The sequence below is a fragment of the Nostoc sp. DedQUE07 genome (assembly GCF_034530975.2).
Lineage (GTDB): Bacteria > Cyanobacteriota > Cyanobacteriia > Cyanobacteriales > Nostocaceae > Nostoc.
Window position 1 is genome coordinate 1 of the sequence record NZ_JAVRCC020000059.1, and the last position, 44,685, is coordinate 44,685.

The 44,685-nt window shown below is 41.0% G+C and carries 44 protein-coding genes, 1 tRNA gene and 2 other RNA genes; 22 read left to right on the forward strand and 25 right to left on the reverse strand.

Annotated elements, in window-relative coordinates; all coding sequences use genetic code 11:
* Positions 1-61 precede the first annotated feature (61 nt).
* From RMZ95_RS29005 to RMZ95_RS29015, 3 genes are all read right to left on the reverse strand, one after another.
* Positions 62-1,123 carry a hypothetical protein gene (locus RMZ95_RS29005; protein ID WP_322684062.1) on the reverse strand — a complete coding sequence of 354 codons (1,062 nt, stop codon included), beginning with the start codon at positions 1,121-1,123 and terminating at the stop codon, positions 62-64.
* Positions 1,124-1,518: 395 nt separating this feature from the next.
* Complete coding sequence (locus RMZ95_RS29010) at positions 1,519-3,231, reverse strand: diflavin flavoprotein (protein ID WP_322684061.1); 1,713 nt, start codon at positions 3,229-3,231, stop codon at positions 1,519-1,521.
* A gap of 152 nt (positions 3,232-3,383) precedes the next feature.
* Entirely contained in the window at positions 3,384-5,123 is a 1,740-nt protein-coding gene (locus RMZ95_RS29015) for a diflavin flavoprotein (RefSeq protein ID WP_322674312.1), read from the reverse strand.
* A 1,094-nt stretch (positions 5,124-6,217) separates the two neighbouring features.
* On the opposite strand from RMZ95_RS29015, the gene RMZ95_RS29020 reads away from it, so the two are divergent.
* The gene (locus RMZ95_RS29020; protein WP_322674311.1) at positions 6,218-6,673 is read left to right on the forward strand and encodes a helix-turn-helix domain-containing protein; all 456 of its coding nucleotides are present in this window, start codon (positions 6,218-6,220) and stop codon (positions 6,671-6,673) included.
* Between the two features lie 387 nt (positions 6,674-7,060).
* Here the strand turns inward: RMZ95_RS29020 and ssrA are convergent.
* The 10 genes from ssrA to petL form a co-directional block, all read right to left on the reverse strand.
* Positions 7,061-7,451: a transfer-messenger RNA gene (ssrA, locus tag RMZ95_RS29025) on the reverse strand.
* 171 nt (positions 7,452-7,622) lie between these two features.
* Entirely contained in the window at positions 7,623-8,570 is a 948-nt protein-coding gene (locus tag RMZ95_RS29030) for a F0F1 ATP synthase subunit gamma (RefSeq protein ID WP_322674310.1), read from the reverse strand.
* 96 nt (positions 8,571-8,666) lie between these two features.
* Positions 8,667-10,181 (reverse strand): F0F1 ATP synthase subunit alpha, encoded by a 1,515-nt coding sequence (atpA, locus tag RMZ95_RS29035; protein ID WP_322674309.1) that lies wholly within the window; start codon positions 10,179-10,181, stop codon positions 8,667-8,669.
* Between the two features lie 208 nt (positions 10,182-10,389).
* The gene (gene atpH / locus RMZ95_RS29040; RefSeq protein ID WP_322674308.1) at positions 10,390-10,944 is read right to left on the reverse strand and encodes an ATP synthase F1 subunit delta; all 555 of its coding nucleotides are present in this window, start codon (positions 10,942-10,944) and stop codon (positions 10,390-10,392) included.
* Positions 10,941-11,513: a F0F1 ATP synthase subunit B gene (locus tag RMZ95_RS29045; RefSeq protein ID WP_322674307.1), complete on the reverse strand. Its 573-nt coding sequence runs from the start codon at positions 11,511-11,513 to the stop codon at positions 10,941-10,943. Before RMZ95_RS29045 ends, atpH begins: the two co-directional genes overlap by 4 nt.
* Before the next feature lie 193 nt (positions 11,514-11,706).
* On the reverse strand, positions 11,707-12,138 hold the full coding sequence (locus tag RMZ95_RS29050) for a F0F1 ATP synthase subunit B' (protein WP_322674306.1): 432 nt from the start codon (positions 12,136-12,138) through the stop codon (positions 11,707-11,709).
* A gap of 181 nt (positions 12,139-12,319) precedes the next feature.
* Entirely contained in the window at positions 12,320-12,565 is a 246-nt protein-coding gene (gene atpE / locus RMZ95_RS29055; RefSeq protein ID WP_012411162.1) for an ATP synthase F0 subunit C, read from the reverse strand.
* Positions 12,566-12,716: 151 nt separating this feature from the next.
* Positions 12,717-13,478 carry a F0F1 ATP synthase subunit A gene (gene atpB / locus RMZ95_RS29060; RefSeq protein WP_012411161.1) on the reverse strand — a complete coding sequence of 254 codons (762 nt, stop codon included), beginning with the start codon at positions 13,476-13,478 and terminating at the stop codon, positions 12,717-12,719.
* A gap of 60 nt (positions 13,479-13,538) precedes the next feature.
* The gene (locus RMZ95_RS29065) at positions 13,539-13,979 is read right to left on the reverse strand and encodes an ATP synthase subunit I (protein WP_322674330.1); all 441 of its coding nucleotides are present in this window, start codon (positions 13,977-13,979) and stop codon (positions 13,539-13,541) included.
* A gap of 268 nt (positions 13,980-14,247) precedes the next feature.
* Positions 14,248-14,343: a cytochrome b6-f complex subunit PetL gene (gene petL, locus RMZ95_RS29070; RefSeq protein ID WP_099101760.1), complete on the reverse strand. Its 96-nt coding sequence runs from the start codon at positions 14,341-14,343 to the stop codon at positions 14,248-14,250.
* Between the two features lie 235 nt (positions 14,344-14,578).
* Between petL and aroB the strand changes: the two genes are divergently transcribed.
* The 3 genes from aroB to RMZ95_RS29085 all read left to right on the forward strand — a co-directional run bounded on the left by aroB (position 14,579) and on the right by RMZ95_RS29085 (position 16,964).
* Positions 14,579-15,691, forward strand: coding sequence for a 3-dehydroquinate synthase (aroB, locus tag RMZ95_RS29075; protein WP_322674304.1), 1,113 nt, complete (start codon positions 14,579-14,581; stop codon positions 15,689-15,691).
* Positions 15,692-15,802: 111 nt separating this feature from the next.
* Positions 15,803-16,381 carry a Uma2 family endonuclease gene (locus RMZ95_RS29080; protein ID WP_322684060.1) on the forward strand — a complete coding sequence of 193 codons (579 nt, stop codon included), beginning with the start codon at positions 15,803-15,805 and terminating at the stop codon, positions 16,379-16,381.
* 262 nt (positions 16,382-16,643) lie between these two features.
* Complete coding sequence (locus tag RMZ95_RS29085) at positions 16,644-16,964, forward strand: hypothetical protein (protein ID WP_322674302.1); 321 nt, start codon at positions 16,644-16,646, stop codon at positions 16,962-16,964.
* Positions 16,965-17,121: 157 nt separating this feature from the next.
* On the opposite strand, the gene RMZ95_RS29090 is transcribed toward RMZ95_RS29085, so the two are convergent.
* Complete coding sequence (locus RMZ95_RS29090; RefSeq protein WP_099101757.1) at positions 17,122-17,337, reverse strand: hypothetical protein; 216 nt, start codon at positions 17,335-17,337, stop codon at positions 17,122-17,124.
* Between the two features lie 463 nt (positions 17,338-17,800).
* Here RMZ95_RS29090 and RMZ95_RS29095 point away from each other — a divergent pair, with 463 nt between their 5' ends.
* Together RMZ95_RS29095 and trxA are read left to right on the forward strand one after the other, a co-directional pair.
* Positions 17,801-18,112 (forward strand): hypothetical protein, encoded by a 312-nt coding sequence (locus RMZ95_RS29095; protein WP_322684155.1) that lies wholly within the window; start codon positions 17,801-17,803, stop codon positions 18,110-18,112.
* Between the two features lie 228 nt (positions 18,113-18,340).
* Positions 18,341-18,679, forward strand: coding sequence for a thioredoxin (trxA, locus tag RMZ95_RS29100; protein WP_322674300.1), 339 nt, complete (start codon positions 18,341-18,343; stop codon positions 18,677-18,679).
* Positions 18,680-18,761: 82 nt separating this feature from the next.
* Here the strand turns inward: trxA and RMZ95_RS29105 are convergent, their stop codons facing one another.
* The 4 genes from RMZ95_RS29105 to RMZ95_RS29120 form a co-directional block, all read right to left on the reverse strand.
* Positions 18,762-19,295 carry a dihydrofolate reductase family protein gene (locus RMZ95_RS29105; protein WP_322674299.1) on the reverse strand — a complete coding sequence of 178 codons (534 nt, stop codon included), beginning with the start codon at positions 19,293-19,295 and terminating at the stop codon, positions 18,762-18,764.
* 211 nt (positions 19,296-19,506) lie between these two features.
* Positions 19,507-19,761 (reverse strand): TIGR03643 family protein, encoded by a 255-nt coding sequence (locus RMZ95_RS29110; protein WP_322684059.1) that lies wholly within the window; start codon positions 19,759-19,761, stop codon positions 19,507-19,509.
* A 41-nt stretch (positions 19,762-19,802) separates the two neighbouring features.
* The gene (locus tag RMZ95_RS29115) at positions 19,803-21,605 is read right to left on the reverse strand and encodes an ABC transporter ATP-binding protein (protein WP_322684058.1); all 1,803 of its coding nucleotides are present in this window, start codon (positions 21,603-21,605) and stop codon (positions 19,803-19,805) included.
* An 86-nt stretch (positions 21,606-21,691) separates the two neighbouring features.
* Entirely contained in the window at positions 21,692-23,470 is a 1,779-nt protein-coding gene (locus tag RMZ95_RS29120) for an ABC transporter ATP-binding protein (protein WP_322684057.1), read from the reverse strand.
* Between the two features lie 212 nt (positions 23,471-23,682).
* On the opposite strand from RMZ95_RS29120, the gene RMZ95_RS29125 reads away from it, so the two are divergent.
* Positions 23,683-24,744 carry an L-histidine N(alpha)-methyltransferase gene (locus RMZ95_RS29125; RefSeq protein ID WP_322684056.1) on the forward strand — a complete coding sequence of 354 codons (1,062 nt, stop codon included), beginning with the start codon at positions 23,683-23,685 and terminating at the stop codon, positions 24,742-24,744.
* A gap of 358 nt (positions 24,745-25,102) precedes the next feature.
* Here RMZ95_RS29125 and RMZ95_RS29130 read toward each other — a convergent pair whose 3' ends face one another.
* Together RMZ95_RS29130 and RMZ95_RS29135 are read right to left on the reverse strand one after the other, a co-directional pair.
* Entirely contained in the window at positions 25,103-25,315 is a 213-nt protein-coding gene (locus RMZ95_RS29130) for a type II toxin-antitoxin system HicB family antitoxin (RefSeq protein WP_099103575.1), read from the reverse strand.
* Positions 25,299-25,565 (reverse strand): type II toxin-antitoxin system HicA family toxin, encoded by a 267-nt coding sequence (locus RMZ95_RS29135; RefSeq protein ID WP_322674294.1) that lies wholly within the window; start codon positions 25,563-25,565, stop codon positions 25,299-25,301. Before RMZ95_RS29135 ends, RMZ95_RS29130 begins: the two co-directional genes overlap by 17 nt.
* A 525-nt stretch (positions 25,566-26,090) precedes the next feature.
* On the opposite strand from RMZ95_RS29135, the gene RMZ95_RS29140 reads away from it, so the two are divergent.
* Complete coding sequence (locus tag RMZ95_RS29140) at positions 26,091-26,861, forward strand: pentapeptide repeat-containing protein (protein ID WP_322684055.1); 771 nt, start codon at positions 26,091-26,093, stop codon at positions 26,859-26,861.
* A 172-nt stretch (positions 26,862-27,033) separates the two neighbouring features.
* Positions 27,034-27,657: a TenA family protein gene (locus RMZ95_RS29145; protein ID WP_322684054.1), complete on the forward strand. Its 624-nt coding sequence runs from the start codon at positions 27,034-27,036 to the stop codon at positions 27,655-27,657.
* A 288-nt stretch (positions 27,658-27,945) separates the two neighbouring features.
* Here the strand turns inward: RMZ95_RS29145 and RMZ95_RS29150 are convergent, their stop codons facing one another.
* A complete protein-coding gene (locus RMZ95_RS29150; protein WP_322684053.1) occupies positions 27,946-29,550 on the reverse strand; it encodes an iron uptake porin in 1,605 nt (534 codons plus the stop codon).
* 403 nt (positions 29,551-29,953) lie between these two features.
* On the opposite strand from RMZ95_RS29150, the gene RMZ95_RS29155 reads away from it, so the two are divergent.
* Positions 29,954-30,895 (forward strand): metal ABC transporter substrate-binding protein, encoded by a 942-nt coding sequence (locus RMZ95_RS29155; RefSeq protein ID WP_409884070.1) that lies wholly within the window; start codon positions 29,954-29,956, stop codon positions 30,893-30,895.
* A 5-nt stretch (positions 30,896-30,900) separates the two neighbouring features.
* Here RMZ95_RS29155 and RMZ95_RS29160 read toward each other — a convergent pair whose 3' ends face one another.
* Entirely contained in the window at positions 30,901-31,107 is a 207-nt protein-coding gene (locus RMZ95_RS29160; protein WP_322684051.1) for a hypothetical protein, read from the reverse strand.
* Positions 31,108-31,113: 6 nt separating this feature from the next.
* On the opposite strand from RMZ95_RS29160, the gene RMZ95_RS29165 reads away from it, so the two are divergent.
* From RMZ95_RS29165 to RMZ95_RS29185, 5 genes are all read left to right on the forward strand, one after another.
* Positions 31,114-31,890, forward strand: a complete 777-nt coding sequence (locus tag RMZ95_RS29165; protein ID WP_322684050.1) for a metal ABC transporter ATP-binding protein — start codon at positions 31,114-31,116, stop codon at positions 31,888-31,890.
* Between the two features lie 40 nt (positions 31,891-31,930).
* Positions 31,931-32,812 (forward strand): metal ABC transporter permease, encoded by an 882-nt coding sequence (locus tag RMZ95_RS29170; RefSeq protein ID WP_322684049.1) that lies wholly within the window; start codon positions 31,931-31,933, stop codon positions 32,810-32,812.
* A 74-nt stretch (positions 32,813-32,886) separates the two neighbouring features.
* Positions 32,887-32,959: transfer RNA gene (locus tag RMZ95_RS29175), tRNA-Phe, on the forward strand.
* A 178-nt stretch (positions 32,960-33,137) separates the two neighbouring features.
* Positions 33,138-33,827: a Uma2 family endonuclease gene (locus RMZ95_RS29180; RefSeq protein WP_322684048.1), complete on the forward strand. Its 690-nt coding sequence runs from the start codon at positions 33,138-33,140 to the stop codon at positions 33,825-33,827.
* A 141-nt stretch (positions 33,828-33,968) separates the two neighbouring features.
* Entirely contained in the window at positions 33,969-34,355 is a 387-nt protein-coding gene (locus RMZ95_RS29185; RefSeq protein WP_322684047.1) for a hypothetical protein, read from the forward strand.
* Between the two features lie 70 nt (positions 34,356-34,425).
* On the opposite strand, the gene RMZ95_RS29190 is transcribed toward RMZ95_RS29185, so the two are convergent.
* Both RMZ95_RS29190 and RMZ95_RS29195 read right to left on the reverse strand, forming a co-directional pair.
* The gene (locus RMZ95_RS29190; protein ID WP_322684046.1) at positions 34,426-35,388 is read right to left on the reverse strand and encodes an ankyrin repeat domain-containing protein; all 963 of its coding nucleotides are present in this window, start codon (positions 35,386-35,388) and stop codon (positions 34,426-34,428) included.
* A gap of 378 nt (positions 35,389-35,766) precedes the next feature.
* Complete coding sequence (locus RMZ95_RS29195; RefSeq protein WP_322684045.1) at positions 35,767-37,125, reverse strand: lipid-A-disaccharide synthase; 1,359 nt, start codon at positions 37,123-37,125, stop codon at positions 35,767-35,769.
* A gap of 713 nt (positions 37,126-37,838) precedes the next feature.
* On the opposite strand from RMZ95_RS29195, the gene RMZ95_RS29200 reads away from it, so the two are divergent.
* Together RMZ95_RS29200 and RMZ95_RS29205 are read left to right on the forward strand one after the other, a co-directional pair.
* Entirely contained in the window at positions 37,839-40,220 is a 2,382-nt protein-coding gene (locus RMZ95_RS29200) for a hybrid sensor histidine kinase/response regulator (protein WP_322684044.1), read from the forward strand.
* Between the two features lie 110 nt (positions 40,221-40,330).
* Positions 40,331-41,632 carry a sensor histidine kinase gene (locus RMZ95_RS29205; protein ID WP_322684043.1) on the forward strand — a complete coding sequence of 434 codons (1,302 nt, stop codon included), beginning with the start codon at positions 40,331-40,333 and terminating at the stop codon, positions 41,630-41,632.
* An 18-nt stretch (positions 41,633-41,650) separates the two neighbouring features.
* Here RMZ95_RS29205 and RMZ95_RS29210 read toward each other — a convergent pair whose 3' ends face one another.
* Positions 41,651-42,202 (reverse strand): 2'-5' RNA ligase family protein, encoded by a 552-nt coding sequence (locus RMZ95_RS29210; protein ID WP_322684042.1) that lies wholly within the window; start codon positions 42,200-42,202, stop codon positions 41,651-41,653.
* 210 nt (positions 42,203-42,412) lie between these two features.
* Here RMZ95_RS29210 and RMZ95_RS29215 point away from each other — a divergent pair, with 210 nt between their 5' ends.
* The 5 genes from RMZ95_RS29215 (at position 42,413) to queF (ending at position 44,292) form a co-directional block, all read left to right on the forward strand.
* The gene (locus RMZ95_RS29215; RefSeq protein ID WP_289795594.1) at positions 42,413-42,679 is read left to right on the forward strand and encodes a YciI family protein; all 267 of its coding nucleotides are present in this window, start codon (positions 42,413-42,415) and stop codon (positions 42,677-42,679) included.
* A 37-nt stretch (positions 42,680-42,716) separates the two neighbouring features.
* Positions 42,717-42,813: signal recognition particle sRNA small type (ffs, locus tag RMZ95_RS29220), an RNA gene on the forward strand.
* Between the two features lie 25 nt (positions 42,814-42,838).
* Positions 42,839-43,225, forward strand: a complete 387-nt coding sequence (locus tag RMZ95_RS29225; protein WP_289795595.1) for a phasin family protein — start codon at positions 42,839-42,841, stop codon at positions 43,223-43,225.
* A 164-nt stretch (positions 43,226-43,389) separates the two neighbouring features.
* On the forward strand, positions 43,390-43,791 hold the full coding sequence (locus tag RMZ95_RS29230) for a hypothetical protein (RefSeq protein ID WP_194046692.1): 402 nt from the start codon (positions 43,390-43,392) through the stop codon (positions 43,789-43,791).
* Between the two features lie 114 nt (positions 43,792-43,905).
* The gene (gene queF, locus RMZ95_RS29235; protein WP_322674279.1) at positions 43,906-44,292 is read left to right on the forward strand and encodes a preQ(1) synthase; all 387 of its coding nucleotides are present in this window, start codon (positions 43,906-43,908) and stop codon (positions 44,290-44,292) included.
* The last annotated feature ends 393 nt before the right edge of the window (positions 44,293-44,685 follow it).

The window sequence follows — 44,685 nt, forward strand, 5'->3', positions numbered from 1 at the left end:
TCCCCAGTCCCTAGTCCCTACGATTAATTCAGAAATCAAATCAGATTGCTATATGTTTGAGCTAAGTCCGCTGGTCTTGCTTCCTATAACCACTAATGTGGACTCCTATATCTAGACCTTTAATATTGCAACTTATGTACGACAACAGCGTATAAATAAAGATAACTATGCCCAGCATCTCTAGCACTTCTTCTATAGTCGTTATGAAGACATAAACCATGTTATTGGGGGTGTAGTAATATTCATAGTATCCGCCTATCAATTCACTAACAATTGCACCTGCCACGTAGATTGTTCCAGCAATGAAAAATAAGCGTCGTGTCTTGCTAGGAAGAGTAAACACAAATCGCCCAAACATTAGCAAGAATCCGAGTACGAAGATAGCACCCACAATCACCCAAGCGTAGTACAAAAAACCACTGGTACTGAATGTACTTCGCAATGGTGTAGTTAGTCTTTCATGAAGACTGATCAATTCGTCTAAGAACAAACCAGCAAAGACTATTGATAATCCTCTCCATGCCCAGAAGTCTTTATTTTTAGTTGACTTCTGAGCTTGGAAAATGATTTCTAGCAGAATAGAACAAAATAGTAAAGCTCCTCCAGAGTAAATTGTAGGAATACTATCCTCGCTGTTGAGGTCGAATATAATTCTAAAGATATCTCTCCCAGGGAAGTCAGGTAGATAGTAGACATTGTAATTAGCAAAAAGACTGACAAGAGCCAAACATAAAACCACGCCAAGCAGGAATTTGAGGGTTTTGTTGGCAGAAAGATATACTTTGAATTGATGCGATGATTGCAACAGCAAGATCGCATCTTCTGGTTTTATCGAACTCGTTGACTCAATTACAGATATGCGATCGCTCTTACCATTGTCTGAATAAGATTGGTTTTTCAAGATTTTGCGTCGCTCTGGCAATACAACGTTTGACATGAAGTATTCAATGGTTTGCTGCTTAACAAAACCATGTATTGCCAGAATTTCTCCCAACTGTTCACCACTTAACTTTTGTGTCTTGAGTGCTGTGTCTAATTGATCTGGAGTAATTAGTTCAGCTTCAACCAAGTAAGTCCCAAGCGGCTTAAGCTGAAAATTTTGCGCGTCTATTTTCCTAATCAATTAGGATCTCCTTATTTTCACTGGCTGAATGTAATAAATTTTTAAGCTTAGTCATGAAACATTACAATAATTCATGAGATCGGATTTTAATAGCTTCATAACCTTTACTTAATCATATTTTGTATATGTTAAATTCTATACGTGTAAATTTATGCTAAAGAAAATATGAATTTATTATGTAGATACGTGTGTTTAACCATTGCTGTTTTTTCTAAACGCATTCTTCTCAGCAAAAAAAATTAATCCACCTATCACTCTCATGTGTAGGTGGATTTATCAGATGTGCAGACATCTAGCGTGGTTGATTGTATCCCTAGCATACTGAGTAAGTAGCAAAAATGCTGCTAGAGTCGCATTGCACGGTAATCTCCTAAGTTGGAGAGTACCAATAAAAGTTAATAATGAGTGCCAGTTTTGCGATGGTTAATGGCAGTCACAGCATCAGGCTTGAGTAATTTCCCTTCATCTACAGTTGCATACACAACCCAATGATCGCCACATTCCAGACGTTGGTTGACTGAACATTCCAAATATGCTGATGCATCAGTGAGGACAGTACAACCGTTATCTGCAACTGCTGTACTAAAGTTGGCAAATCGATCTTCCCCAGGCGCGAAAGATTTACGGAAATGTTTCATGTAATCTTGATGATTGCCTTCAGGTAAAATATTTAAGGCAAACTTACCGCCTGGATACATCAAAGATTCGATCGCTCGCTCTTTGGCGATCGCCACTGTGATTCCGGGTGGGTTGAAGGTGGCTTGAGAAACCCAAGCGCCTAACATTGCGGTAGACACTTCTCCAAGTTTCGCTGTCACCACGCAGACGGAACCAACAATCCGACCAACAGCCTGTTCCACTGGAGTAGCCGCTTGTTGGGGTACGCGTACCTTTTTAGCCTTTTTCAGTACTTGGGCAAAGTCTGTACCTAATTCTTCACAGAACTTGAGGGTAACATCATCAGGTTTAAACTTCACCTTCAAAGTGTCAAAACCGAAGCGATACCCAGCATCCCGGAGTTTACCTTCGATTAAGTCAAAGGCTTCGCCACTCCAGCCGTAGGAACCAAAAACTCCAGCGAGTTTGCTGTTGTCACCACTCGATAACACAATCCCTAAAGCAGTATGAATCGGAGTTGGCGCATGACCACCAATGGTAGGAGAACCGATGATAAAACCCTCTGACTGCGCGAGGTTGATGCGAATTTCATCAGGGGTAGCAAATTCACAGTTAATCGATTTAACTGCAACTCCACCTTTAGTTAATCCCAGAGCGATCGCTTGTGCTAAAGTCGCTGTATTTCCGTAAGCTGAAGCGTAAAGTAGGGCAACAGAAATTTCGCGATCGTTGTGAGAACGGCTCCACTCTCCATAAGCTTTGGTAAGTTCAATTAAGCCGGTGCGTACCAAGGGCCCGTGACCTACAGCATACATTCTCACCTGCAAATCTGATATTTTCTCCAAAGCTGCTTGCACATGAGGAGTTTGGGGAGCCATCAGGCAGTTAAAGTAGTAACGCTGGTCTTCTTTGAGCGCTTCCCAGTTATCATCAAACACATCATCACCACAAAGATGAGTTGCAAATAACTTATCTGTGTAGAGAATTTGGGTTTGCTGGTCGTAGGTACAAAGTCCTTCCGGCCAACGCGGACTCGGAGTGGGTAAGAATTTCAAAACATGACCCTTGCCTAAATCCAGAGTTTCTTTCCCCCGCATCACCAAGACATTTAAATCTTGCTCTAAGAAAGCAGCACGCAAATTGTTCGCACCAGGAAGAGAACAGACAAAAGTTACCTGTGGTGCTAGTTCTAAAATTGCTTTGAGGGTTGCAACTCGATTGGGACTAAAATGACCCAAGATTATATAATCCAAACTTTGCAAATCTAAAGTCTGCCGCAATGCCTCTAAATAAATTTCGGTAAAGCTTTCTGGCGGTGGATCGATAAGTGCGGTTTTATCAGCTTCAATTAAATAGCAATTGGAAGTAGTACCTCTTTCAAGTGCGTATTCAATTTCAAACCGCAGACGTGACCAACTACGCGCTCTGATAGCCTTAGTATTGGTAGCAATTGGTAAAACTTGTACGTCGCGTGGCTTGGAATTGGTCATAGCTGTTAAAAGTTAGCGAATTGGGCATTGGGCATTGAAAATAGGGCATTGGGAATAGGGCATTGGGCATTGGGAATTGGGCATTGGGAACAAAGATAAATAACCCATACCCCGTACTCCATGCCCTATGCCCCGTGCCCCATGCCCAATATTTAGTAGTAATTACCTACTTTGCGATGGCGAACGGCTGTCAATCCATCGTTTTTGGAGACACGACCTTCTTGGACGGTGCAGTATAATATCCAGTGGTCGCTGCATTCCATGCTGGTCTGGATTTCACATTCCATGTATGCCAAAGCATCAGTCAGAATCGGCGAACCGTTTTTCGCAATTTGAGTTTTCACTCCTGCAAAGCGGTCAGCACCAGGATGCAAGCGCTTGAGGAAGTGTTTCTTGAGTTCTTGATAATTGCCTTCTTCCAAAACGTTGAGGACGAAGCGATCGCCTACTTGCATTAAGGAATCAATGGCGCGGTCTTTAGCAACGGCAATTGTGAATCCTAATGGTTGCAAACTCGCTTGCGTTACCCAAGATGCCAGCATTGCACTTGAGACATTATCTTTTTTCGTGGTGACTATATATAGTCCGCTGCTAATGCGACCCAGTGCCTTTTCCATGTTGACATCAAGGGACTTGATTTGCTTGATGTTGCGATCGCGCACTAGCAATTGTCCGATGTCTTTACCCGCTTCTTCACACAACTGGAATGTTGAGGCGCTGGGAGTCTCTTTAATCCGAATGGGTGGAAAAGCTTCTTTGATGCCAGAGTCAAGAAATTGTCTGCGGAGTGTATCAATGGGTTCATCATCCCCACCGTAACATTCAAACAGCCCAAGAAATTGCTTGTTCTTGGCGACAGCTAGCACCGAACTGATACTAGCTTGGGCGGCGGCGGAGGTAGTTGGAGGCATCCCGATAATGATGCCAGCTGCTCTCCCAGCTAATTCTTGAATTTCTTGGCTTTCAGCAGTACTCAGATCCAGTACTTCTACGCCAACGCCAGTTTTCAGGATACCTTCGGCAATTGCGTGACCAAGGCGTTCGCCATATCCATATTCTGAGACAAAAAACAAGCCAACTGTGGTTTCTGCTTTCGCTTGTTTTTGGCTCCAATTTTCGTAGCACCCGGTCAGAACATCTAAATGGTGGTATAATAAAGGCCCATGACCATTGGCGATAATATTAATCTTTCCGAGATCGCCCATCCGCTTCATCGCATTCAGCAACGAACGAGCGTTAGGGCCCATCAAGCAGTCGTAGTAAAATCTAAAGTCAGCTTCGATCGCTTCTAAATCTTCGTCGAAGGTGCGATCGTCACAGAAGTGCATTCCAAAAGCATCACAGGTGTAGAGAATTTGGGTTTTGCGGTCAAAGCTAAAGATCGTATCCGGCCAGTGCAGGTTAGGCGCACTCACGAATTCCATTTCGTGCCCTTTGCCGATATCGATGCGATCGCCAGTTTTCACAACCCGCTTGGAAAAAGGATCGTGTACTAATCCCTCAAGGAATTGCAGCGCAACTTTTGAGGCTAAAACAGTGGCTCTAGGAGCTAACTGAAGGACATCTTCTACCAAGCCGCTATGGTCTGGCTCTGTGTGACTAACAATTATGTAATCAATTGTTTTGGGGTTGACAAGACTTTTGAGAGTCTCTAAATACAGATCGCGAAACTTCTGGTGAGAAGTATCGATCAAAACTGTTTGTTCGCCCCTAATTAGATATGAATTGTAGGTTGTACCGTTTTGCAGTCCGAATTCGATATCAAAGCGATCGCGATCCCAGTCAAGAGAGCGAATCGCCGTTGTGTTAGGGGCAATTTCTACAGTTTGTATAGTTAACCGATGTTGAACGTTCTCTGCGTGGGCCTTGCCGGTCGTAGACATCGTTACCATTATTCGTCTCCGAGCGCAAATTAACAGGTTTTTCTTCTGCCCCCATTCTCTCTATTATTTTTCTTTGAAGTTGTAATGAATATCAGTTTTTTAAAAATTTAACTTGTATCAATTATTGCTGTTTTTTAGCAAAAAATATGACTCAAAAAATATACTAAATATTAATTGATTCCTAAATTTTACTGAGTACTTGTTTTTGCTATTTATCTGGTTTTATCTTAATTTAAAAATATCATAGTAATTATATTTTTAACTAAAAAGATATAATTTTACTATTATTATATTGCTGGTCTACCTACCAAGTCGAGATTACTTTTAATATTTCATATTGTCAAAAAATATATTTATAAAGTAGAAAATAGGAAAATTTATGTTTTTCGGGTACTCACTTAATTAAAAAAAGTAGGAAAGGTAGGAAAGGTGGGAAAAGTAGGAAAGGTAGGAAAAGTGGGAAAAGTAGGACAAACCTTATTAGGCTTCCAAAAAGCGTTTATTCAATGGGTATTCAATATCTTGTCTTAATCAAAAATATGGTGCAGAGAATATAAACTTTATGTAAAGTCGATAAAAAAGATATTTTTTTGGAGATAATCAAGGCAAATTTCCAGAGACTAGTTGAATAAAAAGAAAGTAGGCTTGTATATATTTTTCCACTCATCTAAAAGGAAACTAGCATAAAAATAATTTTTAAAGTTTCGATAAACCTCCGTAAGCATAAGAATAATCTCAGGAATTTAATGATACAGTCCTTTATTATCGACTTTAAACATTAATCAAGATAACGCCAACAAATTTTTCTTGTTATAGCTATAAGCTACAGCTTCAGGCTATCAGATAAGTTTACCTATATAGGTTAATGTGTAATCTTGATGTGCCGAACTTCTTATCAAAATCCATTGTTGATGAAAAAATGCAAATTTTGATAGTTTTCCCAAGCCAATACTTATTGCGTAGTAGCCTTATAAACGCCGACATCCCTAATACTTGTAGTTAAGATATTTGAAATGTATCATGAAATACCTAAATAGTTTCAGTATACAGGCGTAAATAGATACAAAAATGACAAAAATTGATTTTGTAAAAGGTTATTGTTTATGGGATGCCGATTAAAAGTGTTTCTCACAGAAGAAGAAAAGCTAACTTTAGAAGAATTGAGAAAAGCCAAAGATGTTCCTCAACGTACTAAGGATCGCGCTCAAGTTTTACTGCTGAATACTCGCGGCTTAAAAAATGAGCAAATTGCAAAAGGCTTGAATTGGGCGATTTCAACAGTGCGTCAAACCCTTCATCGCTGGGAAAAAATGGGTTTAGCAGGTTTATGGGATGCTCCTGGGCGAGGAGGAAAACCACGATATTCAGAATCAGATTTGGTTTATCTCGAAAATTGTTTAGCTCAAGAGTCAGAGACTTATAACTCTAAACAATTAGCAAAAAAACTAGCATCTGAGCGTCAAGTAAACTTGAGTGCAGATCGACTACGACGGGTACTGAAAAAAAGAGGAAGAAGGCTTGGAAGCGCACACAAACCCAGAAACAGCGTGATTAGTTGATTACACCATCTTGGAATCGGATCGCTTGTTTCGTTTGGGTAGCGATCGCTAGATTTTGGTTGAAAACCAAGATTATATTCTTGAAAAGTTCCTGCTTTTTGCAGAGATAATACTTGTTGCGCTTTTTGGTGTTATTTGGGCTTGGGCGCTGAAGTCTACACATTTTTGTTTAAGCTTTGCCGAGAAAATTGTAGAGACACCTTAGCGCAACAGGATAACAGTCCAGTTTCGCATCTTTACCAAAAATTTTGAGCTTCACTGAAGGGTATTGCTATTTTAGCCGTTGAACTCAAGTTAATTGTGCATTATAGAAAATTATGATGGAGTTTTCCATAAAACAAAGTCCACTTACACATCACAGTGTCAAGTGGACTTGTTAACTATTTTTAGTGGATCCGAGCAGAGTCGAACTGCTGTCCAAATTGGGTATTGACCCCCCGCTCATTCACAGGTTTAGCCTTTCTGACCCTCAAGGCGGGAATCGTTCATTATCCCGAACGTAGGATGCTCTGATTTAATCTTAGCCAGCAAGCCAACCAGAGAACGCTTGCTAGAGCATCCGTTGGGGTTTGGTCTTCAGTCCTTAACGGAGTCAAACCGAAGACGCTCGAACCTATAAGAGGTGTTTTAGGCTGCTACTAGAGCATCCTTACGAGCAAAGTTAACGATGTTATTCGCATTTACTTTTTGTTTGAGCCTTTGATTTGCGAGAGGAGACTCACTCTCGACCTGAATCACAGAGCAGCGTTCGCCAACCTGTCGAAACCGTGACGGACCCATGCGCTTCATATTTCAATTATAGTACGCGATTCTTAATTCGTAATTCGTAATTCGTAATTCGTAATTATCAAAGTCAGGATATATGGCTGCCATTACTCAAAATAGCCAATCGTTAATGGTTTTAAAATTAGCGATTGGCTATTTACGACGATCCACAACAAGTATTTTTCTAAGTTAGTGCTTCAGCACCACCAACAACTTCTAGGAGTTCTTGAGTAATTGCAGCTTGTCGGGCTTTATTGTAGGACAGCGTGAGGGTGTTAATCAATTCACCAGCATTTTCACTGGCATTACTCATGGCTGTCATCCGCGCTGCTAGTTCGCTAGCCGCCGATTCTTGTAGCGCCCGCAATAGCTGGTTACTCAGATACAGGGGCAATAGAGAATCGAGAATCTGCACTGGATCTTGCTCAAAGATCATGTCAGGAGCCAACGTGCGGGCTTGGCTAGTCACTTTCTCCCGTTCAACTTCAAATTTACCGCCACGGGTTGTCAAACGGAAGATTTCATCATCGCCTGCTTCTAGACCTTGCGGATCGAGGGGCAATAGAGTTTGTATCACAGGACGGGAGCTAACTAAGGAAAGGAATCTGGTGTAAATTAATTCGATGCGGTCAACTTCTTCCGAAAGGAACAAGGAAAGTAGTTGGTCAGCAATCTGATTAGCTTCTGCTGCGGTGGGAATTTGCTCTAAGCCGCTGTAGGTGGCGTCAATTGGCTGATTGCGGCGCTGAAAGTACTGTGTAGCTTTCCGTCCGACTAACACAAATTGATAGTTTAAACCTTCTGCCTTGATTTCCTTGGCGCGATTTTCTGCACGACGGATAACGTTACTATTGTAGCCGCCGCATAGACCGCGATCGCCTGAAATTACCAACAACCCGACTGATTTAACTTGGCGTTTTCTCAGCAGTGGCAAGTTTGCTTCTTCAAAGCGCAGACGGCTTTGCAAACCATACAATACTTGTGCCAAGCGATCGGCAAAGGGGCGAGTCGCTAGCACTTGTTCTTGCGCCCGGCGCACTCTAGCCGCAGCTACCAGACGCATGGCTTCTGTGATTTTTTTGGTGTTTTTGACCGACTGAATGCGATCGCGTATTGCTTTTAGATTGGCCATATTCTTGAGTTAGGAGTTAGGAGTTAGGAGTTAGGAGTTAAGAGGTAGGAGTATTTCATTAACTTTTAACTCTTAACTCTTCACTCCTCACTTTAATTACGCTGCTGCTTTGAAGGTCTTCTTGTATTCGGTAAGTGCTTCCTTTAAGGCAGCTTCTTCTGCATCACCTAGCGCTTTGGAGGCTCTTACTCCTTCGGCGTACTTACCAGTCTTTAAGTACTCGCGCAAACCTTGGGTAAAGGTTGTGACTTTATCTACGGAAACGTCATCTAAGTAACCATTGATACCAGCGTATAGAATTGCTACTTGCTCGTATACTGAGAGTGGCGAATTTTGTGGCTGCTTGAGGAGTTCGCGTAACCGTTGACCCCGTGCCAACTGGTCTTGAGTGGCTTTATCTAAGTCAGAAGCAAATTGAGCGAAGGCTTGCAGGTCGTCAAATTGGGCTAGTTCCAATTTAATCTTACCGGCAACTTTTTTCATTGCTTTGGTTTGCGCAGCAGAACCCACGCGGGATACAGAAATACCGGGGTTCACAGCCGGACGGATACCAGCGTTGAACAAGTCAGAAGACAGAAATATCTGACCATCGGTAATGGAAATTACGTTGGTGGGGATGTATGCTGAAACGTCACCAGCTTGGGTTTCGATGATTGGTAGGGCGGTCATACTGCCTTTACCTAATTCGTCACTTAGCTTTGCTGCTCTTTCTAGCAAGCGGGAGTGAATGTAGAATACATCTCCAGGGTAAGCTTCGCGTCCGGGTGGACGACGCAGCAGTAGTGACATTTGGCGATAAGCTTGGGCTTGCTTGGAGAGATCGTCATAAATTACCAGGGTAGCTTTGCCTTTGTACATAAAGTACTCGGCAATAGTTGCGCCTGTGTAAGGAGCTAAGTATTGTAGGGTTGCTGGTTCGCTGGCGCTAGCGGTGACGACGACGGTGTAATCAAGTGCGCCTTTTTCTTGCAATGTTTGTACTACGTTGGCGACTGTGGAAGCCTTTTGACCGATCGCAACGTAGACACAAATTACATCTTCTTCTTTCTGGTTGATGATTGTGTCAATAGCGATCGCAGTTTTACCGGTTTGACGGTCGCCAATAATCAATTCCCGTTGACCGCGACCGATGGGAATCATTGAGTCAATAGCTGTAATCCCCGTTTGCATGGGTTCGTGTACAGACCGACGAGCAATGATACCGGGTGCTGGAGATTCAATCAAACGGCTTTCTGAGGATTTGATGTCTCCCTTGCCATCGATGGGGCGACCCAAAGCGTCTACAACTCGTCCAATTAAGGCTTCTCCTACTGGAATCTGAGCAATTCTACCAGTGGCGGTTACAGAGCTACCTTCTTGAATTTCTAGCCCTTCACCCATAAGCACCGCGCCCACGTTGTCTTCTTCTAAGTTTTGGGCGATGCCAATTGTGCCATCTTCAAATTCTAAGAGTTCCCCAGCCATAGCCTTTTCCAGACCATAGATCCGGGCAATCCCGTCACCAACTTGTAGGACAGTACCAACGTTAGCAACTTTGACCTCTTGATCGTATTGCTCGATTTGTTGTTGGATAATGCTGCTAATTTCGTCAGGTCTAATTGATATGCTCATGTGTCTATCTTGTTTGCTTTCGAGACGGGAAAATTCAATAGTTAGGAGTGATGAGTTAAGAGTGATGAGTTAAGACGGATGAGTTAAAAAAGCAAAGGTTAAAAGTTAAAAGTCAAAATAAATTATTGTTTACTTAACTCTTAACTCCTAACTTCTAACTCCTAACTCCTGTACAGACGCGATTAATCGCGTCTCTACTCCTAACTTTCTAGCTATTAGTTAAGCGCAATGAAAGGCGACGCAACTGACCCCGAATACTGGCGTCAATTACCTGCGAACCTACTTTAATGATCACACCACCAATTAACTCACTGTCTACCCTGGTTTCTAGTTCTACCTGGCGAGCATTACTGATGGCAATGACCTTTTGGATAATTGCCTGCTGTTGAGCTTCTGTGAGGGGAACGGCTGAAATTACTTCCGCTAATACGGTTTGATTCAGCTGCCGCAACAGCGCCAGATATTGTTGAAAAATTGATTCCAAGAATGCAATGCGGCGTTTGTCTACTAGCACTAACAAAAAGTTGCGTAAGTAGGGGTTAGAGCCTTCACCGAGTATTTGTTTGATGAGAGCTTTTTTGTTCTCAGCCTGAATAAACGGGTTGCTGAAGAAGTTTTGTAGCTGTTTGTCGGCTCTTAAGAGTCCCAGTAAAGTACGCGCATCTTCCCCGAACTCTTCTGTCAAATTTTTCGATTGCGCTATTGACAAAAGTGCCTGTGCATAGGGCTGGGCTATTTCGGCTGTTGCTACCTGACTTGTCATACATTGCCTCCCAGTTGTGCGATGCTGCGGTCAATTAAACTTTGTTGAGCATCGTCGGCAATCCCGCCTTTGAGTTGCGATTCGACTTTTTGCAATGCTAGTGCAGCAACTCTTTGCCGCAGTTGAGCGATCGCTCGCTCTGTTTCGGTATTTAAATCTGCTGCTGCTGTTTGTTTCAAGCGTTCTACGTCTTGCGCTGCCTTCGCCAACAAGGCTTCTTTCGTCTTTTGGGCGTTTTCTGTGGCCGATTGGCGGATACGTTCTGCTTCTGCCTGAGATTGCTTCAACTGCTCTTGCGCTTGGGAAAGGGCAGTCTTTGCCTCTTTTAAGCGCCCTTCTGCTTCCTGAATTGCGGTGGCAATATTGGATTGTCGCTCGTTCAGGATATTGCTTAAAACTTTACGTCCGAAGTAGAATAAGATGCCAACCAGAATCGCTAGATTAATCAGATTGGTTTCAAAAATGTCTAGGTTTAGACCGAAACCACCTTCTGCTGCGCCTTCTGCCAATTCAGAGTGAACAGCGTTCGCTTCTGCGGCAAGTAATAAGAATGTCCCCATGATACCCATTTACAAGTGCGCTGCTCGCTTGCTAATACGTTGTATTTTTCCCAAGGGAAGGAAATTTAAGTATCTTTTCCCCGTAAGGAAATTAAGTATCTTTCCCCAGAAGGGAAAAAGTGCCTTTATTTGACACTTAAATTTTGCGCTCTGGACTAGGGCCCAGTTGCGCGTATGCTTTCGCAGAGCCAGTCTAGTTAGCTTATCTAACTGGAGTTGGCCCCAATAGTTTTTCTAGAATCTGCCGGCTTAAAGCATCAACTTGTTGCTCTAAGGTGCGAAAAGCTTCTTGCTTTTGTTGTTCTATTTCAACAGAAGCTTGTTCTCGTTGAGACTGAGCTTCCTTTTGGGCTTCAGCGATTTTCTCGGCAGTAATTTTTTTAGCTTCCAGTTGAGCTGCTTCTAGAGTAGCTTGCGATTGTCTACGAGCGTCTGCGAGTTGTTGCTCATATTCGGCGGCTAAACGCTCGGCTTTTGCCAAGCTTTCTTTCGCCTCAAGGGTATTCGTTCGGATATAACTATCGCGATCGTCTAGTACCTTGGTCAGTGGCTTATAGAAAATTGCATTCAACAAAGCTGCTAGTAGCAGGAATTGCAATGCCATGAAGGGCAAGGTAGCATCGAAATCAAACATTTGTCTCCTCTTTGGCTGGAGTAGCAGTTTTCATGGCTAGCAACATCATCCAACCTTTCATATTTTAGAGACCCATAGCCAACAAGGGTCAACTGAACATTATAACTATTGAGATACCTAAAACATTTCGATTGTAGAGGCGTGATGGTTCACGTCTCCACACTCACAAAAATTTCAGGTATTAGCCGAAAGGATTAGCAAACAGCAATACCAGGGCAATTACTAGACCATAGATAGTCAAGGATTCCATGAATGCCAAGGTTAATAGCAGAGTACCGCGAATTTTTCCTTCTGCTTCAGGTTGACGAGCAATACCTTCTACTGCTTGTCCAGCAGCGTTTCCTTGACCAATACCAGGGCCAATTGCAGCTAAACCAATCGCTAAAGCAGCAGCGAGAACTGAAGCAGCCTGAACTAATGGATCCATGTTGATTTTCCTTGCTTTGATTACAAAACTAACAGACATTACGTTAACGATTAGAAACGTGATTTTCACGCTGCACAGGAGTTCTTTCGATCGCGCTTTGCGATGTTTTGAGCGAATATGCTCTTCTTGACTGTGCTATCAACTGAGAAGTTTAATGCTCCTCATGTTCTTCTCCACCATGCCCCTCCATTGCCTCATGAATGTATGCTCCGGCTAGGGTGGCGAAAACCAGAGCTTGAATGGCACTGGTAAATAAACCCAAGGCCATTACAGGCAGAGGTACAAATAGAGGAACTAGCAGCACCAACACCGCTACAACCAATTCATCCGCCAAAATATTACCAAATAGCCGGAAGCTTAGGGAGAGGGGTTTGGTGAAATCTTCTAGAATTGCGATCGGCAACAAAACGGGTGTTGGCTCTATATATTTCTTAAAGTAGCCTAAACCCCGCTTGCTAAAACCTGCGTAAAAGTACGCTAAGGAAGTTAGCAATGCTAATGCAACAGTCGTATTGATGTCATTGGTGGGAGCAGCCAACTCGCCTGAAGGTAGCTTGATGAGCTTCCAGGGAATTAACGCGCCTGACCAGTTCGATACGAAAATAAACAAGAACAATGTGCCAATAAATGGCACCCAAGGGCGGTACTCTTTCTCACCAAGTTGGTTTTTTGCCAGATCGCGAATAAATTCTAAGGCATATTCCATCAAATTCTGGATGCCCTTGGGAATTCTTTGTGCGTTGCGAGTAGCAGCTATTGAAGCCACTACTAGAATACTAATCACAAACCATGAGGTGAGAAAAACTTGCCCATGAATTTTAAGATTGCCCAACTGCCAGTAGAAATGATGTCCTACTTCTAATTCGGCGAGGGGAAAAGAATTAAAGGCGTTTAAGACACTAAGCATTTGCATTCTTCAAGCATTTTCCCCAACGAGCGAGGATGGGATTACTATCTTTGTGAGCCTGACTTTTTAAGAATCAGGAATGAACGCAATTTGCACCATATAGACGAGGAGCGTGGCTTTGTAAGTTAGAAATCCCAAAAATATGGGCAAAATCTGTAGCTCACGCCATTGAGTTGCCACGATCATCACTCCAATAAACAGAGCAAAACGAGTTTTACTCAGACTGGTTTTCTGACTACCAAGCTGCTCAACGTCTCTAGCCAACATTTTTAAGTAAACCACACCTGTACACGCCCCAATTAAATAATTTAGGGCAATGTTTAAGGAATAAAAAATCCACACAGAGATAAAAATAACCCCCGTCAAGACAAGCGTGATTACCAACAATCGCTGGAAGAGTTCATGGAACTCTTGCATGGAGTTACCTGATTCTGTGCCTCCAGAACCAGTTTTAGCATCTTGTTGCGTTGTCGGAGTGGGCGCAATTGATTCGTCTGACAAGCTCACGGGACTTGAAACCAGTACAGTTAAATATGATGACTGCACATTCAGTCAGCTGAATCATATCACGATGCGGTAACAATACTTTAGGAAAAAACAATTAACTTCTTGTCAACATCAGGCAGTAAGTACCGACGGACTAAAGCCAACAGCAATTTTACCAAGTCCACGTTGCCGGACTTGGTGAAAAAGTAAAGGTTTTATAGCCTATTTGTAAACTGAGGGCAGGCAAGATGCCCGCCCCCACAAGAGTTTTGGGTTGAATATACCTCGATTAAATTATTTTGGCAGTCCGTAGACCGAACAGCAATCCTACAGATAAGCCAAAGAATAAACCCAAGAAGACGATATAAGATACAATTGCAAACATTTATTGCTCTCCAGAATACTTCCTAAATCTATTGAATCATTAGTTGTTGGGTATTGGGCATAGGGCATTGGGCATTGGGTATGGGGCATTGGGTATGGGGGTAGAAGAGAAATAGTTACTGCAACTTCTCCCCCTGCTTCCCTGATTCTTACCAATCCCCAATCCCCAATGCCCTATGCCCATTTTCTAGATTGCGATACAATACAGCCCACGGACGCTTGTTTGGGGTTGGGCAATGACTTCTGTAATTAATGTAAATCTACCAGAGCAGTCTTATGAGATTGCGATAACTTCGTTGAGCTACGCTAACGCACCTTCAAGTTTAGACCAACTGGGTCAACAGATGGCCAGTCTCAAGTTGGGCAAGAAGGTAATGCTAGTTTCTAATCCGACGATTTTTAAGCATTTTGGCGAAAGAGCTATTACATCCCTAAAATCTGCTGGATTTGAAGTTGCTAGCTGCACTCTACCACCTGGTGAACGTTACAAAACCCTCAATTCCATCCAAAAACTCTACGATGTAGCCTTGGAAAACCGTTTAGAACGTTCTTCTACGATGGTGGCTTTGGGCGGAGGTGTAATTGGCGATATGACTGGCTTTGCGGCTGCAACTTGGCTACGCGGGATTAATGTTGTCCAAGTGCCTACCTCTTTGTTGGCGATGGTAGATTCGGCAATTGGTGGCAAAACTGGCGTGAATCATCCCCACGGTAAAAACTTAATTGGGGCATTCCATCAACCGCGTTTAGTTTTGATTGACCCAGATGTGTTAAAAACTCTACCTATGCGCGAGTTTCGGGCAGGGATGGCAGAAGTTATCAAGTACGGTGTGATTTGGGATGCCGAATTGTTTGCCCAGTTAGAAGCAAGTAAACGCCTCGACCAACTCCGCTATGTCAAACCTGACCTAATAACCAACATATTAACGCGCTCTTGTCAAGCTAAAGCTGATGTTGTTGGCAAAGATGAGAAAGAAGGCGGATTACGCGCAATTCTCAATTATGGACACACCATCGGTCATACAGTGGAAAGTTTGACTGGTTATCGTCTAGTAAATCATGGTGAAGCGGTAGCTATTGGTATGGTAGCAGCCGGTCAAATTGCTGTGGATTTAGGACTGTGGCAAAAGGAAGACACAGAACGTCAAAACGCTTTAATTCAAAAAGCGGGTTTACCGACTCAGTTACCAGATGGGGTAGATATTGAAGCAATTATTGAGGCGTTGCAATTAGATAAGAAAGTCCAAGCCGGGAAAGTTCGGTTTGTTTTACCAACAGAGATTGGTGTGGTAACAATTACCGATGAAGTGCCATCGGATATTATTCGGCAAGTGTTGCGGGGAATGTAAATAATTTGAAGAAGAATTCAGAAGTCAGAATGGGCTAAACGCCCCGCTACCGCTAACAGGAGTCAGAATAAAAGTTAGTTGCTCTGTCCTTCAATTACGAATTAATGAGTCATGATACTCCAAGCCAAAAATCAATTAACTTTGCAAGAGTTCCTAAATCTTCCACCAGGCGAGGGAGATATCACCTACGAACTTGTTGATGGTGAAGCAATTCCTAAAATGTCACCAAAAAAATTCCACTCTAAACTTACTCGTGCCCTTTTGAATTTGATTGAGCAATGCTGTGAGGGAAAAGGAGAAGTTTGCCCAGAATTAGCTGTTGCATTAACTCGTCGAGGGCGAGATTGGATGCCAATACCGGATATTTTATATATTTCTAATGAACGTTTACCCCCTGATTGGGATAAAGAAGGAGCATGTTCTGTTCCTCCTGATTTGGTGATTGAGATTATTTCCCCAGGGCAAACTTTTGGACAAATGGCGGCTAAAGCCAAAGACTATTTGGATGCTAAGGTGCTGCGGGTATGGGTATTAGATAGTAAAGCCAGAAGCATTACTGTTTTTTATCCAGATACAGCACCACAAACTTATATGGGAGAAGAACTACTCACAGATTCTTTGTTTGAAGGACTGCAATTTACTGTTGAGCAGGTGTTTCAAAAGGCGAAAATTCCATTCACTACTGAATAGCACAATTCTCTTGCTTTAAACATACATCAAAATTTAAAGTCATGGAAGGTTTGCCTAACTTTAACCAGTTGCTTGAGCAACTTATCTGGTTAATTTAGATAGTAGCTGTATTTACGCTGTACTATACTAATAGTTTAGCTGATTAATTGATAATTCATCCATTTGTAGGAGGTAATTAGCAAGGGAATAAGTCTACTTTATTTATAATCAGACCAACACTAATATGGTTGGAAACTGTCTTCACGTAACCGATCTATCAACTATGTTAAACCTAATATTTACCGGATGTATAAAAATAAAACCTTTGGTGCTTTCAACAGCTTTTTTACTGGCTGTACAGACTTGTGCCAATGCTGAACAAGCAGTTCCTAGTTTGACTCCAAGACAAGCTCAACATTTATCCCGTGACTTGGTTCCATATAATTCTCAAGAATTTTTTAGACAAGGAAAAGATTCAATTGAGAGAGAAATTCAAATTCTTAATCAAAGACAACAGCGCCCAATTAAACCTATTCTTAAGATTGATTCAGTACCGCAAAGCAAAAGACCACATACTCAGCAAAAACCCCAACGTCTTATCTAAGTAAGAATCATCACTCTTCTATGGCTTTTGCTTGTCTTGTTAATTCTTAAGCTGTAGCACATAAGCTACATTCCCAGACATCACAATCACTATGCTTTGCTTTTGGGCAACAGAGGTTTTGTATTACCAATAAATTTTGCAACAAAATTTTACAATTTTATTCGTCTAGCAAACTCATCAACGCTTGAATTTCAACGTCTTGCTCTTGCGGCTCTGATAATTGAGATTGTAGCTTTAATAATTGACTCTGTAATTCTTCTGCTACATGAAGCATCTCAGACTCTTGTGCAATTTTTAGCTGATTTTCTTTAATTTTGATTTGTTTAAGCAAGTCATTTTCAACATGAATTGAGTTGTAATGTTGAGCAATCATAGCTTTACATTTATTATCAATCTATGGAGTGCAATTAAATTTTCCACTTATGTATTATTCCACACTTTTGTCATTTTTTAAATATCTGGCGATTTAATCTCGATCGTTCATAGTTTTTAATCTGTTCTCTTCTCAAAATTTTGGGAATATTGACTTCAGGTACTTCCAGTTAAAAAACATCTTATCTTAGGGATGCCCAAATGTGGGACTATAATACAAATGTACGAATAATTTGGGATAATTTCTTTTTTGTAAGTTACTAATATAGAGGTTATCATCGTGAGGGCATATAGCTAGCTGTGCTAATTTACCTCTAGCATATTTATATTTTTATAGACTTTTGTAAAAATGAAAATTATAAAATAAAATTGGTTGGCTTAAGGCAAATTTTTAGACAACACATATTAACTTTTTGGTTAATTTTCCAAGTATTGTAGATATGTTAAATATTATTTTGGGCAGTATGGACTTAAAGTTTATCAAGAAAAAGATTTATATCTTTATAAAAATTATATCTACAGCGCTGATAACAAGCGCAATTGGATTGGAATCGTGGAATATTTATGCAGTAATAACTAACATTCATGTACCAAGCAGCCTTAATCCAATTTTTTGGATTGAGCGTTTTGCGATGATATGCCATTTTATTGAAAGTATTATAGCAGCTTTTTATGCACCTTCAAGACAAAAGATACCAATAAAATATGCTACTTATACTTTTTTTGTCGGCACAATTGGGTTGTTAGAATTATTTGGCCAGCAGGATGACTGTTGACGCTTCTACGCCTTGAAGGTATGGGTTTTTAGATAGTAATGTGCGTTATGCGATCGCACCCTACGTAAAAAGATTATAAGTAATTAAATATACCCTCGTCAGCAAAAATCATCTGCGGGAGTTTTCCCATGAATGTAGGTAACTAATAAATCTGGCACTCAGAAGGGAGTATAGTTTGTATAGTTAGTTTTTTGCTGAAATTTTAGTTTGCCACTAAGGAATTAAAAAATGTCTACTGATACTGACATAGTTACTTACGTTGAAGAAAGTGAATTTGATGTTGTTTTAAATGGAAGTGAAGAGAAAGTTGTTGTTGTTGATTTTACTGCTACTTGGTGTGGCCCCTGTCGCCTAGTCAGTCCGTTAATGGATCAACTTGCCGAAGAATATAAAGGTCGCGCTAAAGTAGTCAAGGTAGACGTTGACAGGAATAAGCCCATTTTCAAAAAATTCGGTCTTCGCAGTATTCCAGCAGTTTTAATTTTCAAAGATGGTATTTTAGCAGAAACTATAGTAGGGGTTTCTCCTTACGAAGACTTTAGCAACGCTGTTCAGAAGCTTGTTTAGCTAATTCGTAATGACGCTCCTGCGTCGCTAACGCTGCGCTAACGTAATTCGTAGAGAAGATCGTTAAGGATTACGAATTATTTTAACCATTTACTTTTCGCCTATAATGTGCTTGAAGTAAACCACTTGGATATTGTTGTGAGTTAATCAGCTCCAATTTTACTTCAGGGGTAGGTGGTGGAAAAAGATGTATACCGCCACCTAAGATAGTTGGAATCGTTGAAATAATATATTCGTCAATCAAGCTGTGCTGAAGAAACGAATTGATTAATTTTCCGCCACCAACTAGCCAGATATTTTTAAAACCTTGAGCCTCTATATCTGCTAACGCCTGTTTTACTGGGTCAGAAACAAATACAACGTCCTCACGATCGGATTGGAAATTACGCTGGGTGAATACGAAAGATTTTTTTTCTGGATAAGGCCATCGATCGAAACCCAGCCCTACTTCATAGGTTTTGCTACCCAAGGCGATCGCATCAATCGATTTGTAAAAATCAGTGTAACCGTAGTCTTCACCTTCTATATCAAGGATTGATAGCCACTCAATTTTGCCATCGCTGCGAGCAATGTAGCCATCCAAACTAGCTGCAATGTAGAGTGTAACTTTCGTCATTGTGCTTCTCTCTTTGGTAGTTTTCACTCAATGAGTCCAAGCGATGCCTGTGGCAACGCGAAGCGCGATCGCAGCCTTATTTCTTCTACAGCATTTTAGCCCTTGGTGGTTCCGATCGCAAAAGAGTGATGTCTACGATGGTCACTGAGCCAAGTCGTTCGCGGAGCGTCTCGTAGAGAAGTGCGGGCTACGCCTACGCTTACCCAATTATTTAGGTTTTTTGATTATGCGATTTAAACCGGCCTGCAATAAATTCTCGCTGAGATAAATGCTTTGTATTGCGTTTGGTGACTCGCTTTCGCCACATCTTAAAACTAGATTCTTTCATTTCGCGCCTCATTAGGGTGATTACCTCTTTTTCCAATAGCCCAAACTGAGCCTCAATAGCATCAAAAGATGTTCTGTCTTCCCATGCCATTTCAATGATGCGATCGATGCTTTGTGAATCAAGGTTAGGTAACTTCATTCTTCTGCTGGTAATTGATAAATTCTAGCTATATATTTATTTTACTTTTGGTTTTCAAGAACCATTGTGTCTGCTGCACCCAGTTGCAGGGCATATAGGTTGGCATAAACACCCTGCTGATTAATGAGTTCGGCGTGAGTACCCTGTTCGACAATTTCTCCCTGCTGAATTACTAATACCCGATCTGCTTGAGTAACTGTACTGAGACGGTGGGCAATTACGAAACTAGTACGACCTTGGAGTAATCGAGCGATCGCACTTTGTACTAGTGCTTCTGTGCGGGTATCGATGCTGCTAGTGGCTTCATCCAGAATCAGAATTCGGGGATTAATTAATACCGCCCGAGCAATACTGATTAGTTGTCGCTGTCCTTGGCTCAGAGGCGCTCCCCGTTCCCCCAATTGAGTTGTATAACCCTGTGGTAGTGAGGTAATGAACTCATGCACATTTGCCAGTTGTGCAGCCGCTTCGATATCAGCTTGGCTGGCGTAAGGAGCGCCAAAAGCTATATTTTCGGCGACGGTACCGGTGAATAAAATATTATCTTGTAGAACGATGCCAATTTGACGGCGCAGACTCGCTTGAGTCACGCTACGCACATCAAGACCGTCAATTTTCACTGCACCGCTTGATACATCATAGAAGCGCAAAATCAAGTTAATAATTGTACTTTTTCCCGAACCGGTTGGCCCGACTAATGCAACCATCTGTCCTGGATAGGCGTGTAAATTCACTCCTTTAAGAACCAGTCGATCCGGGTTATAGCCAAATTTGACATTTGAGAATGTCACCTCACCTTGAATAGGCGGCATTTCTATGGCATCGGGTGCATCTTTGAGTTCTGACGGTTCATCTAATAATAGAAATATTCGCTCTAATCCGGCAAAAGCAGATTGAGCTTGAGTATAAAACTGGCTGAGAATTTGGATCGGGCGGAAGAACTGCTGGACGTAAAGTAAAAAGGATGTGACTACACCCACTGTTGCAGCTCCTGTTACCGCTAGATAACCGCCATAGGCTAGTACGCCTGCCGTTGCTAATGTGTTGAGAAAATCGATCGAGGGTAAAAAGGCGGAAGTAATTGCCACAGCCTCAACGTTGGCATCTCTATTGGCGGCGTTAAGAACGTCGAATTCTTTGATATTCATCTGTACGCGATTAAATGCTTGCGCTTCTCGCACGCTGCCAATATCTTCTTCTAACTTGGCGGAAAGTTCCCCAATGGTTTGTCGGGTAACGCGAAATCTGGCTCTTGCCCAACGTGCAAATAAGCTTGTGGTAAAAATCATCAGTGGCACAACCAGATTGCTCAATAAACCAAGTCGCAGGTTGATTGAGAGCATGGCAATTACAATGCCCACCAAACTGAAAGTATTGCCCAGCATTTGGGCGATTGTCAGTCCAAATGCTTGATTCACGGTGTTGACATCATTCAGCAAGCGACTCATTAAATCGCCTGCTTCGCTGCGATCGAAAAAGCTGAGTGGCAGACTTTGGATTTTAATGAAAATATCTTGTCTTAGTTGAGCCAGCAATCGCTGCATAATCCAGCCGACTCGAATAATTTGACCCCGAATTGCTAAGACACCAAGTCCGTAGTTCAGCCCTAGTAGCCCTAACAACAGCAGCAGTCCTTGCAAATTACCTTGTGCAATCAGATGATCGATCGACCAGCCGAGAAAGAATGGCCCAACCGCCTGAGTTATAGCACCAATTAATACTAATGTCAGGGCGATGGGAATTTCTTTGCGATAAAGTAGCACGTATTGTAAAAAGCGCCGCAGGGTGGAAAATTGCTGACTCGCGTTTTCCTCAGATGCAACAACGGGAATAGTGCCTCTCATAAAAATTTTGGATTTTAGATTTTGGATTTTAGATTAAAAGTCTTGATTACAAGGCTGTAAGCAAAATTAATGATGCTAATTGGAGATCATTTTTTCTCCTTCGGCTTTACCTGAGATTCCAAAATTACACCGTAGAGTGGACTGGTTTGCATCAATTCTTCGTGAGTGCCTTGTGCTACCAATCGTCCTTTATCCATGAGAAAAATGCGATCGGCATTTTTAACGGTGCTAATACGTTGAGCTACTACAAAGGTTGTACAAGCTTTTTGGCGCATTAAACCATCTAGTTCGGCTTGAATTTGGGCAGCAGTTTTGGCATCTATAGCCGAGGTACTATCGTCAAGTATCAGAATGCTGTAATCGGTTAGTAAGGTACGAGCGATCGCAATTCGCTGCTTTTGTCCACCAGATAAGCCTACGCCCCGTTCGCCCACAATTGTCTCGTAGCCATCGGGTAAACCGCTAATAAAATCGTGCATTTGGGCGGTTTTTGCAACTTCAATCACTTGCTCTAAGGTAGCATCGGGTTTGGCGTAGGCAATATTTTCGCGGATTGTGCCAGAGAAGAGGGTGGTTTCCTGAAAAACAATACCAATATGCGATCTGAGACTTTTGAGTGTGAAACTTTTTATATCTCGTCCGTCAATGCGAACTGCTCCCTTGGTGACATCGTAAAAGCGAGGAATCAGGTTCATGATTGTGCTTTTTCCCGAACCAGTCATTCCGAGAACGGCGATTAGCTCGTTAGGCTTGGTTTCAAAGGATACTTCTTTGAGAGTTTCGGTTGTCGCTCCGGGATAGCGAAAGGAAACATTTTCAAAGGTAATTCTACCACCACAGATGTCAAAGGGGACAGCACCGGGGCGATCGCGAATTTCTACCTCTGCATCCACAACTTCGTAGACACGTTCGGCGGAAGCAGCTGCTTGAGCGATCGCGGGTGCGGCAAATCCAATCAACAAAATCGGTTGGAGAATCAACGCTAGGTAGGAGTTAAACGCCACCAGTTCGCCAATGGAAAATCTGCGCCCAATCACCTGCGCTCCCCCGTAGCCGAAAACTGCCAGTGTTACCAAATTACTCAGCAAGAATATCAAGGGGAAGGTATCGCGGATGGCGCTAATGGTCTTCATGTTTGCCTTGACTAGGCCATCATTGAGAGTTGTGTAACGCGACCTTTCGGTTGACTCCCGCACAAAGGCTTTTACTACACGAATTCCTAGCAAGTTCTCTTGCAATATAGCATTGAGGTTGCTCAGTTGCTCTTGTACTTGCCGAAAAAGTTTGTTATTTCGGCTGACGAATCGTGCCATTAACCATGCGGTTATCGGCACTGCTGTTAGGCTAATCAGTGCTAATTGCCAGTTCATCACCAGCAAAACCACCGAAATACTCACCAATGTCACAACTGAACTGACGACCTGAATTAAACTAGTACCAACAAAGGTACGAATTTGTTCAATGTCGCTGGTGACACGGGTTAGTAGTTGGGAAGTCTGCGCCTGGTCATGAAAGCTAAAACTGAGATTTTGAATTTTGCTGAAAATTTTGTTTCGCAGGTCATAAGCAACACCCTGAGATGCTGCTTCTGCTAAATAGCTTTGTCCAAAGTTAAATACACCACGAGCGATCGCCGCGACTACCATCCAGGCGGCGCTATATAGCACAATTTGGAGATTTTTTGGCGCGATTCCCTCATCAATTCCCCACCGAAATAGTTGTGGAGTGAGTGCGTTGGCGATCGTCAACAGCAACAGGCTGACCAATGCTCCAAGCGAAGTCCATCGGTAAGTGCTTAAACTTTTAAGTACGCGCTGGGTTGCCTTTATCGACGAAGTTTCCTGGAGTTCTGGTTGCTGAACCAATGGTATTTACCCCTGTATCATTGGAAAATTATCGTACTTTGATTGTAAAAAAACAATTGACCATTTGATAGTGGCGAATGTGAAATATAGAGTACCTCTCTTGTTTGTGGTGCAAATTCCGAGTTTTGGGACAGTGGCATGGGAGAATACATTTTTAGCAAGCATTGCGGCTAATCAATTTCCAGACCGAAGAAAACCAAAGAACAAGAATAATGGCTCAAAATTTTCATCGTAATTCCCAACTTCCCTGTGATATTTCACCTGCTATCAGTCGCACAGCAAAGCCAAGTTCTGAGTTCTACTCTCTTTTTTCTGAAGAAGAAGTTTCAGAGATAATTCATGCATTAGAAGTCAGACGAGAAATTCCTCTCAAGTATTCTTATAAAGGGAGAGGTGCAAAAATTTGGAACGATTTTTATTTGAAACACGCTATTCCTAGATGGTATGGAAGAGCAAATGTAGAAATTGACCTTTTAAAAGATAATTTTAAATACCTAAATGGTAATATAAAAGCTGGCAATAGAGTAAATATTATAGACGTTGGTGCAGGTAATTCCTATCCAGTTAAAAAATTTATTTGCAAACTAAACAAACTAGGAAAAGTTAATAAATATATTGCCTTAGATATTAGCGAAGAATTGCTTCATGTCTCCAAAAGTAATTTCAAAAAATGGTTTCCATTAATCGATTTTCTCAGTTCCACAATTGACATAGAAAGTAGTTGTGTACCCAAAATTTTATTCCAAAATCAAGCTAGCCTTGAAATTGACGACACAGCAAAAATATTTTTACACTTAGGTGTTACCATTGGAAATCATCAAAATAGAGATGAGGTGTTCAAAAACTTTAGAGATAGCATGGGAAAAAATGATCTTTTAGTATTTACTAACGAAACTGGTTCTAACTCTACATGGGATGGAATAGTTAGAGGTGGCTGCAAGTATCACGTAGAAGAAATATATGGATGGGTTAAAAAGAAGATTGGGATAAAATCTGAAGATTGCGAACTAGTGAGAAAATACGATTTCAAAACAGATAGTATTGTTGCTAATCTGAAACTATGTCATGATTACACTATAAATTTTAGTCGCATGGGTATAGATAAAAATATTGAAATCTCTAAAGGTGAAGAGATTACTATTTGGCGACATCACAAGTATGAAATACCTAAACTATTGCAAGAGCTAGAACGTTCTGGACTACAACTTATTCACTATACTACTAACAAATACAAATCACATATTATGGTAATTTGTAAGGTTGCCAGTAACTAAGTTTTTCACTTAAAGAATGTTTGAAAAGTTATGATTAATGTATCAAATATTCTTTTACCCCACCCTAACCCTCCCCTTATAAAGGGGAGGGAACCGGATTTTCTTGTTTACCCCCAATATATCGGGGGAATTAAGGGGGGTAATTCGACTTGTGGTACAAGCATTTGATCTGAAGTTGACAATAATGGGCAATACTATGTACCCATTCAAATGAGAATCGCTATAACTTAGATACTATAATGGCAGCCAGTAGAAATTTTTAGGTCTTTTAGCGAAAATTTTTCCGAACCGTATCTAATGTGGTATTAAATATTTCTGATGGTGCTAAAAAATCAGTTTAACTTGGTTTGCGTATCAATTAAATATACATCAAACGTGGTCTAGGCTCAGGAACTGGACGCCCCAAATCTTTAGCAGTTTCTATCCATTCCTGCACAACTAATTCTACATTATGCAGTGCTTCTTGATAAGTATCACCATCAGCAGCACAGCCTGATAACTCTGGAACTTCAGCAATAAAAGCTCGATCTAATTCACTCCAGTAGAGAATAATTTCATACCGAAACATCATTTTTACTTCCTAGCTTATATTTGAGAATCACTGCCCGAACTTGTTTAATTTGATAACTTTTGGCTTTTCCTTTTTTATGTTGCAGGTTCAATATCTCCTCAACATCGGCTTTGACAAAAATACGATGATCGCCACGAATCCGTTCTTCAAAGCCTAGTGTATATAAAAGTTGCCACAGTTGGGCGAAGGGGATATCTGTATCAGAAGTCCCAGAGATAATTTTGTCTAAGAGTTTGTCTTGCTGACTCACGTTTTTCTGACTGCCTTAATGTTTCTATAGTCTCATATTTATTTAAAATCAGGGTATCCAAAAGCAAATCTATCATTTTGCTCTTGAGTTAAAGCATCCCTGATGACAATGACTAGTCCAGTTATAGGGCAAACTTTAGGCTTGGATACTGTTCTACTAATTGACTTGATTTTAAAAAATACTAATTATTTGGATGTTACAGATAATTTCTTTGAAGCGATATTTTGCAGTGAGTTTAATTTTGTAACATCAGTTTCGCCTCTAGTAAAGTGTATCATTTATCTTGACGAATGATGCTCATTTACCCTTGTTACTGGGGTTATCAATCTTAATATCGGCTCAATTTATACTTTTCTGACTTTTCTATAATCCTTTAGCGTAAGGTTCCACAGGAAAGGTATCACCAATTTATAAGTGATGTAGGCAACTACAGAGGACAAATTATTGAGATTGCTCATATCATAATGCTGAGGTATAAATCCATCTCAGTTCATACTGCTACTAAGTAAAAAATATTACATAAAAATGAAAAATAAACTTCTAAGTGCAGTTGCATTTTTAACCACGATTAGTTTGACAACGACCGTACAAGCGGCTAATTCTGAACATGTTAAACAGTTATTAGCAACCAAACAATGTCAAAACTGTGATTTGACGAGTGCAGGTTTAGTGATGGCTGACTTATCTGGAGCCAATTTGAGCGGTGCTAATCTCACAGGTGCTAACCTCAGCCGTGCAAACTTGAGCGGTGCAGATTTGCGGGGTGCAAACTTAAGTGGCGCGAGTTTATTTGGCGTTAACCTGAGCGAAGCTAAATTTAATGGGGCAAATTTGACGGGTGCTGATTTGAGAAATACTTATTTAGCAAATGCAGAACTAACTGGCGCTTACTTGAATGGGACTAACTTTCAAGGTGCAGTTGCGATACCATCACAAATTGCTTCACCAGCAGATTTTTATGCTCTGGGTGTAGCAGAAGGGCAAAAAGGCAACCAACAGCAAGCAATCAGTTATTTTAATCAAGCGATCGCAATTAAACCAGAATATGCGGATGCTTATCTAGCTCGTGGTGTCGCCCGTTACCAAATACTAGATAGACAAGGTGCATTCCAAGATGCTCAAGTTGCACAAAAATTGTTTACATCCCAAAACAACAGCACTGGAACCCTAACAGCCCAAACTTTTATCAAAGAACTGCAAACACCCGTCAATGAGAAGGTAAGTACTGGTAAGCCCAACTTCGTTGACTTTTTGGGAAGTATTGGCTCAGTCTTGCTTCAGTTCTTCCCTTTTTAAAAGAGATAATAACAGTTAACAAATACTTCTCTACGAGACGCTGCGCCTTAAGCGAAGCTATGCCGCAGGCTTTACGGCTTCTCTACGAGACGCTATTCGCGTTCGCGGTTCCTGAGCGTAGTTGAAGGGCAGTACAAATGACAAATGACAAATGACAAATAACAAATAACAAATGACTTTATCTAACGAATTATGGGCAGCAAATCAAGACTTAGCCCAAGCTTGCTTAGAGCATCCTTTTGTTCAAGGTATTGGCGATGGTACTCTTGATCGAGCTAAATTTGCTTACTACGTAGGGCAAGATGCTTTTTTCTTAGAAGCTTTTGCCCGTGCCTACAGTATCGCCGCAGCTAAAGCACCAGACTGGTTAGGTTTCACCACATTTCATAATTTAGCTAGTGGAGTTTTAGAAGAACTACGGCTGCATAGTAGTTATGCTTCTGAGTGGGGAGTCAATTTGTATGCTGTAGAACCGGCATCTGCCACCCGCCGCTATACTGATTTTTTGTTAGCAACTGCTTGGAGCAAAGATGTAGGTTTAACTGCGGCGGCGATGTCTCCCTGTATGCGTTTGTATGCCTTTTTAGGAGAAAAATTGGCTTGTAACGGTATTCCCGATCATCAATATGCAGACTGGATTCATACTTATAGCAGTGCAGATTTTCAACCACTAACACAACAATTAGAAAATTTGGTTGACAATTATGCCGCTACCAACTCTGTTGTGCATTCAACTTATCGTTATGCGATGTTTTGCGAACGCGACTTTTTTCAAGCTGCGTGGATGTTCAATTAAGCAAATTCATATCGAGCAACTTTTTTGACTTTTCCTAACTGTCAAACTCGCGTTGTTTTCAGATATAGCACAAGCCTTGGTGGTTAGGACATTAACAGATGATAAAACTTAGACACAACAAGACTTTTCACCCAATCCCCAGCGATGCACTGAGCTTGTCGAAGTGTCACCAGTCCCCAGTCCCTTGCTATATCAAGCTGGGTAAAAATGCTAAGTTCTATTTTTAAACCTATACACAAAAAAAGACGCAAATTTATCTTTTGCGTCTTCTTTTAAGATTTTAAAAAATTAGAAACTGAATGTGGTTCTCAATGCACCAATAACAACATCATCATTAGCGTCGTTATGATCTGGAGATGTTAACCAGATGACTCCAGGAGTAATGGTGATATTGTCACTCAGCTTATACTGGTAGAACGCCTCAAGATGATAGGATGTATCAGGATCGCTATCCAACCCTGCGATGTCAGAACTTGTCACTTTCGGCTCCACACCAGCGATGATACCTGCTAAATTACCTTTTTTACCGAGGTCAGGGAAGCCTAAGGTGACAGCATAGTTCCAAATATCAACGTCTCCACGGGTTCCTCTCAAGCTTTGGCTGTTGGTGTATCCAGCCCAACCACCCAAGACGATATTATCAGTAATGCCAATGGATGCTTGGACGCCGTAAGAATTACTGGAAAAACCCACTTGATCTTCTGGTAAACCCTGGATAGCTGCTATATCCTGGAAAGTGGCGGCATTACTACCTGTGAGTAGTGGTTGATTGTAGGAATTGATGTAAGTTAAACCGATAGAAATGCGATCGCTTGGTTTAACTGTCAACTGTGCCAACGCACCGTAAGAACCATTGAACAAACCATTATTGGGTGTAGGGTCATTAGCTGTACCACTCAAATACCCTAGACTTAGTGCTAATTTATCATTGAACTCGTGCGTTACTCCCAACCCCGCACCATTTATTTGGTTATAAATTGGGTTACGCGTACCAAAGGTGGACAAAGCACCAAAAGCACCATCACCATCAAAGAGATTCACAGTAGTGGTAAGGTCGTCTGCTGCACCTGCATTAGCAATAGCAACAACCTCTGTTTTTTCGCCCAAGGGAAATCTGTAAAACAGTGCATCTATCGCAGCATCAGTAGTACCATCCTCGCCAGTAAAAAATAAGTTACCCTCTGGCGTACCAATATTAGGGCCGAGAATATTATTAGCCTGGATTCTGGTGAACAGCGTATCTTTCCCTGTGAAACTGGTTACTAATTCTATCCGCGCCCGTAACCCTAAAGTTGTATTCTTATCTGTAATTTCCGCACCGTTGACTGTATTTCCTGACAACACATCGCTAACAACTGCAACAACTTGTCCTTGCAATTTAGTTGTAGTTGAGAATTGATTCGCCTCTAATTCAGCAGTTCGCGCTTCTACTGTATCCACACGACCTCGGAGTGTCGCCAGTTCGGCGGAAAAATCTTCTTGCAACTTTTGTAATGTGGCTAAATCTTGTTTGTTAACTAAATCGCCAGTGGCTGTAGCAATAAGTTCGTTAACGCGATCGAGACAAGCATTCAAACCAGCAGCAAACTCATATCGCGTTAATGCCCGATTACCGCGATAAGTGCTATTTGGGTATCCTGCAATACAGCCATAGCGCTCAACCAAGGATTGCAATGCTTGAAATGCCCAGTCGGTTGGTTGTACATCAGAAAATTGAGACACGGAGGTAACTTGCGCTTTTGTCTGAACTTTTGTGTCTGGATTAGCTAAAACTTGCACTTGATTGATTTCAGACATACTAGAAGTTTCACCTGCAAATGTAGCAGTATTAACAAATAGCATGACACCGCAGACTGCTGGACTAACTAGCAGATATTTCCAGAATTTTTGCATTTTTCTCCTCACACTGATCTCCAATTCACACCCAAACCACGTTTTTTTAATGGGTATTTTATGAGAATATTTGTCAGCAATCTTATCAGAAGTAAGCAACCTTTTTAATAAAAAAGTCAAGAAATCCTAATTATTTAGGGAAAACTAAATTGCAGAGGGCTGTACCGTCTGAAAAAGTTTTGTTGTTACTCATTACACAGCAAACTCAGAATGATATTATGTACTTAAAATGAGAATGAGAATTATTATAGTATAAAGTTTAGAATACTTGCCATTGTCAATAGCGATGATGACAAAGGTAGAGCAAGCATCCGTTTTGAGGAGAAATATCGTGATAGTGAATTGCAGAGAAATTAGAACAGGTAGGCAAAGAAGCGGCATCTTGCCTATAATTGCTCTGCTAATGTTGTCGATGGCTACTGGGTGTAGCCAATCGAATCCAAATCAGGGAACAACTTCCGAACAGTTACCACAAGCACAAGAAGCTGCTTCTATCCCACAGGCGCAGCCGGGAAAAACTAAAATAGTAGCGACATTTTTGCCGATATATTTGTTTACTAAGGCAGTAGCTGGGGATGTCGCAGATGTAGAAATTCTAGTACCACCTGGTACGGAGGTACATGAATACCAAGCGACACCAGGAAATGTCAAAGCGATCGCTACTGCTAAGGTGTTAGTGAAAAATGGTTTAGGCTTAGAGGAATTTTTGGAAGGTACTGTCAAAAATGCCCAAAATCCCAAATTAACTGAAATTGATGCAAGTATTGGTATTAAACCCTTAAATGCAATTTCACCTGTTGTAAAAACTACGTCAGATGAAAAAGACCACGAACATAGTCAAGGTAATCCTCACGTTTGGTTAGATCCAGTTTTAGCAAAACAGCAGGTAACAAATATTCGAGACGGATTAATTACTGCCGATCCGAGGAACAAAGCTACTTACGAAGCAAATGCTACAGCTTATATTAAAGAATTAGAAAGTTTAAACAGTGAATTTCAGCAGACTTTACAGAAAAATCCCACTTGCACCTTTATTACCTTTCATGATGCATTTCCATATTTAGCTAAACGCTATAACCTCAAGCAAGTTGCTGTGGTGCAAATTCCTGAAGATCAACTTTCACCAACAGATGTCCAAAATGCCGTCAGCGCTGTGAAAAAATACAAAGTTAAAGCTTTATTTAGCGAACCAGGAGTAGATAATAAACTGCTCAACAGCCTCTCTAAAGACTTGAAATTAAATTTGCGTACTCTGGATTCTCTAGAAACTGGAGAAACAGATCCGCAGCATTATTTCAAGGCAATGAAAGCTAATTTGCAAACTTTGGAAACATCATGTAAATAGATTTGTCATTTGTCATTTGTCAGTTGTCCTTTGTCATTTGTCCTTTGTCTTTTATTTAAAGTTACTAAGCATAAACCAATGACTAATGACCAATAACCAATGCCCAATGCCCAATGCCCAATGCCCAATGCCCAATGCCCAATGACTAATGCCCAATGACCAATGACCAATGACCAATGACCAATGACCAATAACCAATGACCAATGACCAATAACCAATGACTAATGACATTCCTATTTTGAAAGTAGAAGGATTAACTGTTTATCAAGGCAGCTATCTAGCTGTTCGAGATGTTTCCTTTGAATTATTACCAGGAACAGATACAGCCATTGTTGGCCCCAATGGTGCTGGTAAAAGTACCTTGGTAAAAGCGGTTTTAGATTTGATACCTCGAAGTGCTGGGACGATTGAAATATTAGGTCGTCCAATTTCCAGATTGGGGCATTTACGCCACACGTTGGGCTATATGCCACAAAACTTTATTTTTGACCGCAGCTTTCCCATTACTGTCAGCGAATTGGTGGGACTGGGATGGACTAAGGAAGGGAAAAAAAAGAATTCATTTTTCTCCAAGCTGTGGAAACAAGACCGAGAAAAATCGGCAGCAGTAACAGAAGCTTTACGGCGAACTGATGCTTATCATTTACAGCATCAAGCTATTGGTACTCTTAGTGGCGGTCAACTGAAGCGGGTTTTATTGGCTTATTGTTTGGTAATGCCTCGGAAACTCTTGGTACTGGATGAAGCTTTTGCTGGTGTTGATGTACAAGGTGCAGCAGATTTTTACGCTTTGTTAAATGAATTAAAGCGAGAGGAAGGTTGGACAGTATTACAAGTTTCTCACGATATTGATATGGTAAATCGGCATTGCGATCGCGTGCTTTGCTTAAACCAAAGCATTGTTTGTACTGGTAAGCCAGAAATTGCCCTTTCACCGCAAAACCTGTTAGCAACCTATGGCCCAGGTTTCAGCCGCTACCAGCACCAACATTAAAAGAATTCGTAATTCGTAATTCGTAATTAAAGAATGAATTATGCCAGTAATTATAAATTTATTCAATGATTGTCAGATAACTTGGCTTGCGATCGCTAGTAGTAATGACTTGCTAGAGTTGTTACAACTTGCCTCGATACAGCGTGCGTTTATGGGTGCTGCCTTGATGGGAATACTTGGCGGGATGTTGGGTAGTTTTGTCACCTTGCGCCAGTTGTCATTTTTCAGCCACGCGGTTGGTCATGCAGCATTAGTAGGTGTGGCGTTAGGTGTGCTGCTACAAATAAATCCTACTTGGATGCTATTACCTTTTACCTTAGTTTTTGGGGTTATTGTCCTCTACTTCATCGACAAAACCGACTTAGCTAGCGATAGCATACTTAGCATCGTGCTATCTGGGGCATTAGCGATCGGTTTAATTCTCACGAGCCAAATTAAAGGATATCGTGGCAACTTGATGGCTGTACTGTTCGGGGATATTCTAGCGATCGACACCACAGATTTGATTTTGACGCTGCTAGTCCTTGTGGGAGGAAGCATATTTTTACTATCAACTCTGCGACAGCAAATTTTATTGACCCTTAACCCCGATGTCGCCCAAGTTCAAGGCGTTCCCGTTCAATTGTACCGCTACGCTTTTGTGGTCTTGCTTTCACTCGCCGTTGCTGTGGCGATTAAAGCTGTTGGTGTTTTACTGGTGAACGCCTTTTTGGTCATTCCCGCCTCCACCGCCAAACTGATGAGTCACCACTTTAGCCGCTTTCTAGTCATGTCGGTAATAGTTGGTTCCATCAGCAGCATTGCTGGCATCGTTGTCTCAGGTCTTTTCAACCTTGCTTCTGGGCCAAGTATTGTTCTTGTCCAGTTTCTCCTATTTGTAGCCGTTTTCATCTGGTTTAAGTTCAGTTTGAAAGCTGCCTAACTATTTTTCTCCAAAGACTTGCTATATTCTTTTATCTTTGCTACATTGATTAATCGTGGCTCACAAAAGCCCCAGCCGGGATAGCTCAGTTGGTAGAGCAGAGGACTGAAAATCCTCGTGTCACCGGTTCAAGTCCGGTTCCTGGCATCAGTTTCAGAGAAAAACACTTCTGACATATTGCATAAGCAAAAGAGTTGCCTGCAAGTTGTTTTTAGCTGGGGTGGAGAACGCTATTAGAATGCGTTCCTTCCCTACACCCTTAGCAAGTTGAATTTACCTATAATCAAAGATAATCAAAGAAACCGAAGCCACCGCGGTAATAGTCATGCTGTCAGAAAACCTTAAAGTCGTTGGGCTTCCAAGCACTGACGAACTAGCCTGCTCGGACGATATACCTGTGGATAATGAGGATCAAAATTTTCTGCCCAACATTCTACTGTTCCTATTAACCTCGATTTGGGCAACGCGCACCGATTGGTTTTTTGGCGTAGACATGGCAATCTACCACACGACAGGGGCTAATGCGAGAGTTCCCATAGTACCAGATGGGTTTCTGAGTTTGGGAGTCGATCGCAAAAAAGGTGGTAAATCGCGTAGAAGTTACGCTGTCTGGGAAGAAAATGAGGTAGTACCGATACTAACATTGGAGATGGTATCCCATTTCCCAGGAAGTGAATACGACGAAAAGTTAGAAATTTATCGGAAACTTGGCGTACTTTACTACATTATTTACAACCCCGAATATTGGCAACGCGATCGACACCAACCATTTGAAATTTACAAATTGGTAGAGAAAAATTATCAATTACAAATTGGCGAACCTCATTGGATGCCAGAGGTTGGTTTAGGAATTGGACGACATCAAGGTGTTATTGGTGGAATTGGTCAGGAATTTCTATCTTGGTATGACGAACAAGGAAATCGGTATTTAACGGCAGAAGAAAAAGCAGAAAAGTTTGCACAGCATTTACGTTCTCTTGGTATTGACCCCGATAATTTACCCAGCAATCCGTAAATTAGGTTTGTTTCTAGCTAAAAAGCGGGAATTTGTTAAGTAGTTGAAATCTTGTTAGCTTTTATGCTTAAAATTGCACAAGAGGTTTATTTAGCATCTACTGACAGCTAAAGTTAACCCTTTGCAGGACTCACCTAAGCAATGCTGACTGAAATTTTACCTTTCCGTTTTGAATTAGACACGATCGCGATCGCTGGAGCGAGTTTGTGGTCATTGGCGCTATATCTAGGTTTTTCCAAAGTCAATGAATGGGTAATCGAGCAACTCAATCGCTGGTTTAACTTTGCCGAGCGATCGCTTTATACCAGCGAGTCAGAATTTGAAAAGACTCGTAAAGCCAGAGAATCCCAAAACGCTTTCTACGCCTCACTGTTTAGCATTGTGCCTTTTTTGGTAGTTGGCGCTTTATTTAACTGGGGTGTAGAACTCAGTTTAGGGCCTAGTTGGGGAATCAGCTTAGGTATACTTGCGTGTATTAGTTGTGGCATTTTTGAATTGGGACGACGCAATGGCGAATCTTCGGATTAGGTGCTGGTCTTTAGAAGTTCACCAAGATTGTTCGAGAAGCTTTTTTAAGGGTGGCTTGATATCATAATACCTATTCTTGTCCTCCATAGCTTTTGAGTAGCCTAATCATTTCTTCAAAATTGATTGATTTTGCATAAGCAAGAGGAGTTTTGTCATTACGATCTTTAGCATTTATATTTGCACCCTTAGATATCAAAAATTCAGACGTTTCTAAAATATCTTTTAAATGAATACGTGCCTTACCTTCTTTAGTATTAATTTGTGCTTTATAGTGTAGTGCAGTTAAACCTTTATCATTTGTTGCATTAATATTTGCACCTTTTGCAATGAGAAGTGCAGCAATATCTTTTCTGTATGCAAAATCAAGTGGTCTTAAGCCCTCAGAACTCACATTGTTAACATCTGCGTTCATGGAAATTAGTAGTTCGACGTATACTTTACAACCAAATCCAACTGCTGTATGCAATAAAGGAAATGGCGAACCCCAAGCACCTGGGGCATATTTAGGTATCGGCTCATTAATCATCTGAGGATCTTTTTGAATATCTTTAAATAAAGATTCTATAATTTCTTTCTCTCGACATGCTTCTCTGCTTACAGGAGGAATTAATATTAATACCTTTTCTTCTTTGATAATTTCTTTTTTTGTAGCTTGCTGTTTTGCATAACTTAAATTTTTACTATATTCAGTAATTTTTTTCTGAGCGATCGCATAATTTTCGCTATTATCTGGTATAGTTCTCATCAAATTTATTGCTTCTTGCCATTTACTATAAACTAAATTCCAATCATCCTTAGATACAGATGATTGACTTATAGTAGTAGCGCTAACAGCTGCATCTAGTGCATCTTGAAAAGTATTTTTAGGCGATTCTGATGAAATTTTAGAATTATTTAGAGACAAAGATGATTCAGCTTTTGGCGAGGAAATGGGTGATTGTACTGTTAATTGCACTTTTTGTGGTGATGAACACCCAGCTAAAAAAATTACCAATAAAATACTTGTATAAGCGGGTACTAAAAAAAATCGCATCAGGATAATTGTATTTAAAGTATATATTTTAGGACTTACGCAAACTCTACGAATTCTTGGCGTTCTTCTCTACGAGACGCTGCGCGTTGGCAGAAGCCGTAGAGAAGGCGTCTTAGTGGTACCCTTGGGCAAGCCGCAAAGCGTCTACGAGAAATTAAGCTTTTTGGCTATTTTTGCGTAAGTCCTGTATTTATTACTTTCTATAATTCCCAACCGAAAGCGTAAAACAACACGGCTATACCTTTTCGATTTTTCGATTGGTTGACCATTTATCGTGACGTGTTTGTTAGTTATAAAGCCAGTTTGGGCTACATTTGGGCTTAATTTTTGTTTAAGTCCCACTATTCCAAATTCAAATTAAATTCTGCCGAACTGTTCCTACTTCCCAATTTCCTCACCAACAATCTGTGCTATCTTCTGCGCTGCACCGCTTTCACCGCGAATATTTCGGAGTTTAGCGCGCATATCGTCCAATTTTTCTGGATTCGTCAAAAAATCTAAAACCATTTCTCCAATATCTTGTGGTTGAACTTTACCCATAATTTCTGGGACTATCTCTTCTTGTGCCCAGATATTTGGCCATGCTAATAAACCTTTGCGTCTCACAAATCTCAGAAATGACCAATTAATCACCTTAGCGCATAGCGTACCGACTACTGGCAGATTTGCCAACAATCCAGGTAAACCATCCCAAGAACGCATAGCATCAAGTTGCTGCGTTGGTAGTAAAACAATCATTGGCACTCCTAAAGCACCAAGTTCAGCAGTGTTTGCACCCACCGTAGTCAAGCAGATACAGCACTGGGATAATAGGTGATATGCAGGATTTTCTTGCCACAGTTCCACAGTTAAGCCCGTTGCAGTTTTGAGCAATGCCCTGCCTTGAGCATCCTCTGGAATAATTAAAGAAGCACCGCCAAAGCCAAAGATTTCAGCAATAGAGTTCTTTTGGGGATTGGCAAAACTAGCTAAAGTTGGTAAATCCAAAGTTGGGGCTACAGGAATCACAAATCTGATTTGCGGTCTTTTTGCATGAATGTATTCGGCAATAGCTAAACATAATGGTACTCCTTGGGCTAATTTTGCTGCTTTTGAACCAGGGAGTAACCCAATCAATTCAGTCTCTTGTTCTACTTTGTGGGTTCGCCCTTGGCGTTCTCGAATAGTAGCCGTTGACGCATCTATGTCATTAGTCATTTGTCCTTTGTCGTTTGCTAAGGACAAATGACCAATGACTAATGACGAATGACTACTAGCTTCTAGCATCAAATCACCGACAACAGTGAATTTGTGAGCATATTTTGCTGGGACTTTGGCTGCTACTTCAGGTTTCATCACGCCAAAGCGATCGATCCAGTTATGCCATCTGGCTTCCCATTCGGCGTAAACAACTGTGCGGTATCCGAGCTTTTTGCCTATAATCACTGGAAAAATTTGATCGCCGCCCAAAAAAACGATAACACCGCGACTTCTCCAATCCCAATTTTCAAATGTTTTGCCCCAAAGCAAAAATTGCCAAAAATGTTCTGCTCCCTGAACTCTATCTACTTCGGGGTAAGAAAGAGCGATCGCTGCTTCTTTACCACTGGCATTTGAGCAAGGCGATAATACCACAGAAATTCTCACTACAGAACGGTCATCCCCTAGTTCTTGCCGCAACGCCTTTACTACTGGACGCACCCAGGTTGTTACTTCACCTGGGCCATTTGAAAGGATCAGAATATCTACTTGAGTCATTAGTCAAAAGGCAAATATTACCTAATTTGTTCTTATGCTATAGGTATATACTGTAGCTTGTTAATGAGATTTGATAACCTCTTTCACATTAATTTTGCATAGAGTTGGCAGTTATTTAATCGCTACCACTGTCACCTAGATTGCGACTACTGGCTTTCACCTACATTTAGTTGAGATTACCCAATCATCCAAAACTTTTAATTTTAAATACCTATTTTACTAAATAAAAATTGACCATTTCATAAAATTTAAATGTCAGTAATATTATCTAGTTTATCAAAATAATATAACGATAAACTTGATTATTATATTTTCTGTAAAATATATTTTTTGAATTTATACCATTTTTTTTAAGGCTGCGCCAAACCCTTTTAACTTATTTCTTTACTTTCTTTATTTCTTTGTATTATTTGCGTCGTTTGCGGTTCGTTTTTCTTTCTTCTTTCTTCTACTTAAAGATGGTTTAGCGCATCTTCATACAGAATTGGTATTACCCGATGGTAAGCCTATACGTACTTCGCAATACAGGTCTTTAAAGAATGGTTAGCAAAGTTTAGGGTATTGACAATCGCAGCGATGGGTAACAATCATAGCTGCGATTATTAATAATTTTTTGGGCAATCTAAATATAGCCCTTTTTTTTGCTTATCAAACCCATTATTTAGAGGGTGAACCCTGCGATCAAAGGCAATTCCAGCCCATCTGACATTAAAATGTATTCTTCACGCAATTTACTGATCCGATTTATTCTTGGCGGCACTACTCTTCTTGTGAGTATTTCTGCTTATTTTAGCTATCAAGCTGCTCGGAAAATAACGCTACAAGACTTGAGAGGAAAAGCTTTTTTAGAGGTACAGAGAGGAGTTGATGAAATTGAGGAGTGGTTACATATTCGCAAAGTCGAGGTACAAACCCTTGCTCATACTTCAACTGTACGCTCCTTAAACTGGTCTATAGCAGAACCTTATTTAAAGTCAGAAGTTGAGCGGATCGATGAATTTTTCTTTTTCCAAATAGTTACCCCGGATGGTTCGTATTTTAATACTAAGATTGGTCGGTCAAATAAGAATATTAAGGATCGAAACTACTTTCAAAAAGCATTAGCGGGAAAAAGCAACATTTCCGATCCCTTTATCAGCCGTTCCACAGGTATTCCTTTAATTGCGATCGCCACTCCAATCTGGTCTGATTCTCCTACCAATCGTTCACCGATTGGGGTTTTCCACGGCAATGTTAAAGTCGATCGCATTGCAAAGGTGGTTAACTCGTTGCGCTACGGCAAGAACAGCTATGCATTCGCCCTCAACTCCCAAGGAGAAGCGATCGTCTATCCCAACTCAACCTTAATGTCAACGTTAGAAAAACCTGCACCCAGCCTGCTGAAAATTCCAGATCGGAATTTAAATGCGATCGCGCAGCAGATGGTAAAAAAACAACAGGGAATTCAGTTGATGGAAATTGACGGCACTAAAAAGTATGTTGCTTATGTGCCGTTGCGAGAAGCTAATTGGTCTGTGGCTTTGGTAATTCCGCGCCAAAACATTGAATCTCGGCTACAATTCCTCGATCTGATCGCCCTAATTGTGGGCGGATTGACAGCGATTATCGTCACTGTCTTGTGGCAGGTACAAGCTTTTGAACAAGCTCAACTGAAAAAATCTAAAGCAGCGGCTGATACCGCAAACCGGGCTAAGAGCGAATTTTTAGCCAACATGAGCCATGAACTGCGAACGCCCTTGAATGGTATTTTGGGTTGCGCTCAAATTTTGCTGCGTTCCAAAGCTTTGCCAGAGTCAGAGCAATATCATGTAAACATTATTGAACAGTGTGGCTCTCATCTACTGACTTTAATTAATGACATTTTGGATCTTTCCAAAATTGAAGCGCGAAAACTAGAACTGAATCCTCAAGATGTGCATTTTCCGTCTTTTTTACAGGGTATTGTCGAAATTTGCCAGATTCGGGCAGAACAAAAAGGCATTTTGTTTGTCTATGAACCCACAAGCAACTTACCCACAGGGGTTCATGTCGATGTCAAAAGGTTACGTCAGGTTCTTTTGAATCTGCTAGGAAATGCCATTAAATTTACCGATGAGGGTAAAGTTAGCTTCGAGGTTGAGGTAATCGATCGACTGACTGCTGATGAACAGACAGAGAAATATCGCATTCACTTTAGTGTAAAAGATACAGGAATTGGCATAACTCCAACTCAATTAGGCAGCATTTTTTTGCCATTTGAACAAGTAGGTGCAAAAAAGCATCAGATAGAAGGGACGGGGCTGGGTTTAGCTATTACTCGGCAGTTGGTGCAGATGATGGGTAGCGATATCCAGGTTAAAAGTGAGATCGGTCAGGGTAGTACTTTCTGGTTTGAAATTGCGATCGCCCAAGCCAGCGAATGGGTACAGTCTGCGATGGCTGTATCCAAAGGACAAATCATGGGCTTTGCAGGTAGTCCCCGCACCATCTTGATGGTGGACGATCGCTGGGAGAATCGCACAGTAATTACAAATTTACTGCAACCATTGGGTTTCAAGGTGGTTGAAGCCAGCAACGGTAAAGAAGGTTTAGAAAAAGCGATCGCCCTGAAACCAGACCTGGTAATTACAGATTTGCTAATGCCAGAAATGGATGGGTTTGAATTGATTAAACACCTGCGTCATACCCCAGATATCCACGATGTCAAGATTATCGTCTCTTCTGCTAGTGTCTTTGAAGCCGACCAACATCGCAGTCTGCAAGCAGGAGGTGACACCTTTTTGAGCAAACCTGTACAGGCAGATGAATTACTGCATCAATTAGAGTGCAATTTAGGTTTGACATGGATTTACCAGCAATCTGAGGAACAAAAAATCAATTCTTCGCCTACAACACTTGATACACCAGATAAATTGACTCCTCCTTCCCCTGATGTCTTGCAAGAACTGATGAATTTAGCTAGTAAAGGTAACTTCAATGACATTTTAAAATGGGCAGATAAACTAGAGGAAACAGACGCAAAATTTGCTCCCTTTGCTAACCAATTGCGGCAGTTAGCGAGGCAGTTTGATGAAGATTTAATCCTTAATTTTTTGAGTGAAAATTCAAAGGATTAATTTTCCTAAATTTATTTATGGGGATTTTATGCCGTGAATTTTGAATTGGGAGTGTTCTCCTTTAACGTTTTGCAAAGAAGCAACGTGAATCAATATAGGATAGAAATTTTATGACAGTAACTATAGGCGATCAAAAAAATTCCCTAAATAGCAATCCTAGTAGAGGAATTATTTTAGTCGTGGACGATAACCCTGCCAACTTACAAGTTTTATCGAGCTTTTTGGATCAGTCTAGCTTTGAAGTTTGGGCAGCTCGCAGTGGTGAAAAAGCCATTCAGAGATTAGACAATGATAATTTACCTGATTTAATCTTGCTTGATATCATGATGCCGGGTATAGATGGGTTTGAAACTTGTAAATACCTCAAAAGTGAAAGCAATCCCCGTATTCGGGATATTCCGATCATTTTTATGACTGCTCTTTCAGATACTGCTGACAAGGTTAAAGGATTGCAATTAGGAGCCGTAGATTATATTACTAAACCTTTTCAGTATGAAGAAGTATTGGTGCGAATAGAGCACCAACTGAAACTGAGAAATTTGACGAAAACCTTGATTGACAAAAACGCCGAATTACAACAGATTCAAACCCAACTGATTCAAGCAGAAAAGGTCGCAACTTTGGGTCAAATGACAGCAGGAATTGCCCATGAAGTAAATAATCCCATCAATTTTATTGCTGGCAACTTGAATTTTATTGAAGAGTATTTCCAAGAGGTTGTTAATTTGCTCGAACTATATCAAAAGTATATACCCGATCCCCCGGATGAAATTCAAAATGCTATTAAAACAAAAGATATCAATTATTTGTTAAATGATTTATCCAAAATTATTCAATCTATGCAAATAGGTACAGATCGCGTTACAGAAATTGTGTCATCCTTGAATAAGTTCTCTCGACACGGAGAAGCAGGAAAAAAACTGGCTAACCTGCATGAAGGTTTAGAAACTACACTACTCATTCTTGGACATCGACTTAAAGCAAATGCTCATCGTCCAGCAATTAAATTAATCAAAGAATATGGACAATTACCACTTGTTGAGTGCTATCTAGGCGAACTAAATCAGGTTTTTATGAATTTGATTGGTAATAGTATCGATGCAATTGAAGAAATCCAAAAAAATCAATATTTTGATGAAAACTTTCGACATATTGGGATGATTTGGATTAAAACTGAAGCAATTGGAGAGCGAGTTATTCTCAAAATTGCAGACAATGGCTCAGGAATCAGTGAAGCAAACCGGACAAAGATATTTGAGGCTTTTTATACTACAAAAGTTATCGGGAAAGGAACAGGATTAGGTTTATCTATTGCTTACCAAATTGTAGTTAACAATCACCACGGTAAGCTAAATTGTCATTCAACACCAGGTGAGGGTACCGAGTTTGTGATTGAATTACCTATACGATAAATTAGAATCCTAACAAGCTCAATTACTACCAGATAAAAAAGCAAACTCTCGTTTAATATTCCAGCGCTTCCCGTCGTGAAGCAGCAAGGTTAATTTGTCAGCAGTAAACTCAAAATGCAACTGACGATTTTCAAATTCTGGCCAAGCAGCTTTAAAATTCTGCTTTGTTAAATCCCGAAATGCAACCGTTAAATGGGGGGAAAAAGGGCGGGTTTTAGAAACTTTATCAACAATTCTCAAGTTGCTTTCTGTATAAGCCATTAAATCAGCTTGCAAAGTTAAAAGTTCTTGACTTTTGACGAGATTAATGTATATGACACGAGGTACAAAGGCATCAAACCCTTTAAGTGTAATTGCTACTGGCTGTTGTTCACTGGCAAACTCCTTCAAGGATGCTTCTAATAGTGGCAAGTTATCATCTGCCCATTCAAAGGGCGGTTGCAGGGTAATATGAGGCGGAGACTTTAGCGCCCCGCTACTAGCATAGCGATCGGCAAAGTACTGCTTAATCTCGTTGGCGTAGTCTTGAATCTCTTGCGGTGGTAGGAGGGCAACAAAAAAGCGGCTCATTCAATTTTAGATTTTGGATTTGAGATTTTGGATTATGAAATCATTGCTGTTGAGTATTGAACGGCAAACGCTCAAAGGATATTACAGATATAGCGGTGCGTTAGGCTAAAGCTATAGCGCACTTCACTTAAAATTTATTGTATTTGATACTCTGAATCAGCACTGGGTACTTTACGTAAGCTGTCTGTTGTAACTGGAGTTAAGAAACCAATGCCGTGGTTTGTAAAAATTGAAGAAGGGAAAGTCGATAAACCTACCTTTGACCAATATGTACCTGCTCACAAAGCCTACATTCGGGAATTAATTACTAAAGGACACAAAGCGCGAACAGGCTATTGGGTAGAGCAAAGAGGTGGAATGTTACTGTTTGAGGCAGCCTCAAAGGAGGAAGCAGAAGCGATTGTAGCTGATGACCCCTTGGTAAAACACGGTTGCGTCAACTATCAGCTTTATGAATGGCGAATTGTTATGGAATGACACACACTTACTGAATTTTCATGTTATGTTTATATAAGACCTGGATCTATGCGATCGCAACACCCAAATCTTGTCAGAACCGGAAGGTAGCAGCAACACGGGAGGCTTGTGGTAGGCGTAGTCTCCGGGTCGCCCTATTTTTAGGAGCGGTCAGCAACCATGCCTGGTTTTGGAGATATTGTTCAAAAAGCTTTTTACCTCGGTGTTGGATTAGCTTCTTACGCGGGTGAGAAAGCAGGGGGAAAATTAGCCGAAGTGCGATCGCAAGTCCAAAAACTGGCAGATGAAATGGTGGCAAAGGGCGAAATGAACACAGAAGAAGCCCGCCGCTTCGTTGAGGACATGATGAAGCAAGCCCAACAAGCCCAACCATCTGTTGAAACCTCACCAGAAACGCCCCCTTCTCAACCTCGCCGCATTGAAATTTTAGAGGAAGATGAAGAGCCAACGGTCAAAGAGGCGTCAAATGATGAGAATGTAGATAAATTGCGCGATGAAGTGCTAAAACTGCAAGATGAGTTAAAACGATTGCAACGCGATCGATAAAAAGCATTCATTCTTTGAGCGCAATAAATATAACTAATAAGTGGCATTTTGACATGACACTTTGGATAAAAACTTGATAAGATACATTGCCTAGTGTGTATTTTAGTGCGTCAAGCCAGATAGCACAAAGCGTCCTGTTTATAGCCTGCAAAGGTGTCAAGTTTATGGAACAGTGGCAAAAAGATTTAGTAGAAATCGTCGAAACAGTAGCTGATGAAGTAGAGCGCTTCTTCCTGGGAATGAGTGAAGTGGTAGACGCATTTTTTGAGCTAACGGAAGAAGTCAGCGAGCAAGTACATAATAATATTGTTACTGAAGTCGATCAGTATCTACAGGATTTGGCTGAACCGATGTTAGAAGCTTACTGGGAACTGGAAGACATGGTAGCAGATGTAGATCCGGGTTTTCCTTATTCAGTTGAACCTACATCTGAAAAAAATCCTGCCTGTATTGGTTGTAGTCATTACCACGGTCAAGTTTATGGTGGTAATTTATTAGTTTGTGCTATGCATCCCCACGGGTGCGAAGATGAGAATTGTCCAGACTGGGAGAAGGAAGAGTATTGAGGGGGAGTTGGTAGTTAGGAGTTTGGAGTTTGGAGTTTGGAGTTAACAAGCTACAAAATTACTAAAAGGACGTAAAGATAAGTAGAATAACTAATGACAAATGACAAATGACAAATGACAAACCAAGAAATGAAGTATGGCGAACGCGACATTGCCGAAGGTAAACTAATTACTTTTCCCAATCCGCGTGTGGGTAGGCGATATGACATTAACATTACTTTGCCGGAATTTACTTGTAAATGTCCATTTTCCGGTTATCCTGACTTTGCGACAATTTATGTTAGCTATGTGCCTGATGAACGGGTAGTGGAATTAAAGGCACTCAAACTTTATATTAATAGTTACCGCGATCGCTACATTTCCCACGAAGAATCTGCCAATCAAATTTTAGATGATTTTGTAGCTGCTTGCGATCCGTTGGAAGTCATTGTGAAAGCAGATTTTACGCCTCGCGGCAATGTACATACTGTGATTGAAGTGCGTCATCACAAGTACCCATAATGAAACCTTTGGCTTTTAGAGAGGACTTTAGTCCTTTTTACAAGACGCTACGTGATACAAAATCAGGACTGAAATCCTGACTAGAAATATTTTTGAAGGAAGGTTGATTAACTGGACAGGATATATATAAGTAAGTGGGCGGCAAAATTTACAAGTATGTAACGTCAAGTTAACTAAAGCGATTAGAGTTAAATTTTACACGTTTTGTACTGTAATCTCCTTTTTCTCCCTTAGCTTCAATTTAAATATTCGTTCTTATTAGTTTTCTTGTACTATTTTATTTACATTTTGTTGATGTTCTGTGACAGTTGGGGTGCGGAATGTGGGTTCAAAGCATCCGTTATATCATGTCCGGATGATCGCTTACGATAAAGCTAGGAAGTAAAAATATGA

Bases quoted from the DNA above. Each gene is read 5' to 3' on its own strand.
- RMZ95_RS29010 (WP_322684061.1), bottom strand. From the start codon at position 3,231: ATGACCAATTCCAAGCCACGCGACGTACAAGTTTTACCAATTGCTACC.
- RMZ95_RS29015 (WP_322674312.1), bottom strand. From the start codon at position 5,123: ATGGTAACGATGTCTACGACCGGCAAGGCCCACGCAGAGAACGTTCAA.
- RMZ95_RS29020 (WP_322674311.1), top strand. From the start codon at position 6,218: ATGGGATGCCGATTAAAAGTGTTTCTCACAGAAGAAGAAAAGCTAACT.
- RMZ95_RS29030 (WP_322674310.1), bottom strand. From the start codon at position 8,570: ATGGCCAATCTAAAAGCAATACGCGATCGCATTCAGTCGGTCAAAAAC.
- atpA (WP_322674309.1), bottom strand. From the start codon at position 10,181: ATGAGCATATCAATTAGACCTGACGAAATTAGCAGCATTATCCAACAA.
- atpH (WP_322674308.1), bottom strand. From the start codon at position 10,944: ATGACAAGTCAGGTAGCAACAGCCGAAATAGCCCAGCCCTATGCACAG.
- RMZ95_RS29045 (WP_322674307.1), bottom strand. From the start codon at position 11,513: ATGGGTATCATGGGGACATTCTTATTACTTGCCGCAGAAGCGAACGCT.
- RMZ95_RS29050 (WP_322674306.1), bottom strand. From the start codon at position 12,138: ATGTTTGATTTCGATGCTACCTTGCCCTTCATGGCATTGCAATTCCTG.
- atpE (WP_012411162.1), bottom strand. From the start codon at position 12,565: ATGGATCCATTAGTTCAGGCTGCTTCAGTTCTCGCTGCTGCTTTAGCG.
- atpB (WP_012411161.1), bottom strand. From the start codon at position 13,478: ATGCAAATGCTTAGTGTCTTAAACGCCTTTAATTCTTTTCCCCTCGCC.
- petL (WP_099101760.1), bottom strand. From the start codon at position 14,343: ATGTTTGCAATTGTATCTTATATCGTCTTCTTGGGTTTATTCTTTGGC.
- aroB (WP_322674304.1), top strand. From the start codon at position 14,579: ATGACTTCTGTAATTAATGTAAATCTACCAGAGCAGTCTTATGAGATT.
- RMZ95_RS29080 (WP_322684060.1), top strand. From the start codon at position 15,803: ATGATACTCCAAGCCAAAAATCAATTAACTTTGCAAGAGTTCCTAAAT.
- RMZ95_RS29085 (WP_322674302.1), top strand. From the start codon at position 16,644: ATGTTAAACCTAATATTTACCGGATGTATAAAAATAAAACCTTTGGTG.
- RMZ95_RS29090 (WP_099101757.1), bottom strand. From the start codon at position 17,337: ATGATTGCTCAACATTACAACTCAATTCATGTTGAAAATGACTTGCTT.
- RMZ95_RS29095 (WP_322684155.1), top strand. From the start codon at position 17,801: ATGGACTTAAAGTTTATCAAGAAAAAGATTTATATCTTTATAAAAATT.
- trxA (WP_322674300.1), top strand. From the start codon at position 18,341: ATGTCTACTGATACTGACATAGTTACTTACGTTGAAGAAAGTGAATTT.
- RMZ95_RS29105 (WP_322674299.1), bottom strand. From the start codon at position 19,295: ATGACGAAAGTTACACTCTACATTGCAGCTAGTTTGGATGGCTACATT.
- RMZ95_RS29110 (WP_322684059.1), bottom strand. From the start codon at position 19,761: ATGAAGTTACCTAACCTTGATTCACAAAGCATCGATCGCATCATTGAA.
- RMZ95_RS29115 (WP_322684058.1), bottom strand. From the start codon at position 21,605: ATGAGAGGCACTATTCCCGTTGTTGCATCTGAGGAAAACGCGAGTCAG.
- RMZ95_RS29125 (WP_322684056.1), top strand. From the start codon at position 23,683: ATGGCTCAAAATTTTCATCGTAATTCCCAACTTCCCTGTGATATTTCA.
- RMZ95_RS29130 (WP_099103575.1), bottom strand. From the start codon at position 25,315: ATGATGTTTCGGTATGAAATTATTCTCTACTGGAGTGAATTAGATCGA.
- RMZ95_RS29140 (WP_322684055.1), top strand. From the start codon at position 26,091: ATGAAAAATAAACTTCTAAGTGCAGTTGCATTTTTAACCACGATTAGT.
- RMZ95_RS29145 (WP_322684054.1), top strand. From the start codon at position 27,034: ATGACTTTATCTAACGAATTATGGGCAGCAAATCAAGACTTAGCCCAA.
- RMZ95_RS29150 (WP_322684053.1), bottom strand. From the start codon at position 29,550: ATGCAAAAATTCTGGAAATATCTGCTAGTTAGTCCAGCAGTCTGCGGT.
- RMZ95_RS29155 (WP_409884070.1), top strand. From the start codon at position 29,954: ATGTTGTCGATGGCTACTGGGTGTAGCCAATCGAATCCAAATCAGGGA.
- RMZ95_RS29165 (WP_322684050.1), top strand. From the start codon at position 31,114: ATGACTAATGACATTCCTATTTTGAAAGTAGAAGGATTAACTGTTTAT.
- RMZ95_RS29170 (WP_322684049.1), top strand. From the start codon at position 31,931: ATGCCAGTAATTATAAATTTATTCAATGATTGTCAGATAACTTGGCTT.
- RMZ95_RS29180 (WP_322684048.1), top strand. From the start codon at position 33,138: ATGCTGTCAGAAAACCTTAAAGTCGTTGGGCTTCCAAGCACTGACGAA.
- RMZ95_RS29185 (WP_322684047.1), top strand. From the start codon at position 33,969: ATGCTGACTGAAATTTTACCTTTCCGTTTTGAATTAGACACGATCGCG.
- RMZ95_RS29190 (WP_322684046.1), bottom strand. From the start codon at position 35,388: ATGCGATTTTTTTTAGTACCCGCTTATACAAGTATTTTATTGGTAATT.
- RMZ95_RS29195 (WP_322684045.1), bottom strand. From the start codon at position 37,125: ATGACTCAAGTAGATATTCTGATCCTTTCAAATGGCCCAGGTGAAGTA.
- RMZ95_RS29200 (WP_322684044.1), top strand. From the start codon at position 37,839: ATGTATTCTTCACGCAATTTACTGATCCGATTTATTCTTGGCGGCACT.
- RMZ95_RS29205 (WP_322684043.1), top strand. From the start codon at position 40,331: ATGACAGTAACTATAGGCGATCAAAAAAATTCCCTAAATAGCAATCCT.
- RMZ95_RS29210 (WP_322684042.1), bottom strand. From the start codon at position 42,202: ATGAGCCGCTTTTTTGTTGCCCTCCTACCACCGCAAGAGATTCAAGAC.
- RMZ95_RS29215 (WP_289795594.1), top strand. From the start codon at position 42,413: ATGCCGTGGTTTGTAAAAATTGAAGAAGGGAAAGTCGATAAACCTACC.
- RMZ95_RS29225 (WP_289795595.1), top strand. From the start codon at position 42,839: ATGCCTGGTTTTGGAGATATTGTTCAAAAAGCTTTTTACCTCGGTGTT.
- RMZ95_RS29230 (WP_194046692.1), top strand. From the start codon at position 43,390: ATGGAACAGTGGCAAAAAGATTTAGTAGAAATCGTCGAAACAGTAGCT.
- queF (WP_322674279.1), top strand. From the start codon at position 43,906: ATGACAAACCAAGAAATGAAGTATGGCGAACGCGACATTGCCGAAGGT.